The sequence below is a fragment of the Actinocorallia libanotica genome (genome assembly GCF_039525175.1).
Lineage (GTDB): Bacteria > Actinomycetota > Actinomycetes > Streptosporangiales > Streptosporangiaceae > Actinocorallia > Actinocorallia libanotica.
This window is the reverse complement of the sequence record NZ_BAAAHH010000025.1, coordinates 79653-135943: the sequence shown is the minus strand read 5'-3', so window position 1 is coordinate 135943 and position 56291 is coordinate 79653. Positions and strand designations below refer to the sequence as shown.

The window sequence follows — 56291 nt, the reverse complement described above, 5'->3', positions numbered from 1 at the left end:
CTGCGCGAGGACGTGGTTGAGCGGTGCCTGGTTCCGGAAGATGGCGGCGGCCTCGCGGTTCAGGGCCTCGACGATATGTGTGTCGGTCGGACGGAAGTTCTCGGTCGGTCCTGAGAGATTCGTGGAGCATCGGAGCAGGCGGAAATGTAGTTCGTCGCCGTTTCGTGTGACGGGCGTCAGATAGATTCCGCTGCGGTGGGCCGTTCCGGGTTTGGTGGATTCCGTCAGGGACTGGAACGCGTGCTCCGCACTGATCCGATGGAACTGATCGGTGTCGGGGCCGAAGAAGCGGCGGTAGTACACGCCGACGCCGTGGACGCGGGTGGGGACCTGGCCGAAGTCGACGAGGGTCCAAGGTTCGTCGACGTCCTGGCGGTAACCGTGTGACAGCTCCCGGATAACGCATACCCGGGCCGCCTCGTGCAGGCGGCGGCCGCTGATCCCGGATACGTCGCCGCACAGGTAGACGGTCTTCTGCGCGAGGTCGGGCGAACCGGAGGCAAGGCCCTCTGGTGTGATCACGGTTCCGAAGAAGTCCCTGAGCAAGTCGTTGTCTTGCAACGAAGAAGGCGCGACCAAGATGTGGTTCGCGTCTTCGATGCAGGCTTCTGTCGGCTCTGTTGCGTACATCAAACCGTGCCTTCCATTCGCGCTTTGAGACACGAACCAGCAAAACCGAACAGATGGTCTGCCGGTCCATTCCATGAGCTTTCGGACGGTAGGGGACGCAAGATTATCACCCTTCAGTCAACCGTTCCTTGGCCATACGGTGGACGCCTCCTGGAGGCCTATTCATAGGTACCGGTAGGTGTTCCGGTCAGATGACTGGGGTGCCGGTACGCGGTGTCCTCCTAGCGTGCGGCGGCATGACCACTGATGTCGGCGCGTTGCCGAAGACCGAGAAGACCAGTTGGGGCACGGTGTTCGTGCTCGCGCTCGCGACGTTGATCGCCGCGAGTGAGATCTCCCTGTCGTCGTTCACGCTGCCCCTGATCGGGGCGGAGTTCGAGGTGTCGCCGGGGGCCACGGCCTGGGTGCTGCTCGCTTACACGCTGCCGTCCGCGGCGTTGGCGTTGCCCGCGGGGCGGTGGGTGGACGGGGCGGACCTGCGGGTCGTCTACCTGGCGGGGCTGGCGGGGATCGGGGTGTTCAGCGTGCTGGGCGTGCTGGCGCCGAACCTGCCGTTGCTGCTGGCCGCGCGGGTGCTGCTCGGGTTGGTGAGCGTCGGGTTCATGGCGTGCACGATGCCCGCGCTCGTGCGGGCGGTGCGGCCGGAGGAGCGCGGTCGGGCGATGGGGTGGCTGATGGCCGTGATGACGCTCGGAGCCACCGGAGCCGCGCCGCTGGGCGGCTGGGTGGCGGCGGAGTTCGGGTGGCGGGCCGTGTTCCTGATCAAGATGCCGTTGCTGGTGGTCGTGGCGGTGGCGGGCGCACGGCTGCTGCGGCGCGGTGACGGGCGGGTGCCTTTGCCGGGGCGTGGGCTGCTGGGTGAAGGGGCGGTGCTCGGTGGTGCCATGACGGCGCTCGTCCTCTCCGTCGAGCTGGTGGACGTCGCGTTGGTACCGGCCGTCGTCGTTCTGGTGGTGGCGGTGGTGCTGGGTGTGGTCTGGGCGCGGTTGCGGGCTTCGCGGCCGGTCGTGGCGGTGCTGCGGTCGGCGATGGCCGGGCTGCCGGCGCTGGTGCTGACGTTGTTCGCCGTCTCGACCGGGCTGACGTCATTCGTGCTGCCGTACTTCGTCTCCGACGTCATGCGTGCCGACGCGGGGCTGCTCGGCACCGCCGTGTTGTGCTGGGTGGGGGTGATGTCCCTGGTCACGCCGGTCGCGGGCGGGGTGGTGGACCGGATCGGACCGCTGCCGGTCGCGGCCGTGGGAGCCGCGCTGGTGGGCGTCGCGATCCTGCTGCACCTGCCGTTGGGGGCCGATGCCGGGCTGGGTGATCTGGCGTGGCGGCTCGCGCTGCTGGGGCTGGGCGCCGGGCTGCTGAACCCGGCGGTGTCCACGGCGGTGCTGCGTTCCGTGCCGGACGAGCAGGCGGGAGTGGCGGGCGGCCTGACCAACACGGCCCGTACCGTCGGTCTGGTGCTGGCCCCGGCGGTGTCGGCGGCGGCCTGGAGCGCGGGCGGGTTCCGCGGCGCGATCGGGCTGCTGGCGGGAGTGGCGTGCGCGGCCTTCGTGGTGGCCGCCGGAGCGGTCGTCACCGGTAGGCGGACCCGGTCATCCGACTGAGGCGCGGCGAGGCCCCGGCTTTCTACCGTCTGCGGCATGAAAGCCATCCGCATCCACGCGTTCGGTCCCGAAGACGAACTCCACTACGACGACGTTCCCACGCCCGAGCCGGGTCCCGGCCAGGTCCGCATCGCGGTGCGGGCGGCGGGCGTGCACGTGCTCGACGCGTTCCTGCACGAAGGCGACCCGTCCAAGATCCCCTTTCCGGTGCCGGACCTCCCCGTCACTCCCGGACGGGAGGTGGCGGGCGTGGTCGACGCGCTCGGCGACGGCGTCGAGGAGTCCTGGCTGGGCCGCCGTGTCGTCACGCACCTCGGCCTCGTCAACGCCGGTTACGCCGAGTTCGCCGTCCGGGAGGTGGACGCGCTCTTCCCCGTCCCGGACGTTCTCGACTTCCCCGCCGCCATCACGATGGTCGGCACCGGCCGTGCCGCGCTCGGCATCTGGCGGTCGGCGGAGGTGGGCGCCGGCGACACCGTCCTGATCACCTCGGCCGCCGGGGGCGTGGGCACGCTGCTGGTGCAGCTCGCCAAGGCCGTCGGCGCGACGGTGGTCGGTGCGGCCGGAGGACCGGCGAAGACCGCGCGCGTCCTCGCCAACGGAGCGGACCGGGCCGTCGACTACACGCTGCCCGGCTGGGAGAAAGAGGCGGGCGAGGTGAGCGTGGTCTTCGACGGCGTCGGCGGTGAGGCGGGCCGGACCGCCTTCGAGCTGCTCGGGCCGGGCGGCGTGCACGTGGTGCACGGTTGGGCGGAGGAGATCACGGCCTTCACCTCCGTCGATCTGCGCGACCGTGCGGTCAGCGCCGTGTACGCCCTCGGCCCGAGGATGGCGCGCAGGCCCGGCGGCATGCGCGCCCTGCAGGAGGAGGCGCTCGCCGAGGCGGCGGCCGGGCGCCTCGTGCCCACCGTCACCACGTTCCCCCTCGCGGAGGCGGCAGCCGCGCACGCCGCTCTGCGCGGACGGAAGACAGTCGGCAAGGTGGTCCTTCTGCCGTGACATCCCCATGCGGTCAGCCTTGGCTGGACTTTTCGGACACCGGTGCGGGGAACCGCCGTCCCGCTCACCTAGGCTGACCGCATGATCTACGGCCGCGAGCAGGAGGCCCAGGTCCTCGCCGAGGCGCTCCAGGCGGCGCGTTCCGGACACGGCACGGCACTGGTGCTGCGCGGCGAGGCGGGGATCGGCAAGTCCGCGCTCCTCGCCGACGTCGCCGACCGCGCCCGCGAGGACGGCGGCCTGCTGGTGCTGAGCGCCCTCGGCGTGGAGACGGAGCGGGACCTTCCCTTCGCCGGCCTGCACATGCTGCTCGCGCCGGTCGCCGACCGCATCGACGTGCTGCCGGAACGGCAGGCCGCCGTGCTGCACACGGCGCTCGGCACGGCCGACGGGCCGGTCGGCGACCGGTTCCAGACCGGCATCGCGCTGCACGCCCTGCTGAACGCGCTCGCCGCCGAACGGCCCGTGCTCTGCCTCATCGACGACGCGCACTGGATCGACGCCTCGTCCGCCGACGCCCTGCTCTTCGCGGCCCGCCGGCTGCGCGACGAAGGCACCGTCATGCTCTTCGCGGCACGGGACGGGCACGCCCCCGCCTTTCCCGCCCCGGGCATCCCCCAACTGCTCCTGCCCCGGCTGGACCGGGAGACGGCCGCCGCCCTCCTCGCCGCCCACGCCCCCGACCTGCCGCGCCAGGTGAGCGAGTTCGTGCTGCGGGAGGCGGCGGGCAATCCGCTGGCGCTGAAGGAGCTTCCCACCGCCCACCGCGAAGGCGCCCTCGAACAGTTCGGCCCCGCGATCGGCCCCGACCGGGTCCGGCACGGCTTCGCCGAACGCGTCGCCAACCTGCCGCCCAGGTCACGCGCCCTGGTCCTGCTGGCGGCCCTCGACGGCGGCGGCGACCTGCACACCCTCGTCCGGGCCGCGGCCCACCTCGGCGCGGACCTGATCGACCTGGGACCCGCCGAGTGCAGGGGCCTGCTGCTCGCCACCGACGGCCGCGTCTCCTTCCCGCACCCCCTCATCCGCTCGGCGGCCGTGCAGACGGCGTCGCTCGCCGAACGGGTGGCCGCCCACGCGGCGCTCGCCCGGTCCCTGCCCGGCACCAGCCCCGACGACTTCGTCCGCCGGGTGCTGCACCTGGCCGCCGCGACCACCGAGCCCGACGAGTCCGTCGCCCGCAAGGTCGAGGAGAGCGCCGGCTGCGGCCGCGGGCAGGCCGCTTACGGCACCGCCGCGGCGACCTACGAACGCGCCGCCCGGCTCAGTCCGGCCCCCGCCGACCGCGGCCGCAGGCTGGCCCTGGCCGCCCGCTCGGCCGCCGACGCCGGTGACACGCCGCGCGCCGCCGCCCTCGCCGAGCAGGCGGCGTCCCTCGTGGCCGACCCGGCCGTACGGGCGGGGCTCGCCCAGATCAGCGCCCTCGACCCGTACTTCCGCGGACGTCCGGACACCGCGGCCCGTCTCCTGATCGACGGGGCGACACCGGCGGCCGCGCACGCCCCGGTCAAGGCGGCCTTCATGCTGCTCGACGCCACCGGCACCGCCTGGGTCAGCGGCCGTCGCACGATCGTGCGCGCCGCCCTGGCCGCGACGGACGCTCTGCCGCTGCCCCCCGACGCCGTCGACGCCCGCGCGTTGCGCGACGCGGCCGCCGGACTCGCCCGCATCGCCCTGGGGCAGCCCGGTTTCGCCGCGCTGCACGCCCTCTACACCGGCGACGTACTGCACCGGCTCGCCCCGCTGGAACGCGCGTGCGCTCTGGAGTGGGTCATCGCGACCGGTGACCTTTCCCTCGCGGAGCACCTCCTGTCCGAGCTCGCCGACGAATACCGCGCGAACGCGACCGGCGCTCTGCCGGAAGTCCTGCGCGACCTCACGCGCGTCCGCCTGCTCCGCGGCCACCTCCACGACGCGGACGCCACGGCGCACGCCGCCGAACGCATCGCGGAGGAGACCGACCAGCCCTTCTTCGCCGCCGAGGCCCGCGACCTTCGCGCCACCATCGCCGCCTGGCAGGGCAGGCCCGTCGAGGGCACGCCGCCCGCCACCGCACGCGCCGTCCTCGCGCTGGCCCGTGGCGACCTCGACGACGCGCTGGCGCTGCTCGACGTCCTCACCCAGACCGAACTGCCCGGCATCATGACCCGCTATCTGTCCATCGACCGGGTCGAGACACTGGCCCGGCTCGGCCGCGCGGACGACGCACGCGCCGCCCTCGACGCCCTCACCCCGTGGGCCGTCGAAACCGGTCAGGACTGGGCGCGCGGCCTCCTCGCCCGCGCCGAAGCCCACCTCTCCCCCGACCCGGCGCCCCTCTGGGACGAAGCCCTCGCCCGCCTGTCCTCCTCGGACCGCCCCCTGGAGCACGCCCGTACCCTTCTCGGGCACGGCTCCTGGCTGCGCCGCACCGGCCGCCCCAGCGCCGCCCGCCCGGCCCTGCGCACCGCCGCCGAGATGCTCGCCGCCCTCGGCGCCGCACCGTGGACGGACCGCGCCCGCGCCGAACTCCGCGCCGCCGGCGACAGCGGCGCCCCCGCCTCCGCGCCCGCCCCGGCCGCCGCGGACACGACGGCCCTGTCCCCGCAGGAACGGCACGTCGTACGCCTGGCCGCGGAGGGACTGACCAACCGGCAGATCGGTGAACGCCTCTTCCTCAGCCCGCGGACCGTCGGCTACCACCTCTACAACGCCTATCCCAAGCTCGGCGTCAGCTCCCGCATCGAACTGACCCGGATCGACCTCCCCGACGGCTGACCTCCCCGCCCGCCCGCCGGCCTACCGGGATCCTCCGCCCGGTCGTCCGCCCGGTCATCCGACAGAGGCGGTCGCCGCGACGCGACGGCCAGGATCGTGGCATCACCGCACGACCCGTCTGATCCGGAGGCAGCACATGTCCCTCACCGTCGCCGTCATCGTCGGCAGCACCCGCCAGGGCCGCTTCGCCGAGACCGTCTCCACCTGGTTCACCACCCGCGCCAAGGCCCACGACGGCCTCCGCCTCGACGTCATCGACCTGCACGACGCCGGCATCCCCGACCGCCTCACCGACGACCCGCCCGCGGCCGTCCAGGCCGTCTCGCCCCGCCTCGCGGCCGCCGACGCCTTCGTGGTGATCACCCCCGAGTACAACCACAGCTATCCCGCCTCCCTCAAGGCGCTCATCGACTGGCACTTCACCGAATGGCAGGCCAAGCCCGTCGCCTTCGTCTCCTACGGCGGCATCTCCGGCGGCCTGCGCGCCGTCGAGCACCTGCGGGCCGTCTTCGCCGAACTGCACGCCGTCACCATCCGCGACGGCGTCGCCTTCCCCCACTGCTGGAGCCGGTTCGACGACACCGGATCCCCCGCCGACCCCCACGCGGACCAGGCGGTCGAGAAGACCCTGGACCAGCTCACCTGGTGGGCCCAGGCGCTCCGCGACGCCCGCGCCAGCCGCCCTTACGCCGCATGACACCGATTCCGGGGCCGCGCGAACTTCTCCGTGCCCGCAGGACATCCTGACGCCTCCACCTGGCCGCGGGTTCGGGGCGCACCGGGTCGGCTTGATCACGCGCCGGTGCGCCAACTTCGCCGAGCCGTGCCCGCATCTCACCCGGCACAGCACGATCACGAAGGATCGCGCACCGAGAACGAGAGCGGGGACTCATGCGGAAGCTCCTGATCACCGGAGTGGCGGCGGTATTGGCGCTCGGCCTGACGGCCTGCACCGGCAACGGCGACGACGGGTCCGCGTCGCCCTCGTCCTCCACGCCCTTCGACTCCGCGTCCGCGCCGAGCGACGCCTCCACCCCGGGCGAGGTCTCCACCCCGAGCGACGCCTCCACCCCGGGCGAGGTCTCCACCCCGGGCGGCCAGCAGATCACCTCGAAGTGGGGTCAGCTGCGCTACCTGGCACCGGGCAAGTTCGCCGTCGGCGACGTCGTCTTCTTCACCGCCACCGACACCGTCCTGTACGTCGCCGGAAGCACCTGCCCCGACGGCACCACCCCGCCCGACGAAAGCAAATGCTCCGTCGACGGCTTCGACGCGTGGGTGCAGGAGGCACCGCACAACGCCGTCGTGGAGTTCTCCGGCCAAGCCGCCACCCTCATCCGAGAGACCCAGTAGCGACCGGCGGACCGGATGTTCCGCCATACCGGCGAACTTTTCGGTCTCTGGTGGCTTCTCACTCGCAACGCTCGTGATCGAGAGGCTCCCGCTGTGAAGACCGCCGTCCTTCCCTCGCTCGCCGCCTTGGCCCTCGCGGCCGCGCTGATCCCCGGCTCCGTCGCGCAGGCGCGCCCGCGCCCCGCGAGGCCCGGCGACTACGACGGCGACGGGCGGCGCGACATCGCGGTGACCCTCGAACGGGCCAGGACGCACAAGTCCGCGATCCTCGTGTACTCCGGCGGCGCCAGGAAGGTCTCGCGCAGGCCCGCCGTCATCCGGAGGCCCAAGACGACGGGGCACTTCACCGCCCTGGCGACCGGCGACTTCGACGGCGACGGCTACGCGGACCTGGCCGCCCTGCTCGAACGGGAACCCGTACCGGGGGACGTCCAGGGCGGCCTGGTCGTCTACTCGGGCTCGCGCAAGGGGCTGGGCAGGACGGCCCGCACCCTGCTGTCCTGGGGCGCGGCCGGGAACGCCGCCCCCGTCGCCGCCGACCTCACCGGCGACGGCCGCGCCGACCTGGTCGCCGCCCGGCCGACCGGTCCGGACGGCGGCCACCTCGACGTGCGTCTCGGCACCGGTCGGGACTTCGGCCTGCCGCTCGCGCCGATCCCCTTCAAGGGGTCGTTCACCGTCGGCGACGTCACCGGCGACGGCCGTGCCGACGTGGTCGTCGCGTCCGGCTCCCGCACCCTCCGCGTGATCCGCGGCACCCGCGCCGGCCTCGACACCGGCCACGTCAAGACCGTCAAGACCTCCGCGTTCGGCGCGAAGGCGATCGACGCGCAGGACATGGTGGTCCAGAACCCGGTCGGCGGCGCCGCCAAGGAGCTCCTCATCCCCGACAGCGCCGCCCCGAACCTCTGGGTCGTGCCCGTCACCCGCCCCAAGGCCGCCCAGAGACTCCCGGTGCCCCTCTCCGGCCTCCTCGGCGAGGGGACCGCCCGCCCCTAGAGCGTGTCCGGTGGATCTCGGATGACGTCGCGCCGCCGGTGGACCTCGGCCTCTGCGGCCGTTGCGCTCCTCCCAGGCCGCTCGGCGAGGGGCGGCCTGGGAGGAGGCGTGGTGCCCGGGAGAGAGGGGTCGCGGGCACCACGGGGTGTGTCAGACGCCGAAGGCGGCGGGGTACTCGATGGTGCCGGTCGGGACCGGGCGGGTGGCGTCGAAGGCCATGGCCATCATGGCCTCGTCGGGCACGTCGAAGGGCGCCCGGATGCCGAAGCCGGAGGCCGGGGTGAAGCCGAACCGCGGGTAGTAGTCGGCGTGGCCCAGGACGAGGACCAGGTTCTCGCCCATGGCGCGGGCGACGTCCAGGGCGGCGCGGATCGCGGCGGAGCCGGCGCCGGTGCGCTGGGCCGAAGGCGGCACCGCGCACGGGGCCAGGGCCAGGGCGGGCGCGCCGTCGACGTGGCAGCGGGTGATCAGCGCGTACCCGGTCGGGGTGCCGTCGGGGTCGGCGGCGACCATGGACAGTCCGTCGATCCACGCCTGCGGGTCGGCGCGCAGGGCGTCGACGAGGTCGGCTTCCAGCGCGGTGGGGAAGGCGGCGAGGAGGATGTCGCGGATGGCGGGGATGTCCTCGGCGGTCTCGGGGCGGATGGTCCAGGTGGTCATGGTGGTCTCGTTCTCGTTCTCGTTCTCGTTGGAGTCGATGGTGTCGTCGTGAAGGTGGAGGAGGTAGGCGGCGTAGTCGTAGTCGCCGCCGTGCTCCCGCCGCATGGCGATCTCCGCCTGGAGCGCGGCGAGCGCCTCCGTCATGCCGGGCCGCCGCGGATCCATCCGGGCGATTCGCTGGCTGAGCGGGGTGTAGTACTCGTCCCACCAGTCGCTTTCCGGCAGCGGCCAGTGCTCGCGGAGGCGGTAGCCGGCGGCCTGCGCGACCTCGGTGTTCTCGGCGAGGGTGCGCAGGGGATAGACCGCGTCCCAGTACGCGCGGGCGGGTGCGGCCGGGTCGGCCGCGGTCCATTCGATCTCGGTGACGACGATGACGCCGCCGGGGGCGAGCAGGCGGCGCCAGGCGCGCAGAGCGTGCTCGAAGCCGACCGTGTAGATCGAGCCTTCGGCCCAGATCACATCGAAGCCGTGGTCGGGGACCGGAAGCCGGTCCATCGAGCAGTTGACGACCGTGACCTGGTCGGCCAGGCCCCGGCGCGCGGCCTCGGCCGCGAGGCCGTCCAGGAACGGCTGGTGCAGGTCGACCGCGGTCACGTGCGCGCCGGCCTCTTCGGCCAGCAGCAGCGTGGCGCGGCCGGGGCCGCAGCCCGCGTCCAGCACCCGCGGGTGCTCGGGCAGCGGCCCGGCCGCTTCCAGCAGGCGGCGCGTGGTGGCGTCCGAGCCGGGCCCCTGCCGGGGCAGGTCGTGGTGCAGCGTGAAGAGCGCCTGCGTCACCGGGTCGACGCTGAGGGCGTGGTCGGAGGTGTCGGTCACTGCTGGCGCTCCCGGAACTGGTAGGTGGCGCGCAGGTGCCGCGTGATCCCCTTCTTGGTGGCCTCGCGGTCGGCGCGCAACCGCGCGTCGGTGCGGGAGGCGGCGTAGTCGTTCTCCCTCAGCAGCCGCTGGTAGCTGTCCAGACGGCGCTGGGAGATCTCGCCGTCCGCCACGGCGGCCAGGACCGCGCAGCCCGGTTCGCTCACATGCGCGCAGTCCGTGAAACGGCAGTCCTTCGCGAAGTACTCGATCTCGGCGAAGGTCTGCTCCAGCCCTTCCCCGGCGTCGTGCAGGCCGATCGCGCGCAGCCCGGGGGTGTCCAGCAGGACGCCGCCGCCGGGCAGCGGGAGCAGCTCCCGCCACGCGGTGGTGTGCCGGCCCTTGCCGTCCGCCTCGCGCACGGCGCCGGTGGCCAGCCGCTCCTCGCCCAGCAGCCGGTTGCCCAGGGTGGACTTGCCCGCCCCGGAGGGCCCGAGCAGCACGACGGTGCCGGTCAGCACGGCGGTCAGGATGTCCAGGCCCTCCCCGGTCACGGCGCTGGTGACCAGCACGTCCACCCCGGGGGCCACCTCGGACACCTCGTGTGCGGCCGACTGCGGGTCGGCGCACGCGTCGGCCTTGGTGAGCACCACGCACGGCCGGGCGCCGCTCTCCCAGGACAGGGCGAGCATGCGTTCGGTCCTGCCGTGGTTGAGCGGGGCGGCCAGCGACACCGTCACCACCACCGTGTCGACGTTGGCGGCCAGGACCTGGCCGTGCGAGTTACGCGAAGCAGACGAACGCACCAGCGCGGTGCGCCGCTCCAGTACCGCGTCCAGCACCGGTCCACGGCCGTCGACGGCAGGGCGCAGGGCCGCCCAGTCGCCGGTGCACGGCGCCTTCGACGGATCGCCCTGGCCGATGTTGCCGGGGATCTGCGCACGGACGATTCCGGCGTCCGTGATCGCTTCACACGAGCCGCGTTCGGCTCGAACGATGCGCGCCGGGATCAGCCCGGCGGCGTGATGGGGCGCGAAGGCGCGCTCGCACGCCTCGTCCCAGCCGTAGTCCGCCAGGGAATACGGATGATCATGATGAGAGAAAGGTCGAGACAACGTAGAGACCCTTGAACAGGGGTCCCGATCAGCACGGATTGCTGCCTCCCGTGAGCCGTCAGGGCTCCAACGGGGGCATCAGTGTCAGGTCAGACCGGAACCCGGGACGTGAGGATGGTCCGGTGGGCGCTGCACACGGCAGCCGCCTTTGCGGCGTTCATCAACTCACCTCCCCTTTCTGTCCCGTAGCCGACCCGGTTGTCACTACGCTGCCGACTTTAACACATTCCCCTTCCACACAGTGAGATTTTCCCTCACGTGACGACGGCGACCCCGGCCTGGAGCCCGGCCCCTCGCCGACGCCCGGGACGTACGTCGACGAGGGCGGGTGTCACCGGGACAGGAAGTCCAGGAGGTCTGCATTGAACTTCTCCTTGTCGCCGGGGACCATGGCGATTCCGTGGGAGCCGCCCTCGTAGACCTTCAGAGTGGCATCGGCGATGATCTCCGCGGACCGGCGGGCGGTGGCGTCGATGGGGACGACCTGGTCGTCGTCGCCGTGGACGATGAGGGTGGGGATGTCGAACTTCTTCAGGTCCTGGGTGAAGTCGGTGTAGGCGAAGGCGTCGACGCATGCGACGCCGGCCTCGATGGACTCCTGCATGGCCATGAACCAGAAGGCGTCCTTGTTGCCCTGGGTGACCTTGTCGCCGGACCGGTTCGCCGAGAAGAAACCGACCGCGGTGTCCTGCCAGAACTGGGAGCGCTCGCCCAGGATGCCGTTCTTGATGTCCTGGAACACCTTGTCCGGCACGCCTTCGGGGTTGTCGGCGCTCTCGGCCATGAGCGGCGGGATGGCCGACAGCAGCACCGCCGACCGCAGCCGCGAGGTGCCGTGGCGTCCGATGTAGCGGGCGAGTTCGCCGCCGCCCATGGAGTGCGCGACGAGGGTGACGTCGCGCAGGTTGAGGTGGTTGATGAGATCGTTGAGGTCGTCGGCGAAGGTGTCGAAGTCGTAGCCGCCCCAGGGCTGCTCGGAGCGGCCGTGGCCGCGGCGGCTGTGGGCGATGCCGCGGTACCCCTGGTCGGCGACGGCCTTGAGCTGGTCCTGCCAGGCGTCGCAGTTCAGCGGCCAGCCGTGGATGAACAGGACCGGCCTGCCCTGCCCCCAGTCCCTGTAGTGGATCTCGACGCCATCGCGCGTGGTGAAGAAGGGCATTGCGGAGCTCCTCGTATCGACGGTGAACCTGACCGGGACGGTCCGAAGCGCCAGAACCCCGGGGCGGCGCGCACCGGGCCGGCCTCCACGACCGCAGTGCTGATCCCCGCTCCCGACCCAAGCCCACCCCGAACCCGGGCAAAGGCCCCAGCAGTACCGCCGCGGCCTCTTTTCGTCCGGGGCTTCGCAAGTTTCCAGAGTCGACTGATTTGTCCGTTAAGCTACGGCCCCGGACTGGAATGATCATCGGTTTCCCCCCGTGTCCCGGAGCGCCGTACACCGGCCGGGCGGACGGCGGCAGCCCGTCCCGCGCGCCGCCGGACCGCCTGTCAGACGGCTTGGACGCCTGTAAGAAAGGGCTTTGGACGGCCTGACAACACCGATTTCTTGTGGACACGGGCGCCGAACCCCGAGCGTTGGACTCGTCCCCGGAACCGCCGCTCGGCGCCTGACCCCAGGAGAAACGATGAAGCCGATCTCATGCGCCGTCGCCCTCACGGCGGCCGCCCTGCTCGCCTCCCTGACGGGAGCGGCCGGGACGCCGGCGGCGGAGGCGGCCGACGCCAGGAAGGCGCTGCCGAGCGTGAACATGGAGGCGGTTCTCAAGGCGGCGCAGATCGACCCGCGGCGGCCCGACGACAAGCTGACCCCGGGAGCCAAGGCGAGCGTGCTCCTGGTCGAGAAGGCGCTGCGCGACCGGCGCCTGCTCGCCGCCAAGTGGGTGGACGGCTACTTCGGCACCACGACGATCGCCGCCTACAAGAAGTACCAGAAGTCGCTCGGCTTCACCGGTCTCGACGCCAACGGCCTGCCGGGCAAGGCGTCCCTCACCAAGCTCGGAGCCGGGCGCTTCAAGGTCACCCACGCCGTCACCCCGGGCGCCAGGGCGTCCAGCGGCGGCGCCATCGTCAACACCCGCACGAAGAACATGCTGGCCGAGGCCAAGCGGCTGTTCGGCCGCAAGCTCGTGCTCGACCAGGGTTCGTACAACCCCGGCGGCGACCCCACCTCCGCCGGCACCCACGATGGCGGCGGCGCCCTCGACATCTCGGTGAAGGGGATGAGCGCCGCCACCCGCACCGCGGCCGTCCGCGCGCTGCGCCGCGTCGGTTTCGCGGCGTGGGTGCGCAGCCCCCGGCAGGGCGACTGGCCGTGGCACATCCACGCCGTCGCCATCAGCGACCCCGATCTGGCCACCCAGGCCCAGAACCAGGTCGGCGACTACTACCTCGGCCGGAACGGACTGGCCGACCGCCGCCCCGACGACGGCCCCAAGGTCACCATCCGCACCTGGGAGGAGTATCAGCGCCGCTGAACTCCAGCCCCCTTGATCCCAGGTTCCTCAGACGCAAGGAGAACATCATGAGCAAGCTCGGCAAGTCCCTCGCCGTGGTGACCGCCGCGATGGCGGTCGGTGGCACGGTCGTCGCCACCGCGGTGCCCGCCTCGGCGGCGGCCCGCAACGGCAAGTGCGAGACCGGTGAGTTCTGCTACTACTTCAACAGCAACCACAAGGGGTCGGTCTCCGACTTCACCAGCTCCGTCGCCAACTACGCCACCAAGCAGCCCGAGTGCTACGACTTCAAGGGCGCCGGCGCCGGCAAGGGCAAGTGCATCAAGAACGAGGCCGCCGCGGCCTGGAACCGCAGCAGCAAGACCGTCCGCGTCTACTTCAACAGCAACTACAGCGGCAGGTACCAGGACTTCAAGCCCGGCGCCAAGGTCAACCTCAGCCCCGCCCTGAAGAACCAGAACGCCTCGCACCAGTTCAACCCGTCGGCCCCGCCGAAGGGCAAGACCAACCTGTCGTACGCGCTGTACAAGACCGGCGGCGGCTGGATCAGCTGCCGCTTCGACGGCTACACCACCACCAAGGGCCGGCACGAGGGCATCGACCTCATCCGCCGGGTGGGCGCGAACGTCTACTCCCTGACGAGCGGCAAGATCATCTCCGTCGCGCGCGGCTACAACGGCGGGTCGGGGCTCTCCACGATCGCCATCTACAACGCCTCGCTGAACAAGACGGTGATCTACCTGCACTCCGCGCCGAAGTCCTCCCTGCGCGTGGGCCAGAACATCAAGCGCGGCCAGCTCATCGCCACCGAGGCCTGGCGCGGGGTGTCGTCCAGCGGCGCCGCGCACACCCACGTCGAGGTGCGCCCCGGCAAGCAGCCGCGCGCGTCCAAGAGCGTCAACGACCCGGTCCTGAACAACCCGAACCCGAACTCGTTCTGGGTCTCCCAGGGCTACAACGTCAAGTAACGCATCGCGGCCTCTGAGAAGAGAAGACGACTGTGTCCAGAAGAGCTGTACGGATGATCTCCCGGCTCGCCGCAGCGTCCGCCGCGCTGGCGGTCGGCGGGGTGGTGCTCGCCGCCCCGTCGCCCGCCTCGGCGGCGGGCCGCGACGGCGTCTGCCAGACCGGTGAGTTCTGCTACTACTTCAACAGCAACCACAAGGGGTCGGTCTCCGACTTCACCAAGTCCGTCGCCAACTACGCCACCAAGCAGCCCGAGTGCTACGACTTCAAGGGCGCCGGCGCCGGCAAGGGCAAGTGCATCAAGAACGAGGCCGCCGCGGCCTGGAACCGCAGCAGCAAGACCGTCCGCGTCTACTTCAACAGCAACTACAGCGGCAGGTACCAGGACTTCAAGCCCGGCGCCAAGGTCAACCTCAGCGCCGCCCTGAAGAACCAGAACGCCTCGCACAAGTTCATGAGCTCCGGTTCCCCCTCCCCCGGGCCGACCGGCTGCAAGACCGACGCCACGCACAGCAAGCCGCCCACGACGATCCTCGTGTACCGCAAGAAGCTCAACCGCGTGGACCGCGTGAACTTCAAGCAGTACGTCAAGGACGTCCTGCCCAACGAGTGGTACGCGAGCTGGCCGAAGGAATCCCTGCGGGCCGGTGCCATCGCCGCCAAGAACCACGGCTGGTGGTGGGCGCTGCACTCCACCCGCAAGGAGAACGGCATGTGCTTCGACGTCTACGACAGCACGTACAGCCAGGTGTACAAGCCCGGCTCCGCGAAGTCCGCGACGAGCGCCGCGGTGAACGCGACGTGGGGCACCCGGCTGACCAAGGGCGGGAAGATCTTCCAGGCCCAGTACTGCCAGAACACGACGGCGTGCCGGACGTGGTGGCGCAACGGCGAGTGGATGTCCCAGGAGGGCTCCCGCGACCTGGCCCGCAAGGGCTGGAGCCACACCAAGATCCTCAACTACTACTACAAGGGCATCTCCATCAGGAAGTGACCTGCTGAGGACCGCCTGACGCCCCGCCGTGCCCCGCACGGCGGGGCGTCAGCGTTCGGCGACGATGATCTGGAAGTTGATCGGCCGGTTGCCGGGGAACGCGATGCCCCCCGAGGCGTCGACCATCTTGAACCGCACGTAGCAGAAGCCCGGCTTCCGCGGCGTGGTGACCTCGACCCGGACCTCGACCGCCTCGCCGGGCGGCGTGTTCTCGATCGGCACGTGGGAGATCGTCTGGCACTGGTCGGCCTGCTGCGGGAAGTCGAGGAGGCGCAGCGAGTACCCCTTCCACGGCACGGTCCCGACGTTCTTGAGCCGCCACGCCTTCGTCACGGTCGCGCCGGTGCCGACGCGCGTGCAGTCGGGCAGCGTGACGTCCCCGAGGAACGCGGCCGCGTCGCCTTCGTGCGCCGGCGGGGCCGCAGCCGGGTTGGTCGGCCGCACCGGGCAGTCGCCCGGGGTCAGCGCGGCGGTCGACGGGCCGCCGGCCGGGTCGCGCTCGTCCGGTCCGGTCCCGCGGTCGGCGATGATCCCCGCGACCGCCCCCGCCCCGACGGCCTTCACGGCGAGCGCGGCCACGACCGGCCGGGCCAGCCGGAAGCGCCTGCGCCTCCCCGGCGCGGGGGCCGGCTGGACGTCGTCCGCGGCCTCGACGGGCGGCGGGGGCGCGGACACCAGGGTCTCGCCGTTCGGCCGAGGCGCCTGCGCGCTCAGAGCGAGGTGCACCGTATGACGTTCCGCGGCATGAGCCTCCGCGGCGCCTGCCGCGGAGGCCGCGGGCCCTTCGGACGGAGGATCCGCCGGGGCGTCCGCGCGATCCGCCGGGGCGTCCGCGCGGGCCGTCGGAGCGTCCGCGCGGGCCGTGGGGGCGTCCGCGCGGGCCGCGGGGAGTCCTGCGCCCGCCGATCTGACCGTCCGGTTCGCCTTCTCCCAGCGTTCGCGGTAGGTGTCCGGGTCCGCGCCGCACACCTTGACGAACTCGACGGTCGTCTCCCAGCTCGGGAGCCGGTTGCCCTTGGTGGCCTCGTGCAGGGTCGTATGGGAGATCGCCCCCGACCGGCCGGACATCTCCCGAAAAGAAGGGTCGCCGACTGATTTGCGCAGTTCCCGGAGGACCTCCGCGAAGTCCTCGATCGCTTCCGCCCGCGCACGCCTGTCGTCCACCGGGCGAAGCTAACAGCACCCGCAGCCCTCCCTCAACCCAAACCGATATAAGCGCACAAAGCCGGGCGAGTCAGCATTAAGAGGACGTGTCTCACCCCTCGGAAGGCGCCGCTCACGGAAAACACGCCAGCGCGTCATCGCCTTCTCAGGAAGCCCGGCGAGACTTCCCATGACACCGACTCCTCTTGCGAAGGGCTGCTCCATGAACGACCACGATCGCGGTCTGGCGTTCGACCTGTCCTCCCTCATGGGCCGCCGGGGCGTGCTCGGCCTGCTCGGCGGGACCGCCCTGGCCGGGCTGGTCGGCTGCTCCGGGGAGGAGGCCGCCACCGGCACCCGGACCCCGCCGGGGAACGGGACGGCGCCTCCGCCGGACCGGGCCGGGGGCGGGACGACCCCGGAAGGCGAGATCCCCGACGAGACCGCGGGCCCGTACCCGGGTGACGGGTCGAACGGCCCCGACGTCCTCACGCGGTCCGGCATCGTGCGGAGCGACATCCGGTCCAGCTTCGGCGGCGCGAGCGGCACGGCCGAGGGCGTGCCGCTGACCGTCGAGCTGACCCTGACCGACGACGGCTCGCCGCTCGCCGGCGCGGCCGTCTACCTGTGGCACTGCGACCGGGACGGCAACTACTCGCTCTACTCCGAGGGCGTCACCGGCGAGAACTACCTGCGCGGCGTGCAGAAGGCCGACAAGAAGGGGAAGGTGAAGTTCACCAGCATCTTCCCCGCCTGCTACACGGGCCGCTGGCCGCACATCCACTTCGAGGTCTACGCCTCGCTCAAGGCCGCGACGACCGCGGGGACCCCGACCAAGACGACCCAGCTCGCCTTCCCCAAGGACGTCTGCGAAGCCGTCTACGCCGCGGACGGCTACTCCCAGAGCGTCAGGAACCTCTCCGGGCTCTCCTTGGAGACCGACAACGTCTTCTCCGACGGGCACGACCTTCAGCTCGCGACCGTCACCGGTTCGGTCTCCCGGGGCTACGAAGCCGCCCTCGACGTCCCGCTGTGACCCTCGCGCCCGGCGGCGGGCAAGCCCGGGGCGGCGCGAGGTGAAGCCTTCCCCGGCCGGGTGTAGACGGGGACAATTCGGGCAGACCAAGGGGTCATAGGTCAGATTCAAGGGGGAATATGACATGACCGAAAAGGAAGCTTCCGACCGCGGCGAGGCCGCCGAGCGGAGCCGGCGGGCGCATCAGGGGGAGGAGCGCCAGGGCAAGAGCCGGCTCGTCCCGGAGGGGGACGACCCGGCCGACCGCGGTCCCGGCGCGCACTCGGGCCTGGAGGAGCGTCCCCGCCCCCGGGTGATCCCCGGCACCGGCGGCGCCGCCGAAGGGTACGCCGCCGAGGCGCCCGGACCGGAGGGCGGCACCCGCCAGGGCGACCCCCTGAAGGGCCGGGAGGCGGACGAGGAACCGCCGCCGCGCTAGAGACCGGTCGCGTCGGGACCGGTGGGATCACCCCGTCGAAGGCCCGGACCTCGAGGTCCGGGACCCCAGGTCCCGCGCCCTTCTCGCGTCCGCGGCGTCCGCGGCGTCCGCCGCGTGGCCGAAGCTCTGCGTCTGCGGCATCCGCCGGGTCAGATACCGCCCTTGAAGGTGTCGCAGCGGTCGGGGTCGCCGGAGGAGTAGCCCGTGGTCAGCCAGTCGGCGCGCTGGGCGGAGGTGCCGTGCGTGAACGAGTCGGGCTGCACGTGCCCCCGGCTGCGCTCCTGGATGCGGTCGTCCCCGACGGCCTCGGCCGCGCTCAGCGCCTGGTCGAGGTCGGTCCGGGTGACCTTCGCCAGGTATCCCGTCTGCACCGCGTTGTGCATCCAGACACCCGCGTAACAGTCCGCCTGCAGCTCCAGGCGGACCGAGGCGCTGGAGGCGCCCGTGGCGCCCTGGTCGACCCGCTTCGTCACCCCGAGCAGGTTCTGCACGTGGTGCCCGTACTCGTGGCCGATCACGTAGGCCTGGGCGGCGTCCCCGCCCTGCGCCCCGTACCGGGTCTTCAGATCGTCGAAGAAGGTGAGGTCCAGGTACACCTTCTGGTCCGCGGGGCAGTAGAACGGCCCCACGTCCTTGGTCGCATACCCGCAGGCCGTCTGCGTGGCGCCCTCGAAGATCTGCGTCCTGGCCTGGTCATAGGTCAGACCACTCGCGGCGAACTCCTTCTTCCAGTAGCCCTGGACGCTGTTCACCACTCCCACGACGAGGCAGTCACCGCCCCGCTCGGCGTCCGCGCCCGTGAGGCACTTCTCCTGGAGCTCGCCCGCCCCCCGGACCTCCTGCCCGTTCTGGCCGGTCCCGTCCTGGCCGCCGCCGAACGGGTCGACGCCGAAGAAGAGCGCCGCGAGCAGACCGAGGATGCCGAGAACGCCGCCTCCGGCGGCGACGCCGCGGCCCCGGCCGCCGCCTCCGGTCTCCACCTGCGACGGATCGAGCCGAACATCATCATTGAAGTCCATGAATCTTTCGATAGCCGGGAAATTGACGCGACAAACTAGACAAAAGATGTGAGATATCTCGAAAAGTTTTCATCGGACCCGGCCGGAACCCTCGGGACCCCGGCCGGGTCCGCCGGCTCAGGGCGTGCTCAGCGCCTCGGTCGGGGCCATCCGGGCGGCGCGCGTCGCCGGGTAGAGCCCGGCCAGCGCGCCGATCACCAGTGTCGCGCCGAGCGCCGCGGCGGGCGTCCACACCGGGATCGCGACCGGCCAGCCGCGCGACACCGCGTACAGCGCCGTGATCGCCGTGGAGAGCAGCACCCCGCCGAGGCCGCCGAGCGCCGACAGCAGCAGCGACTCGGTGAGGAACTGCAGCAGCACGTGCCGCCGGGTCGCGCCGAGCGACCGGCGCAACCCGATCTCGGCGCGGCGCTCCAGCACCGAGATGATCATCGTGTTGGCCACGCCGACGCCGCCGACCAGCAGCGCCACCGCGCCGAGCCCCAGCAGCAGGCCGGTGAAGGCGCGGTCGGCGGCCTCGCGCGCGGCCAGCGCGTCCGACGGCCGGGAGACCTCCACCTCGCTCGGCGCCTCCGGGTTCGCGGTGGCCGCCAGGACGCCCCGCACGGCCTCGACCCGGTCGTCCTCCGAACGGGTGTAGACCGTCGTCGGGCGCCCTTCGAAACCCAGGAGCTCCTGCGCGGCGGGCCAGCCGACGAGGACCGCGGTGTCCAGCTCGGGCGCGAGCGGGACCGGTTCCAGCACGCCGACCACGGTGAACCACACGCCGCCGACCAGGATCCGCGAGCCGGGCGAGCCGACACCGAGGCGGTCGGCCGTCTCGGCGCCCAGGACGGCGGTCGGGTGGCGCGCGGTCGCGGCGTTCAGCCACGTCCCGGAGGCGGTCTCGGCGGCGACGGTGCCGAGCAGGTCGAGCTGCGCCGCGTGGACGGAGAGGCCGCCGCTCTCGCCCTCCGGGATCCGGTCGGACCGGTAGGCCTTCGCGCCGGAGACCGCGCCGGTCGCCGCGACCCGCTCCACCGGGCCGATCCGGGAGATCATCGCGACCGCCTCGGCCGGGAGCTCCGCGTCCTCGCCGAACATCGTCCGGCCGGGCGCGACCGTCAGCAGGTCGGTGCCGAGCGCGGCGAGCTCGCGGTCCACCTCGGCGCGGCTGGACGCCGAGATGCCCAGCACCGAGACCATCGCGGCGATGCCGATCGCGATGCCGAGCGCCGACAGGAACGCCCGCGCCCTGCGGGCGCGCAGACCGGACGCGCCGGTGCGCAGGACGTCGCGGGGAAGGAGCCGGGACGGCTCGGGCCGGGTCACCCGCTCACCCGTCCGTCGCGCATGCCGACGCGCCGGGGCAGCCCGTCGGCGATCTCGCGGTCGTGGGTGATGATCACGACCGTCGTCCCGGCGGCGTGCAGCTCACGCAGCAGCGCCATGACGCCCGCGCCGGACACGGAGTCGAGGTTCCCGGTCGGCTCGTCCGCCAGGAGCAGCGCGGGCTCGCCGACGACCGCGCGGGCGATCGCGACGCGCTGGCGCTCACCGCCCGACATCTCCGAAGGCCGGTGCCGGGCTCTCGCCCCGAGGCCGACCCTCGCCAGTGCCTTCTCCGCCCGCTCCAGGCGTTCCCGCAGGGGCGTGCCGGTGTAGAGCAGACCGTCGGCGACGTTGTCCAGAGCGGTGCGCCCGGCGGTGAGGTGGAACTGCTGGAAGACGAAGCCGATGCGGTGCGCGCGCAGCGCCGACAGGCGGCCGTCCGACAACGCGGACACCTCCTCTCCCGCTATGCGGACCCTCCCCCGGGACGGCCTGTCGAGCGTGCCCATCAGGTTGAGCATCGTGGACTTCCCCGAACCCGACGGGCCGACGATCCCCACGAGCTCCCCCTGACCGATCGTCAGCGACACGTCGGCGACGGCCGCCACACCGCCGGCGTAGAGCTTGCTGACATCGTGGAGCTCCACGACCGGTTCGGCGCTCACGACGGCACCCCCACCCGGTCTCCTTCGGCCAGCTCGGCGGAGGTGACCTCCACGAGTCCTCCGGCGAACAGCCCCGTCTCGACGGGGACGATCCGGGCAGCCCCGTTCTCGACGACCTCGACCCCGTAGCCGCCTTCGGCGAGGGCGAGGAGCGCCCCCACCGGGACGGCCAGGACGTCCTTCCGCACCTTCGCGGTGAAGGCCACCGAGACGGACGCCTCGTCGAGGGAGCCGACGTCCTTGGGCTCGTCCAGCGAGATGGTGACCTCGATCTCCGTCTCGGGGTCGGAGCGCTCGTCCTCCGCGGGGGCCACCACCGTCTCGACGTCGGTGATCCTCCCCGTCGTCGTCTTGTCGTCCGGGAGGGTGATGCCGACCTCGGCTCCCTTCTTCGCGAGGCGCCGGTCGTCCACCGGGAGGGTGACGGTGACGGCGCGTTCCCGGCCCGTCAGGGCGAGGATCTCCGCGCCGGGCCGGACGGCGTCGCCCTTGGCGGCCCGGAGGGAGCGGACCCGGGAGGCTCCGTCGGCGTAGCGGACGCGGGCCGGCTCGACCGTCCCCGTCTCGTCGAGGCCGAGGTCGTCCTGCCATGCGCGGACGGCGGTGGCCGTCGCCGAGGTGTACTCGCGGTCCACGGTGAAGCCCCGGTAGCCCAGGGCCCACAGGTTCCGCTCGAACTGGAGCACGTCGCGGCCGGAGGCACCGGACGAGAGCACCCGGTAGGCGGGCAGGCCGCCGTACAGCAGGACCACGGGCGTGTCGTCGATCCGGTACAGGGTCCCGCCCCTGCGCACGGTCGTCCCGGCCTCGGCGACCCCGGTCAGGGTGCCCGCGAGGCCCGTCGCGACGGTGGTGTCGGCGCCGTGGCCGAGCGTTCCGGTCTCGCTCTGGGTGTCCCGGAGCGTCTGGCGGAGCACCTCGGCCGTGTCCGGCGGGAGCGCCGCGGCCTCGGCCAGCACGTCTTCCCCGCCGCGCGATCCGATCGCCGCGGACGCCGCCACCGCCCCTGTCACGACGACCGCCGCGGCCGTCAGGGCCAGCCGCCGCCTCACCGCTTCTCCACGTCGGTGACGCCCCCGGCCGCCTGGCACTTCTCCTGGGCGGCCTGGAACGCCGGGTCCGAGAAGTCGATGCCGCTGTCGTGGTCGAGCCGCATGCCGCCGTCCGGGGAGGGGTCGGGGAACGTGGGGTACCCGTTCTCGCGCATGCAACGGGACATTGCGAGCATCGCCTTCCGGCCCTCCGGGTTGGCCTTCGCCAGCTCACCGCCGTTCGGCATGAGCGGACGGCACTTCTTCTCGGCCGCTTCGACCGTGGACTTGTCCACACCCTCCGGGACCGAGAGCTGGACCTTGGCCCTGCCGCCGGCGTCGACCTCCGGATCCTCCATGGGGATGCCGTTCTCGCGCATGCAGGCGGCGTACTTGACGAACGACCCTTCGGCGCCCGGCGACGCCGAAGCCGACACCGTCGGGTCACCGCCGGCGGACGCGATCTCGGTGCCGGCATCGGAGCCGCCGCAGGCGGCGGCGCCGAACAGCAGGATGCCCGCCGCCAGACCCATCATCAGACGCATCTTTCGCCTTCCCGGCCGGGGCGTTCCCGGCCTTCCGCCGAGCAGTAGACCGAAACGCGCGTTTCCCGGCGGTTTCCGGCTTCCTTAACGCCGGGGAAACGCCCGCACCGGTATCGATGTGGCGCATGCGGATCCTGGTGGTGGAGGACGAACCCCTGCTCGCGGAAGCCGTCGCGGAGTGGCTGCGCGGCGACGCTCACGCCGTGGACGTGGCGGGCGACGGCGGCGCGGCGCTGGAGCGGATCGGGGTGCACGACTACGACGTCGTCGTCCTGGACCGCGACCTGCCGGTCGTGCACGGCGACGACGTGTGCCGCGAGCTCGCGCCGCGCCCGGCGCGGGTGCTGATGCTGACGGCGGCCGGCGACGTGGCGTCCCGGGTGTCGGGACTGGCGCTCGGCGCCGACGACTACCTGCCCAAGCCGTTCGCGTTCGCGGAGCTGGCCGCGCGCGTCACGGCACTCGGAAGGCGGACCGGAACGGACATCCCGCCCGTGCTGGAGCGGGCCGGGATACGGCTGGATCCGCACCGGCGCGAGGTGTTCCGCGACGGACGGTACGTCGCGCTCTCCCGGAAGGAGTTCGCGGTGCTCGCCGAGCTGCTGCGGGCGGACGGCGTGGCCGTCTCGGCGGAACGGCTGCTGGAGAAGGCGTGGGACGAGCACGCGGACCCGTTCACGGGCGCGGTCCGCGTCGCCGTCCTGAAACTGCGCCGCAAGCTGGGCGAACCCGGCGTCATCGTCACCGAGCCGGGAACGGGGTACCGGATCCCGTGAGGGCGCGGATGACGATCAGGACGCGGCTGACCGCCACCTTCACCGCGCTGTTCCTGCTCGCCGGGATGGTCCTGCTCGGCGTCACCTATCTGCTGGTGTCGGCGAAGGTGCCCACAGGGGCGCAGATCTTCAAGAAGGAGATCCTGGGGCCGGACGGCGCCGGCGGATTCTCACCGGAGTCCGTGCCCAGGACCGACGTGGTCCGCATCAAGGCGGCCCAGGAGGACGTGCTCGGCTCGATCCTCACCCAGGGCGCGATCGGGCTCGTCGTCGTCGGGGCGGTGGCCGCGGCCCTCGGCTGGCTGATCGCCGGCCGCCTGCTCCAGCCGCTGCAGCGGATGACCGAGACGGCGCGCCGCATCGCCGACGCGCCCGCCGCCGGCCGCGGCCTGCACGAGCGGATCGGGCTGCCGGGGCCGCGCGACGAGGTCAAGGAGCTGGCCGACACGTTCGACCTCATGCTGGCGCGGCTCGACGCCTCCTTCGACGGGCAGCGCCGCTTCATCGCCGACGCCTCGCACGAGCTGCGCACCCCGCTCACGCTCAACCGGGCGCTGCTGGAGGTCGCGCTGCGCCGGGCGGACGCGCCGCCCGAGGTCCGGCAGCTCGGCGAGACGCTCCTGGAGATCAACGACCGGCATGAGCGCCTGGTCGAAGGGCTGCTCATGCTCGCCCGGTCCGACGCGGAGATGGCCGACCGGGCCTATCTCGACCTCGCCGATCTCGCCGAGCACGTGGCGAAGGAGCTGGACCACGAAGGCGTCGAGGTCGTCGCGGAGCTGCTCGAAGCGCCCATGATGGGAGACGCGACGCTCATCGAAAGGCTGGTGCGCAACCTGCTGGAGAACGCCGTCCGGCACAACGTCCCCGAAGGCGGCTGGGTGCGGATCGGCACCGCCGCCGGCCCCGACGGAGCCGCCGTCCTGACCATCGCCAACAGCGGCCCCCCGATCTCCCCCTACGAGATCCCCGCCCTGTTCACCCCCTTCCACCGGGGGAACCGGAGCAGACTGCACTCACCGGGTGCCGGCCTGGGCCTCCCGATCGTGCGATCCATCGCGACCGCCCACTCCGCCGTCCTCCGAACGGACGCGCCTCCATCCGGCGGCCTGACCCACACGCTGACGTTCCCACCCGTACCGGAGGAGCTGCGGACGCCGGGCGAAGAGGACGGTGTGCTCGTACAGGCGGGAGTACCGACCCGGTAGAAAAAGCTCCGGCCGGGCGCCCAAGGGCGCCCGGCCGGTGTCATGCGGGACTCCTACTGATCGCGGTGCCGGAACTTCCGGGGCTTCGCGACCCGCCGCGGAGGCTCGACGCGGTCGTACGGACGACCGGCCTGACCGCAGTGACGCGGGTGCTTCTTGTGGTCACCGCACGGCTTGGGGCGGTGGCACGGCTGAGGACGGCAGCACGGCTTGGGGCAGCAGCACGGCCCGGGCCGGTGGTGCTTGCACTTCGGGTGCACTTCCACGCAGGTCCTGGCGGCGGGCGTCCCGTCCGAGGAGGAGACCCTGTTGCAGAGTTTGACGGGCCTCTTCAGATGGGGGCGCACGGTCACCGAGTACTCGACGACCACCGACTCGCCCGCGGGGAGCGGCCCGCTCCACGACAGGATCGGGGCGTCGTAGGAGACGGTTCCCCAAGGCATCGCCGTGGCATCGTTGTTGTAGGAAGCACCTCGCAGGACGTCCCTGAGGTCGTCGGAGAACCCTGCCGGGTTGGCTTCGGTGAAGTCTCCGTCGCCGACGTTCGTCGCCACCACCGTGTAGGTGACGGTCCCTCCCGGCTTCACATGGTCGGGATCGGCATGCTTGGTGATCTTCAATGCCGGATCGCTGTCCTCATCGCATTCGACCGTGTTGGTGAACCGGAAGACGTCGCTCTGGGTCCGCACCTGCGTGGTGTAGGGAAGCGAGTGGCCGACGGTCTCACCGTTGATCCGCGTCACTTCCCGGGACGTCAGCGCGCATCCGGCCGGGACCTCCACCTCTTCGTTCAAGGTGATGTCATCACCCACCGTGTAGCCCTCGCGCGGCTCCCCGAAGGGCTGTTCGGACGCGGGCAGGTCTCCGGGTCCGGTGAGCGTGGCCTCCGCGGAGAAGCCATCGGGCTGCCTCCCGTCGCGATAGGCGGTGCCGTCGATCACCCAGGTCTTCCTCAGGGTGACCGAGGCGGTCCCCGACGGGCGGTTGTAGACCTCGCAGCTCACCGCCGTGTCCTGGGGGACGTCCACGGTGAAGCCGAGGGCGCCCGTGTTCGCCACCGTGACCGGGTCTCCGGTCGCCAGGTCGCGGCATACCGCGTTCCTGCCTCCCTGGGTGACCAGGTCGTGGTCCTCGTGCTGGGTCTCGGTGAGCGTCACGGAGGCCGTGGGCGTGGTGGAGGCGACCTCGAAGGACACCGTTCCGGAGCCGTCGTCGACGGTCGTGGCCGACGGCGGGCTCACCTGCGTGTCCGCCGAAGCGGGCTCGGCGTCGAAGGTCCAGCCGGGACCGGCGGGTTCGGCTCCGGTGACGTCCTCGCCCGTGGTCTCCGGCGGCGCGATGAGCTTGACGACCGACACCGAGCCCTTGCACTGGGCGAGGGCCAGCTCGCGCAGCGCCTCGCCGGCCTCCGCGTACTCGGTGGTCTGGAAGTAGTCGGCGGTCGCGACGTTCGTGCCGTTGTAGGCGGTCGGACCGGAGGCGGCCCGCAGGTTCAGGGCGCTGACCCCCTGGACGCCGGAGCCGACGCCCATCGCGACGACCCTGGTCCCCTCGGCCTTGAGCGCGTTGGCGGAGAAGATCGCCGCTTCCATCGAGGCGACGCGGGTGGTGCCCCCGCTGCCCGAGGAGGTGCCGTAGTAGGTCGGGTTGCCGTCGGTGAGCACGATCGCCACATCGTATTCGGGAGCGGCGGACGCCACCGCCCACAGACCGGCGTCCCAGTTGGTGCCGCTGCTGATGGCCCAGTCGGCGTACTGCGCCTTGAAGGCGTCGGCGCCTTCCTGGGTGGAGACGGGTACGAGTTCGGGATGGTTCGCGCCGCCCGCACTCGGTGAAGTCCTGGAGAAGCTGAACACGGCCATCTGGGAAGGCGTGCCGACGAGCGAGTCGGCGAACGTGTCGGTGGCCGCCTTGAGGTCCGGCAGCGCGCTGCCGACGGAACTGGACAGGTCGAGCAGCACCGCCACGCGCAGCCCGCACCTCGCGGGCAGCGGCGGGTTGTCGCGGGAGCTCTGCCAGACGCCGAGCGACGTCTTCAGTGTGCTCGTGCTGGTCTCGTACATGAAGTCCCGGGTCGACCTGTAGGTCTCGCCGCCCGCCATCGGCGGGGTCTCGAAGACGTACCGGGTCTGGGTGGAGCTGGACCCGCTGCCCGGACCGGTGCGCAGGACCGGGTTGGTGTACCAGCCGGACGGCGCGGCGATCTGGGCGACGTAGTACACCGCTCCGTTGTTCTCACCGCCTTCACCGGTGTCGGGAACGACGAAGGAGCAGTCGCCGTCGGCGTCGGACACGCACCGCGCCCAGTCCTCATCGACCGGCACGGTCCCGTCCGCGTCGGTGAACAGCCCGAGCGTGACACCCGCCAGCGGGCCGACCGCGCTCGGCGAGATCCGGTCGCCGCCGGTCCGTACCGTCACGACGGTCTCCGTCGCGGACGGCGTGGGGACGTCACCCGGCAGCGCGCGCTGCGCCGTCCGTGCCAGGGCGGGTACCGTGAGCACCATCGCGGCCAGCGCGAACGCGGCCGTGAGAGCCACCGGACGGCGGCTTCTCCCCCTTCTCATCACTGCCATGCTGCTCCCGAGGTTCGAACACACCAAGATCGAATACTTTCCGTATCTACCAGGTGACGTGTTCGCCGTCCGGGGCACCGGGCCGCCCTTTGCCGGAGCGTCAGCGGGTGAAGTACCTGCGCGCCACCTTCTCGGCCGGTTTGCCGTGGGGGGTGTAGGCGAGGGGGCGCGGGACGGACTCACTGCCCGGCCAGTCGTCCCACATCCAGAACATGACGCCCGCCCACCATGCCTTCGTGCTGAAGGTGGCGAGCAGGGCCTCGTAGGCGGCGGCCTGCTCCCGGTCGTCGCGGACGGCGGAGACCGTCCAGGAGTAGGGCTCGGTGACGGTGCCGCGCTGGCTGGTGTAGCCGGCCTCGGTGAAGAGGATCTTCTTGCCGTGGGCGGCGGAGAGGGCGGACAGTTCGGCGGCGTGCGGATCCCACGCCTGCTTCAGTTCCTCGACCGAGCCGGTCGGCTCGGAGGCCAGGGGCCAGTAGGCGTCGATGCCGATGAGGTCGACCTCGTCCCAGAAGGCGACGGACTGGTAGGCGTCGTAGTTGGCGGCGTAGACGAGTTCGCCCGCGAAGGCGTCACGGACATCGGAGATGACCGCCAGCCATTCGGCGCGGTGGCCGCTGACCCCGGCCAGTTCCGTGCCGACGGCGAGCTGGTCGACGCCCGCCGATGCGGCGAGCTTCGCGTAGTGCGTGATGAACGCGCGGTAGGACGCGAACCACTCCGCTCGGTCCTTCGGGCGGATCTCGGCGCGGTCCTCGTCGCCCGGCAGGTCGACGTGCGGTTTCAGCAGGACCTTCAGCCGGTGCTTCTCGGCCAGCGCGATGACGCCGCGCAGCGACTCGTCCGAGGCGGTCTCCTCGGTGCGGCGGATCGTCGAGTCCTCGGTCGTCCGCTGGTACCAGGTGGGGGTGAACTGGATCCAGCGGGCGCCCGTCGCGGCGAGGGACGCGACGTAGGCGGGCGCCCGCGGCGAGGAGTAGTCCGACTCCGTCCAGGCGGGGAGGGCGAAGCCGTACTGGCGCGTGGCCTCGGCGGCCTCGGGGCGGCAGGAGGCGGCGGCCCCCGCGAGGAGGACCGCCGCCAGCGTCCGGTGGATCACGGAATGACCGTCGCCGGGTCGACGAAGGTGTAGCCGAGGTTCTCGATGCCCTGCACCGTCTCCTGGAGGGGGGCCACCGGGAAGTACGGGTGGTAGAAGAACGAGGCGAAGCCGTCGCGGACCGTCAGGTTGTACTCCGCGGCGCGGACGATGTCGGCCGGGAAGCGCGCCGGGTGGTTGTTGTAGGCCTCGGGCTCGTAGTTGCCGAGGTTCTCGGGCAGCACCTTGCCGCCGGTCACGTCCTTCACGGGGTACGGGAAGAACTGACCGATGATCTTGTTGTAGTCGAGGGTGCCGCCGGCCAGCGTCCTGGACGGGTAGATGCGCCGCTCCAGCGCCGCCGCGAAGACGTTATTGACCGCCGTGTAGTCGGCGACGGAGGCGGCGTAGTGCGGGGTCGTCCAGATCGTGGGGGTGGGCAGGCCGCGCGGTGCGTACAGCTGCCTTCCGGAGTTGATGCGGTCGGTCGCCCAGGTGACGGAGTCGCCGGCGACCGGGCCGTCGAGGATGACGCTGTCGCTTGCGTTCACGTGCGCGCGGTAGAACTCGAAGTCGTCGCCGGTCACCCCGTTGTACGGGTTGGGCGCGCTCCCGTTCTGGTGGGTGTAGCCGTGCTGGATGATGCGCCCGCCGTTGGCGAGCATGTAGTTCAGCACGGTGAGCAGCTGCGGCCGGTCCTGGAGCCGGACCGTCTCCGGGGTTCCGCCGTTGTAGGTGCCGTTCGGGTCCTCGTAGCGCGGGACGACCTGGAATCCGTAGGGGATGTCCTCCTGGGCGAGGTACTCGGCGATGTCCTGAAGCTCGTCGGGGTCGCTGTTGGGGCTGATGTCCTCCAGGCGCAGGATCGCCCGGTGCCGGGTCGCGGTGCCCGGCGCCAGCGCGTCGAACAGCAGGTCGTGCCAGGCGATGACGCGGTCGGTCTCGTTGACGTAGGCGTAGGGGATCTCGCCGAGGTAGGTCAGGTTCGCCGAGCGGACCGCCCACGGGTAGGGGGTCGCGGGGGAGGTGGCCGGGTCCTGGCCGGTCGCCAGCTGGGTGACCAGCGGGGCGTTGGTGACGTAGGGCCGGATCACGCCGCTGTCCTCGGCCACCGGGACGGTGCGGGTGAGCGGCTTGCCCTTGTAGTCGACGCGCGCGGTGCCGGCGCCGCCGAAGAAGGAGTTCGTGGCGTCCCAGCCGTACTTGGCGCTGAACGTCGAGGCGCCGATCTTGTTGGCGAGGTTCCAGATGTTCATCCCCATCCAGACGACGGGTTTCGCCGTGGTGGCGACGTCGCCGTAGAAGGCGTCGGGGATGGCGTCCGGGACGGCTCCGCCGTAGTACGTCGAGCCGATGTAGATCGTCGCGGTGTGGTCCTCGGTCTCCCCCGCGACATAGTTCTGTACCGGCTTGGCGGTGACCGTCCCGAAGTGGCCGGCGAGGTTGGCGGTGGCGATCGCGTACAGCTCGCCGAGGTGGCCGTAGGGGCCCGCGTCGTCGTAGAGCACCAGGGCGGACGTCGCCGGGTCGGCCGCCGCGCGCCTGGTGGAGGGCGGCCCGAGGACCGGCAGCCGGAGCTTCAGCAGCTTCTCGATCTTCTCCCGCACCTTCTCGGGGAGCGGCTTGACGGTGTCGCGCGGCTTCTTCCGGCGCGCCCGCTCCCCCTGCCTCACCTGGCCGGTCAGCGCGTTCAGCACGGCGCTGCGCTCGCCGGCGATCGGGATCGCGCCTCCCGCGGGGACCGGCAGCGGCCCCGCCGAGACTCCCCCGCCCGGCGCGGTGAGGAGCGCGCCGACCATCGCGGTGATGACCAGCGCATATTTTGTGCGCATAGCTCTGGATTCTCCTCCGATTGTCCTTATCGGCACTTCGACCCTGCCCCGAGAAGCCGCCGGGGAGCCAGTATGAACGTTGACCAAAACCACGTCCACGCTTTGCTGGAACGTTACTGCTGGCAACAAAACCGAATATTTAGCCAATATCTACGACTCGCCTATGCAAAGGAGAATGCTCAAGATATCCTGCCCTCGTAAAGTGATCGTCAAGGGGGCCGCGCGGTCGGAGGCGCGGCCGTTCCGGCGATTCCGGGCGCGCAAGGTCCGCCATTGCGGACACTTGATCAACGGGGACGTGCATGTATGCCAAGCTGCCCTTCGGCACGCTCTTCTTCCTGCTCGGCGTGGCCGCCATGCCGGGCGCCTCGGTTCCCGTCCAGGTGGCGAGGGTCCTGCTGGCCGTCGCCGGGGCGGGTTATGGGCTCTATCTGATTTTCCTGCTGGGTGTCCTCATCGCCCGTTTGCGGATCCGTTCCGCGGAGTTCCGGGAACGGCGCGCCCTGTGATCATGACCGTGGGCATCGGGCTCGCCCTGGCCATGATCGCCATGGCGATCGGCTACAACGGCGGCATGTTCGTCCTGTCGAGACGCGCGTACCAACAAAAGGACGACCAAAACGGACGTTCTCGGTTTTACATCTTCCTCATCGCGTGCCTGAACGAGGAAAAAGTGATCCAGGCGAGCCTGGAACGCCTTTCCCGACTGCCCGGCGAAACCCTCGTCCTCGTCATCGACGACGCCTCCGACGACCGGACGGCGGAACTCGTCCGGGCGGCGGGCGACGGCGTCCGGCTGCACCGGCGCGCCCTTCCCGAAGCACGCAAGGGCAAGGGCGCCGCCCTCAACGCGGGCCTGGCGCACCTGCGCGCCTGCGGCCTGCTCGACGGCCGCGACCCCGACGACGTCATCGTCTGCGTCGTCGACGCCGACGGCAGGCTCGACCGGCACGCCGTCCTGGAGGTCGACCCGTACTTCGACGACCCCCGCATCGGCGCGGTCCAGATCGGCGTCCGCATGTACAACCGCGACCTGGGCCTGCTGGCCCGGCTCCAGGACATGGAGTTCGTCGTCTACGGCGAGGTCTTCCAGAACGCGCGCCGCCACCTGGGCAGCGTGGGGATGGGCGGCAACGGGCAGTTCATGCGGCTGTCCGCGCTGGAGTCGCTGCGCGAGGAGCCCTGGAGCGACTGCCTCACCGAGGACCTCGACCTCGGCGTCCGGCTCATCGCCGCGGGCTGGACCAACGCCTTCTGCGGCTCGGCGGCCGTCTCCCAGCAGGCCGTCCTCACCCTGGGCCGGCTGGTGCGCCAGCGCTCCCGCTGGTTCCAGGGCCACATGCAGGCGGCCCGCAAGCTCTACCCCCTGATCCTGCGCAGGATCGACGGGCGGGCCGCGGCGGACCTGCTCTACCACCTGTCGAGCCCGGCGCTGCTGCTGCTCACGTCGCTGCTGCCGGTCAGCTTCGCGATCGCGCTCGCCGACGCGGTGTGGCACGGCACGCTCGGCCCGCTGTGGTTCGCCTGGTTCTACGTGATCACCTTCGGGATCGCGAACGTCTACGCCCACGTCTACCGGCAGCGCGAGAAGGAGGCGGGGCGGCTGCGCTCCCTCCTCACCGCGCACGTCTACATCCTGTACGGCTACGTCTGGTTCCTCTCCGGATGGTGGGCGCTGTGGCGCCACATGTCCGGCAGGCAGGGCTGGCTCAAGACCGCCCGGACCTGACCCCACCGCCACCACGTCGGGAGCACCCATGCCCACCTTCCCCGAGCCGACCCATGCCATGATCGTCCTCGGCACGCGCCCGGAGGCCATCAAACTCGCCCCGGTCGCGCGCGCCATGGCCGACGACCCCCGCTTCGACCCCGTCGTCGTCAGCACCGGCCAGCACCGCGAGATGCTCGAACAGATGCTGCACCTGCTGGAGGTCAAGACCAGCGCCGACCTCGCCGTGATGCGCGAGCGGCAGGACCTCGCCGGGCTGACCGGGCGGCTCGTGGACGGGCTCAGCCGCACCATCGCCGAGTTCCGGCCCGACCTCGTCGTCGTCCAGGGCGACACCACCACCGCGATGTGCGGGGCGCTCGCCGCCGGCTACCACCGGGTGCCGGTCGCGCACGTCGAGGCGGGCCTGCGGACCGGCGACCTCGGCAACCCCTTCCCCGAGGAGATCAACCGGCAGCTCATCGGCCGGATCTCGCACTGGCACTTCGCGCCCACCGAGCGGTCGGCCGGGCACCTGCGCCGGGAGGGCGTCCCCGACGAGCGCATCGAGGTGACCGGCAACACCGTCATCGACAACCTGCTGTGGATGCTCCCGCGCGGCCAGGGCACTCCGGCGTTCCGCTCCTGCCGTACCGATCCGGGGGACGACCCCCGGACCCCCGAAGGCCGGTCCGGCCGATCCTCGCTTCGCTCCGGTCGTCCGGACCGGAGTCCGCGCAGGATCCTCGTGACGCTGCACCGGCGCGAGAGCCAGGGGGAGGAGATGACCGCGATGGCCCGCTCGCTGCGCAGGCTCGCCGACCGCGGCGACTGCGAACTGCTGCTGCCGCTGCACAAGAGCCCGGCCGTCCGCGAGTCCCTGCTGCCGGTCCTGGACGGCCACGACCGGGTGACGATCGTCGAGCCGCTCGGGTACGCCGACTTCGCCGCGACGCTCGCCGCGTGCGACCTGGTGCTCACCGACTCGGGCGGGGTGCAGGAGGAGGCGCCCAGCCTGGGCAAACCCGTCCTCGTGCTGCGGGCCACCACCGAGCGCCCCGAGGCCGTCGAGGCCGGCACCGCCAAGCTCATCGGCACCGACGCCGCCGTCCTCTACGATGAGGCCACCCGACTGCTCGACGACCACGACCTGTACGCGGGCATGGCCAACGCGGTGAACCCGTTCGGCGACGGAAAGGCCGCCGAACGCATCATCGACGCCCTGACCCGCGGGAGCGCCGAACCGACCTGACCCCGACCGACAGGCACCCTTTGAGCACGCCCGAAGGCCCCAGGCGCCGGCGCGCGAGGCGCCGGCCGTTCCTCCTGGGGGCGCTGCTGCTGCTGATCCCGGTGGTGCTGTGGATCCGCCCGTTCGCCGACGACGGCACCCCGGAGGCGTTCGTGCGCTGGAAGGACGGCACCGTGCACGGCCCGTGGCGGTCGGTCTTCGACGGCCACGGGCGCAACGGCATCCGCGACGGCGTCATCGGCATGCGGCCGATGGCGCCGACCCGCCCCGACGAGACGCACGCGGGCCTCGTCGTCTCGGTCGCGCGGCACACCGACCTCGACTTCGAGCTGGAGACCCGGACGATCGAGGCGCTGCGCAAGCCGAAGGCCAACCCCTGGGAGGTCTCCTGGATCGTCTGGGCCTACACCGACCCCGAGCACTTCTACTACCTGGCGCTGAAACCGAACGGCTGGGAACTGGGCAAACGCGACCCCGCCTACCCCGGTGGACAGCGCTTCCTGAAGACCGGCCACCGCCCCTTCCCCTTGGGCGAGTGGTACTCGGTGAAGGTCGAGCAGCGGGGCGCCGCCCTGAAGGTCCACGCCGACGGCGACGAACTGACCGCCTTCGTCGACCGCGAACGCCCCTACCCGTCCGGCTCGGTCGGCATGTACACCGAGGACGCGTCCGTGGAGTTCCGCGACATCAGAACCGACGGCTGACCGGACGCCGGGCCCCTCGTCCGCCGTCCGCGCTCAGGTGGAGCCGTCCTCCGGAGCCGACGGGGGAACGCCCAGATTGACGGTGCCGAAGTGATCGCCCTGGATGATCGTGCTCGGGGCGCTCCCCGGGTGCACCTCGTTGTGGACCGTGCGCACCGGTGCGGCGTCGCCCGACCGGCGCGCCGCGACGAGGCCGTACAGGGCCAGGCCCAGGCCGCACAGGCCGATGAACAGGCCGCACACGCTGGCGATCTTGTCCGCCCTGTCCAGCCCGGCGCCGGCCAGGTAGGCGATCAGGACGGTGGCGGCCCCGCCGGCCAGCAGGACCGCGCCCGCGCGGCGCAGGGTGCGGGCGCTCACGAGGCGAGCCTGGCACGGAGCAGCTCGGCGTCCGGCTGGGACAGCTCGTCGAAGATCGCGAGCGCCCGGATCCAGGCCTCGCGGGCGCCGTCGGAGTCGCCCAGGCCCGCGTGGGAGTCACCGATCCTGGTCAGGACGTCCGCCTCGTCGTAGCGGTTGCCCAGGCCCTGCCAGAGCGCGAGCGCCCGGTGGTAGTGGGCCAGCGCCTCCTCGTGCCGGTCGAGGCGGGCGTAGACGTAGCCGAGGCTGTCCAGCGTGTCGGCCTCTCCGTCGGGGTCCCCCAGCTCGCGGAAGATCTCGACGGCGGCGTCGCAGGTCTCGATGGCCTCCGGGTACTCGCCCAGGTGCGCGTGGCTCCAGCCGAGGTTCTCCAGGGCGTGGGCCTCGCCGAACCGCTCGCCGTGAGCCCGGTAGAGGGTGAGGGCCCGGTGCAGGTGGACCTTCGCCGCCTCGTACCGGTCGCTCTCCTCGTCGACGATCGCCAGCGAGAGCAGGGTGTCCGCCTCGTGCAGCGTCAGACCCAGGTTCTGGAAGATCGCCAGGGCGCGGCCGAGCTCGTCGACGGCCTTGCCGAACTCGTTGACCCGCGAGTGCGCCGAGCCGATGCTGGCCCGGACGAGGGCCTCGGCCTGCCGGTCGCCCAGGCTCTGCGCGGCGGTGAGCGCCCATTCACCGGTGCGTCTGCGGTCCACGGCGTGGCCCCGCCGGTCGAAGAAGACGCCCAGCGTCCAGGCCAGCTGCCAGGTGTGCCGGTAGAAGCCGGTCTCCGCCGCCTTCGACAGCGCTCCGATCAGGCAGGCGTACTCGCTCTCCAGCCACGCGATCGCCTGGTCGTAGCCGTCCATCCGGACCTGGGGGACCTCCGCCTCCGGGGCGGACACCTCTATCCGGGTGCGGTGGGGGGTGAGGATCCGGTCCGCCGCCGTCGCGTTGACCAGGAGGAAGTCCAGCAGCCGGTGGATGGCCTGGCGGCGCGCCTGGGGATGCTCCCGCTCGTCTGCCTGGTTGCGGGCGAAGAGCTTGATCAGGTCGTGCATGCGGTACCGGCGCGGGGCGACCTCCTCGATCAGGTTGTGGTCGCTCAGGGAACGCAGCAGGCTGCGCGCCCGCTGCAGGGACACGCCCGCGAGGGAGGCCGCGACCTGGGGGCTGAACTCGGGTCCGGGACTGAGTCCGACCAGGCGGAAGAACCGCGCCTGGTCGGGCTGGAGCTTCGAGTACGACAAGGAGAAAGCAACACTCACGCCGACCGACTCGCCATCTTCCAGATCCATTGCCGACAAACGGTCATGTTCTGCACGGAGATCATCAACGAGTTCCCGCAGAGCACTATTATAGATCCTCGCCTGAGCTGCGACAATTCCCAGAGCCAGGGGCAGTCCGCCGCACAACTCGACCAATTCCGAGCACGCTTCGTGTTCGCGTTCGACCTGGCGGCTCCCCAGGTAGCGGGCCATCAATTCGCCGCTCTCCCGCTCGTCGAACGCACGGATCGCCAAAGAGCGGGCGCCCCTGTCGGCGACCAGTCCGCTCAGCCTCCTCCTACTGGTGACGACCGTCGTGCACGAGGAGGCACCGGGCAGCAGCGGCGTGATCTGGTCCGTGCTCGCGGCGTTGTCCAGGACCACCAGGACGCGCCTCTCGTTGAGGAGCGAACGGTAGAGCTGGACCTTCTCCTCCACCGCCACCGGGATGCGGTGGGGTTCCACGCCCAGCGCCGAGAGGAACAGGTGCAGGACCTCGCCCGGCTCCAGCGGCACCCTGCTCGCGTGGAACCCCTGAAGGTCGACGTACAGCTGCCCATGGGGGAAGCGCGTCGCAGCCAGGTGCCCCCACCACACCGCGAGCACCGTCTTGCCCACCCCGGGCATCCCGCTGAGCACGCAGACCGAGGCCGTCCCCGCGGCGGCGGCACGGTGCTCGAGCAGCCGGTCGAGCTCGGTCAGCTCCCTCGTCCGGCCGGTGAAGTTCCCGGTCACCCCCGGCAGGAGGCGCGGCACGACCTCCCGTCGCGGCGCCTGGTGGAAGTGCAGTTCCTCGATACTGCCCGCCTGCACCAGGGAACCGATCTCGGACGCCTCGTTGTGCACCGTTTCCGAGGCCGGCCTGCGGGGGGACGGAAGATTCTGACTCAACGTGATTTCCATCGGAGCGGAGGACCGATAGTGGCGACTTGCTCAGTAAAAGATCCCACATAAAGTTGCTATATGGCTATAAGCATGTCTTCTTAAACGGCAGATCCGGTGACGGAGGAGGCCGCGGATCCCCCTGGTGACGCGCCGCACCGCCATCGGGAGCATCTCCGGCCGGTCGCAGGCATCCCTCCAGAAGGCGCTCACCGCATCCGGCCTCCCGGCCACGCCTCCCTCCTCGGCCCCTGAACCGCCGGGCGGGGGAATGTTTGCCGTCCGGGGGATTTATCGAGGGGCAAATCAGCACAAAAGCCAAGCATGACGGACCTGCCTTTCACCGATCGGACCGATTTCGAGAACGCCGGGCGAGGGCGCGTCGCCTCGCTGGAGCCCTGTGTGGTCAAGGACGCGACCGGAAGGGTCGTGTGGGACAACGACGTCTTCGCCTTCCTGGACGGCCCCGCGCCCGAGACGGCGCATCCGTCGTTGTGGCGGCAGTCGCAGCTGTGCGCCGAGCAGGGCCTGTTCGAGGTCGCCGAGGGCATCTACCAGGTGCGGGGCCTCGACCTGTCGAACATGACGCTCGTGGAGGGCGACGAGGGCGTCATCGTGATCGACCCGCTGGTGTCGGCCGAGACCGCCGCCGCCGCGCTGGCGCTCTACCGGGAGCACCGGGGCGAACGCCTGGTCACCAGCATGATCTACACGCACTCGCACGTCGACCACTTCGGCGGCGCCGAGGGCGTCATCCCCGCCGGCAACCCCGACGGCACGCCCATCCTGGCCCCGGCCGGGTTCCTGGAGCACGCGGTCGCCGAGAACGTCTACGCCGGCACCGCCATGGGGCGCCGCGGGATCTACCACACCGGCGTGCTGCTGCCCAGGAGCCCGGAGGGCATGATCGGCACCGGCCTGGGCCAGACCGCCTCGTCCGGCAAGGTCGGCCTCATCCCTCCGAACCGGGACATCACCCACACCGGGCAGGAGGAGACGGTCGACGGCGTGCGGATCGTCTTCCAGCTCACGCCCGGAACCGAGGCCCCCGCCGAGATGAACTTCCACTTCCCGCAGCGTCGCGCGCTGTGCATGGCGGAGAACGCCACGCACAACCTGCACAACCTGCTGACGCTGCGCGGCGCTCTGGTGCGCGACGCCCGGGTGTGGGCGCGCTACCTGGACGAGGCGATCGAGTTGTTCGCCGACGGCACCGACGTCGCGTTCGCCTCCCACCACTGGCCCACCTGGGGGCGGGAGGACATCGTCGCCTTCCTCTCCGGCCAGCGCGACCTGTACGCCTACCTGCACGACCAGACGCTGCGGCTGACCAACCAGGGGCACACCGGCACCGAGATAGCCGAGATGATCGAGCTGCCGCCCGCCCTGGAGCACGCCTGGCACGCCCGCGGCTACTACGGCTCGGTGTCCCACAACGTCAAGGCGATCTACCAGCGCTACATGGGCTGGTTCGACGGCAACCCCGCGCACCTGTGGCAGCACCCGCCCGCGGCCGAGGCCGAACGCTACGTCGCGTGCATGGGCGGCGCCTCCAAGGTCCTGGCCCTGGCCCGCGACTACGTCGAGCAGGGCGATCTGCGGTTCGCCGTGACCCTGCTCGACCACGTGGTGTTCGCCGATCCCGTCAACGAGCACGCCAAGGCCGCGCTCGCCGACGTCTACCAGCGGCTCGGCCAGGGCGCCGAGAACGGCACCTGGCGCAACTTCTACCTGACCGGGGCGATGGAGCTGCGCGAAGGCATCAAGCCCAATCCGATGAGCATCGCGGGCGGCATGGCCGCGGGGCTGTCGACCGAGCAGGTCTTCGACTCCATGGCCATCCGCGTCAACGGGCCGAAGGCGTGGGACGAGCACCTGACCATCGACTGGGACTTTACCGACACCGGCGAGAAGTACCGGATGACGCTGACCAACGGCGTCCTCACCCACCGCCCGCGCACCCGTCAACAGGGAGAGGTCGACCTGTCGCTCACCCTGACCCGCGCCCGGCTCTTCGGCCTCCTGGAGGGCGGGGGAACGGAGGGCGTCTCCCACAGCGGGGACCTGGGGGCCCTCCGGCGCCTGACGGGGGTCCTGGAGAAGCCCGACGAGAACTTCCCCATCGTCACGCCCTGATCCCGTCAGGCGGTGATGGAGGTGATGCCCTTGCCGATGATGACGACGCCGAGGACGAGCAGCACGATGAACATCACGGTGGCGTTCTCGCGCACCAGCCAGTCCTTGGCCGCCAGCAGCGGCGCCCGGACGCGGTCGCGCAGGGCGAGGTAGACCAGGACGGGACCGGCCACGGTCAGGCTGCCCAGGACGACGAACACCGCGACCGCCGCGGCCGCCCCGCCGCCGCCGAGCCCGGCCTGGGCGACGGCTAGCGCGGCGGCGACGGCGAGCGTGAGGTTCTTGGGGTTGGCGGCCGACAGCACCGCGCCCAGGCCCAGCGCCTTGCCGAAGGACATGCGGTCGATCGCCGCCATCCATCCGGGCAGCTCCGGGGCCTCCCCGGGCCGGGGGCGCTTGCGCCACTGCCCCGCGGCCAGCACCAGGAACAGCAGGCCGAGCACGACCTTGATCCAGCCGACGACGGGACGGGCGCCCTCCCGCGCGGCGCCGGCGGGGTCGGCCACCAGCACCACGACCGCGGTGGCCGCCGCCAGCCCGGCCACCCAGCCGAGCGCGAGCGCCGGAGCCGTGCGGCCCGCGTTCGGCGACATCAGCATGAGCACCACCGCGATGATCGGGATGGGGCTCAGCGCGACACCGACCGCCGACGGCAGCAGCTCGCCGAGCGCCTGGCCGAAACCCACCATGCCCTCCCCCGGTCGGCGTCGGAGTAGGCCTTCCCCGGTGGACGGCCGGAGAACGGCGGGTGACCGTTCCTTTGCCGAGCGCCTCGCGGCCGCGGGGCGCTCGCGGCCGCACAAACTTGGTTCACTCATTGTCTTGTGCGGTTCGTGTTTACGAAGTAGGTTCTGCGCCATGAGCGCATCCCGGCCCCCGGACCCCGGCGAGGAGCCGCACGGGACCGGGGCGCGGGCGACGGCCGCTCGTGCCCCTTCCCCCGCTCGGCACTCCCCGAATACCTTCATCCCCCGCCCGGAAGGATTCCCATGACCGAGAACCACGACGCGATCGTCACCGACCCCAAGACGGACGGCGAGAGCGGCTGCCCGGTCGCGCACGACCGCGCCCTGCACCCGACCCAGGGCGGCGGCAACCGCCAGTGGTGGCCGGAACGGCTCAACCTGAAGATCCTCGCCAAGAACCCCGAGGTGGCCAACCCGCTCGGCGGGGGCTTCGACTACGCCGCGGAGTTCCAGACCCTCGACCTCCCGGCGGTGAAGCGGGACATCGCCGAGGTGCTGACGACCTCGCAGGACTGGTGGCCCGCCGACTTCGGCCACTACGGGCCGTTCATGGTCCGCATGGCGTGGCACAGCGCCGGCACCTACCGGATCAGCGACGGCCGCGGCGGCGCCGGATCCGGGCAGCAGCGCTTCGCCCCCCTCAACAGCTGGCCCGACAACGGCAACCTCGACAAGGCGCGCCGCCTGCTGTGGCCGGTCAAGAAGAAGTACGGCCGCAAACTCTCCTGGGCCGACCTCCTCATCCTCACCGGCAACGTCGCCCTGGAGACGATGGGCTTCACGCCCTTCGGCTTCGCCGGGGGCCGCGAGGACGCCTGGGAGTCGGAGGAGGACGTGTACTGGGGTCCCGAGTCGACCTGGCTCGGCGACCAGCGCTACACCGGCGACCGCGAGCTGGAGGAGCCCCTCGGCGCGGTCCAGATGGGCCTCATCTACGTCAACCCCGAGGGCCCCAACGGCAACCCCGACCCGCTCGCCGCGGCCCGCGACATCCGCGAGACGTTCCGCCGGATGGCGATGAACGACGAGGAGACCGCCGCCCTCATCGCGGGCGGCCACACCTTCGGCAAGACGCACGGCGCGGGCCCGGCCGAGCACGTCGGCGCCGACCCCGAGGCCGCGTCGCTCGAGGAGCAGGGCCTGGGCTGGCGGAGCACCTTCGGCACCGGCAAGGGCGGCGACACCATCACCAGCGGCCTCGAGGGCATCTGGACCAACACCCCGACCCAGTGGGACAACAGCTTCCTGGAGATCCTGTACGGCTACGAGTGGGAGCTGTTCCAGAGCCCCGCGGGCGCGCACCAGTGGCGGCCGAAGGACGGCGCCGGGGCGGGCACCGTCCCCGACGCGCACGACCCGGCCAAGAGCCACGCCCCGACGATGCTCACGACCGACCTCTCGCTGCGCTTCGACCCCGTCTACGAGCGGATCACGCGGCGCTGGCTCGACCACCCCGAGGAGTTCGCGGACGCCTTCGCCCGCGCGTGGTTCAAGCTGACCCACCGCGACATGGGCCCCGCCTCGCGCTACCTCGGCCCGGAGGTCCCCGCCGAGACCCTGCTGTGGCAGGACCCGCTGCCCGAGCGGACGCACGAGCTCATCGACGCCGACGACGTCGCGGCCCTCAAGGAGCACGTCCTGGCGTCGGGGCTGTCGGTATCCCAGCTCGTCTCCACCGCGTGGGCGTCGGCCTCGTCCTTCCGCGGCAGCGACAAGCGGGGCGGCGCCAACGGCGCGCGCATCCGCCTGGAGCCGCAGCGGAGCTGGGAGGCCAACGACCCGGACCAGCTCGCGACCGTGCTGCGCACCCTGGAGGGCGTCCAGGAGTCCTTCAACGCCGCCCAGACCGGCGGCAAGCGCGTCTCCCTCGCCGACCTGATCGTCCTCGCGGGCGGCGCGGCCATCGTGAAGGCGGCCAAGGACGCCGGGTTCGAAGTCCAGGTGCCCTTCACGCCGGGCCGCGTCGACGCCTCGCAGGAGCAGACCGACGCCGAGTCGTTCGCCGCCCTGGAGCCGTCCGCCGACGGGTTCCGCAACTACTACGGGAAGGGCAACCGGCTCCCCGCCGAGTACCTGCTCCTCGACCGGGCGAACCTGCTGACCCTCAGCGCCCCCGAGATGACCGTCCTCGTCGGCGGCCTGCGCGTCCTGGGCGCCAACCACCAGCAGTCGCCGCTCGGCGTGCTCACCGACGCCCCCGGCACCCTCACCAACGACTTCTTCGTCAACCTCCTCGACCTCGGCACGGTGTGGAAGGCCACCGCCGAGGACGCGACCTCCTTCGAGGCCCGCGACGCCGCCACCGGCGAGCTCAGGTGGACCGGCACCCGCGCCGACCTCGTCTTCGGCTCCAACGCCGAGCTCCGCGCCGTCGCCGAGGTCTACGCGAGCGACGACGCGAAGGAGAAGTTCGTCCACGACTTCGTCGCCGCCTGGACGAAGGTCATGGACCTGGACCGCTTCGACCTGTCCTGACCCCGTCCCTCCACCCGTCCGACGGCCCCGGCTCCGGCCGGGGCCGTTCCCTTTCCCGACCCCATCGAGGACCCCGCCGAGAACCCTCCGAGCGGCAGACGGTACGAAGGGGGAGGACCATCACGCGTTCTTCCGCCGGAAAGGGCAGGATGGCCCCGTCATCGTGAAGGAGAGATCAGTTGGCCGCCGAACCCAGTGACGTCGTCGTCTCCGACGCCCCCGAGCGCAAGCGCTTCGAAGCCCACATCGACGGCGCCCTGGCGGGGTTCCTCGAGTACATCCGCAACCCCGGCTTCGTCGTCTACCCCCACACCGAGGTCGACAACGCCTTCGAGGGCCGCGGCGTCGGCGGAGCCCTGGCCCGCGCCGCCCTGGACGACGCCCGCGCCCGCGGCATCCGCGTCCTGGCCACCTGCCCCTTCGTCGCCTCCTGGATGCGCCGCCACCCCGAGTACACCGACCTCGCCTACCAGTCCTCCGGCTCCGCGAAGGACTGACCGGCTACCAGCGCATGTACACCTCTTCGGCCCAGCCGAGGAGGCCGTCGACGCGGAGGGTGTCGCCCGCGTCGGTGGTGATGCGGCCGGAGTAGTGGCCGAAGCACTGGTCGGCGCGGTTGGCCATGAAGACGGCCTCGGTGCGGGTGCGGTGGTCGTGGAACGGGGTGAAGGTCAGGTCGACCTGGTCGGAGTCCCTGGTGCGCAGGGTCCAGGGGCGGAGGAAGTCGGCGCGGTCGTAGGTCCAGTCGAGCCGGGCGCCGATCTTGTCGAGGTGGCCGTCGACGACGAGGGCGTTCTCCGTGGCGCCCGTCCCGTCGGTCCACTTGCCGCCGAACTGGAGGCCCACGGTGTGGCCGTCGGTGGTGCCGGAGGCGGCGCCCCAGTTCCAGGTGATGCTGCGGGGCCAGCGGCCTCGGCCGTGGTCGAGGGTGGCCCAGGCGTCGTCGGCGAAGGGCAGGACGCGCTCGCCGATGCGCAGGGTGCCGGAAGCCGGGCGTGCGGTGTGCTTCGAGGTGAACTGGAACTGCTTCTCGTTCCAGGGGACCACGACGCTGAGCGTCTCGTGGCCTTCCGGGAGCGCGGCCAGGACGTCGAGCTCGACCGGACGCCTGTCGCGGGTGACCATGCGGGCCCGCAGGCGGGTGCCGCCCTCCTCGTGGGTGAGGGAGATGCGCACCTGGCCGCCGACGGGCTTCTCCGGGCCGAACACCACGTCGCCGCCGTACGGGCCGCCGCTTCCCGCGATGCCCTCCGGCAGGTCGACGCCGCGGCCGAACGGCACCAGCGCGGTGCGTTCGAACTCGACGGCGGGCCGCCCGTCCCGCGCATACTCCAGGACGTAGACCGTGTTGACGGCCAGGAAGTCGAGGTCGCTGACGGTCACCGCGACCAGGTGGGTCGGGGAGGTGACGCACCAGTACTCCCAGCGCTTCGTACGGCCCCAGCCGCTCAGGTTGGCGCGGTGCAGCGGGGTCCGCGACCAGCCCGCCGCGGCGGGGTTCAGCCCGCCGCCGGGACCGCACAGGTCGGTGGCGGCGGTGATCTCGGTCTCGTGTGTGGTCATCGGCCACCGTCCTGATCGGGGAGGGCCGGATCCTCGGGTTCCGGCGGTTCGGCGCGCGAACGCCGGGCGGCGTCGGCGAAGTAGGCGCCGAGCAGGCGCCTGGTCTGCTCGACCATGGCGGCGTCGCCCTCCCGCGAGTCGCGGAAGGCGAGGTCGATGCCGACGGCGGTGGTCTGGATCGCGAGGCTGGTCACGCGGTAGGGGTCGGCCAGCGGGGGCAGCCCGGCCTCCTCGACGGCGAACCGGTAGAGCCGTTCGGCCAGGATGTCGCCGCCGGCCTCGGTGGTGCCCTCGGGCAGGTACTTCTCGCCGCCGGGGCGCGCCTCGCCGAAGTCCACGACGGTGAAGCCCGGGATCACCTTCCGCATCTGCACCGTCTCCTCGATGACGATCTCCCCGGCGCGCGGCCAGGACAGCTCGGCCTCCCCCGCGGCGCGGGCGCGCAGCCTGTCGATGAGGATGTCCAGGTGGCGCAGGGCCAGATGGCGCAGCAGGCCGATCCTGCCGTCGAAGAACTGGTACACGGTGCCGGTGGGGACCCCCGCCCGGCGGGCGACCGCGGTGACGGTCAGCGCGTCGGAGCCGACCTCGTCGAGGAGTTCGGCGCAGGCGTCGAGGATGCGCTCGACCCGCTCCCGGCTGCGCTGCTGCACCGGTGTGCGGCGCACCCCTTGACTCTCCACGGCACAGTCATAACATGTCGACCCGTCATGTTTCTAACATGGCGACCCCTCACGTTTGACTGAAGGCAGGTGACGGCCGTGACGGAGCCGGCCAAGCCCCCGGCCCCCGACGACGCCCGCGGCACGGACGTCACACTGCGCTGGATGTCCCTGCTCGCCCTGGTGCAGCTCGGGGTGATCATGGCCTCGAACGCCTCGACGCAGATCCTGCTGCCCTCGCACGTCGAGCGCATCGACGCCCTCCACAAGGAGGCGTCGCTGGCCCTGGTCTTCGCGGCCGGCTCGATCGTCACCGCGGTCGCCAACCCGCTGGCCGGGGCGCTCTCCGACCGCACCCGCACCCGCTTCGGACGGCGGCGGCCGTGGGTCGTCGCCGGATCCCTGCTGGCCGCGGCCTCCCTGGGGTTCCTGGGCTCGCAGCACTCCATCGCCGGACTCGTCCTCGGCTGGTCGCTGGCGCAGCTGGCCTTCACGCTCGTGCTGGCCACCGCGGTCGCCGCGGTGCCCGACCAGGTGCCCGTCCACCAGCGCGGACGCGCCTCCGCGCTGGCCGGGGTGGCGGTCCTCATCGGCCCGCTGATCGGCGGCGCCGTGGTGACCTTCGCGGTCAAGGACCTCCTGGCCGGCTACCTGGCCATGGGCGCGCTGCTCCTGCTGGTCGCCCTGCCGTTCCCGCTGCGCTACGGCGAGCCCGAGCTGCCGCCGCCGGGCCCGCGCAAGCCGATCTGGTCCGGGCTCTGGGTCAATCCGAAGCGGCACCCCGACTTCGCCTGGGCCTGGCTCAGCCGGTTCCTGGTGAACCTGGCCCTGTCCATGGGCATCGGCTACCTCCTGTACTACCTGCGGGACTCGCTGCACTACGAGCGGCTCTTCCCCGGTTCCACGAACCAGGAGGGGGTGCTGGTCATGGTCACGGTCTTCTCGCTGAGCAGCGTCCTGCCCGGCCTCGCCGCGGGCTGGTGGTCGGACCGCAGCGGCCGCACCCGCGTCGTCGTCTTCACCGGCGGCGCCGTGATGGCCCTCGCCGCCCTCACCCTCGCCTTCGGCGACAGCTGGCCCGCCGCCCTCGTCGCGGCCGCGCTGCTGGGCGCCGGGACCGGCGTCTTCGTCTCCGTCGACCAGGCCATGGTGACCCGGCTGCTGCCCGCCGACGCCGACCGCGGCAAGGACCTGGGCGTGGTGAGCCTGGCCACCTCGCTCGGCTTCGTCCTCGGCCCGGTCGTGGCCGCGCCGCTGGTCACCTCGCCCGGCGGCTACCCCCTGATGTTCGGCGTCGCGGCGCTCGCCGCGCTGACCGGCGCTGTCCTGGTCTGGAGGATCCGCGGTGTCCGCTGACGAGGTGTTCCCCGAGTACCCGAGGCCGCAGCTCGTCCGCGACGGCCACCTGAACCTCAACGGACGGTGGGACTACGCCATCACGTCCGCGTACGCCGCCGAGCCGCGGGAGTACGACGGCGAGATCCTCGTGCCCTTCTCCCCGGAGGCCGAGCTGTCCGGGGTCGGGCGTACGCTGACGCCGGAGCAGGTGCTCTGGTACCGGCGCACCTGGGTGCTGCCCGAGGGCTTCGTCCGGGACAGGGTGCTGCTCCACTTCGGCGCGGTGGACCAGAGCTGCGAGGTGCTGCTCAACGGGGTGGCGGTGGGCGGCCACGTGGGCGGTTACCTGCCGTTCGTCCTGGACGTCACCGAGGCGCTGGCGCCCGGGGAGAACACCCTGGTGGTGAAGGTCCGGGACGTGTCGGACACCGGCCACCACTCACGCGGCAAGCAGCGCGGCGAGCACGGCGGGATCTGGTACACGCCGCAGTCGGGCATCTGGCAGACCGTCTGGGCCGAGTCCGTGCCGGCGGCCCACGTCCAGGGCCTCGTCATCGTTCCGCATCTCGCGGAGGGGTGCGTGGAGGTCACCGTGCGGGCCTCGGAGAGCCTGCCCGCCCGCATCGACGTGCTGCGCGACGGCGCCGTGATCGCGAGCGCGGAGGCCCCGGCCGGTGGACCCGTCCGCCTGCCGGTCCCGGACGTCCGGCCGTGGACGCCCGAGGACCCGTTCCTGTACGACCTGGAGGTCCGCCTCGGCGAGGACCGGGTGCGCGGCTACTTCGGCATGCGCTCGTTCGGCGTCGGCCCCGACGCCTCCGGCCTGCCCCGGCTCCTGCTCAACGGCCGGCCGTACTTCCACGCCGGCGTCCTCGACCAGGGCTACTGGTCGGGCGGCCTGTACACGCCACCGTCCGACGAGGCGATGGTCCGCGACATCCAGGCCATGAAGGACCTGGGCTTCACCATGCTGCGCAAGCACATCAAGATCGAACCGCTGCGCTGGTACCACCACTGCGACCGCCTCGGCATGCTCGTCTGGCAGGACATGGTCAACGGCGGCGAGCCCTACCGCCCCGCCGTCGTCACCCTCCCGGCCGTCGCCCCCTTCGTCCGCCTCCGCGACGACCGCCCCTCGGCCCACCGCCGCTTCGGCCGCGCCGACGCCTCCGGCCGCGCCGAGTTCGAACGCGAGATGCGCGCCACCGTCGAACACCTGCGCAACGTCGTCAGCCTCGCCGTCTGGGTCCCCTTCAACGAGGGCTGGGGCCAGTTCGACGCCGCCCGCGTCGCCGCCGACCTCGCCGCCCTCGACCCGACCCGCACCGTCGACCACGCCAGCGGCTGGCACGACCAGGGCGCGGGCGACCTCCACAGCCTCCACGTCTACTTCCGCGCCTTCCGCGTCCCCCGCCGCCGCGACCCCCGCGTCCTGGCCCTCACCGAATACGGCGGCTACAGCCTGACCGTCGACGGCCACCGCAGCAGCGAGAACCACTTCGGCTACCGCCGCTACCACTCCTCCGAAGCCCTCACCCAGGCCTTCCGCCGCCTCCACGAGGACCAGATCATCCCCGCTGTCCCCCGCGGCCTCAGCGCCACCGTCTACACCCAGCTCAGCGACGTCCAGGACGAGATGAACGGCCTCCTCACCCAGGACCGCGAGGTCGTCAAACTCGACCCCGAAACCGTCCGCGCCATCACCGCCCGCCTCCGCTACGCGTGACCCGCCCGCACGACCCCCCTCGTCACGGACAACGACCGAACGCCCGTTTTTCGTCGAACTCACCAATGCCGGCCCCTCGGAAGGCGAGCAGAGTGGCAGTCCCCGACACGAGGAGACAGCCCATGAAGCTGCGCACTCTCGCCTCGGCGGCCGCACTCGCCGCCGCCCTGACCGTCCCGGCACTCTCGGCACCCGCCCATGCCGCCCCCACCCAGGCGGCCGGCCAGTCCTGCTTCACCATCCCGTGGCCACCCTTCGTCAAGGTGGAGCTGATCTTCCCGACGGGCGGCTCCTGGCGCCTGGCCCCCGTCACCAAGACCTTCTGCCACTGAACCCTGGGGCCCGCCACCGCGAGGACGCCACTCAGAAGGCGAACCAGTGAATGTGCCGGCAGTTGACGCAGACCAGGCACGTGGCGTCCTCGTTCGCCCACGCCAGATCCAGAAACTCCATGCCCGTGGTGTTCAGCTTGTACCGGCGCCGGTCGAAGAACTGCCCCCGGCAGACCAGACACGTGAGCATCTGCCCGTGGGGAAGGTTGTACCGCTGCGGCCCCTTGGCCTTCTTACCCTTGAACAACCCCATACCGAGCGAGAATACGTCCCTCTTCGTCATTGACCCTTTTTCATCCTTATTCTGGATGCGCCGATCACAGCCTGATCGCGAGTTGAGGGTCTGACCCTGAACGTAGAGAAGCTACTGGTAGATGGGTCGATCACCACAACCGACACCCGTCTCGGCCAGGAGCTTCGGTGCCTTCCATCGTGCTGTCGTTGATGTGTCGCGTTCAACGCCGGACTACGACGCCGGGATGATCAACCGTCACCGCGAGGCGCTAGCCTCGCCCTGGAGGCTGCTCAGCCCGGCCCGACAAGCCCTGCTCGTGCTGGACGGCACGCTGATCCGCACCGACCGCGTGGCGGCTGACCGTACTACTCCGAGAAACACCGCTTCCACGGGGCGAACATCCAGGTCGTCGCCGCACCTGACGGCGCGATCATGGAGGATCCTGCGCAGGCTGCGTTGCAGCCCCGGCAAGGCCGGCCACCTGGTCAAAGCCATCGCCGTCCTGCAGAACCACCGGGTCACTCAAGCGACCCGAGGATGAAACGGGTTCACCGAGCCGGCATGGACGCGACCCCCGCCGTCGGCGACTATGGAGGTCTCAGAATCCCGGAAACCTGCGCTCCGGGGCTATGCCCTTCGGGGCGCGGACGCCCCTGGCCTTCAGGATCTCCTTCTCAAGGGCCTCTTCGTTCTCTTCGTAGACCTTGGCGATCCTGAACAGTGCCAGCGCGCAGTCTTCAAGGCTGTAAACGCCATCGTTCAAGCTCACGATGACGGAGGTGACCACATTGCCGTAGTTCTCGGGGAGTCCGGCGTCGTCTCCGGCCGATCCGAAAGTGCCCGACTGGAGGTATGCCTTGTCCAGCGCCTTGACGGCACCCACCCAGTCGAGAGCCGCTTCCTTGATGGTGTCACCGGATTTGGCGATCTGTCGAAGCTCATAAGCGGTGTAGTCGCCGGCCATCTTTTCGTCACATCCTTTCCGCGATATGTCGGCCTATTCTCTGGGCGGCCTTCTCCAGCACGGAGTCCTTCACTCCCCTGTACTCGCCGTTCGTGTAGGCGACCGACACGATGACGTCGGCTTTACGCAACTCGATGCTGATCAGCCCCTCGTAGGCCTTGGACCAGCAGGCTTCATCGACGCCCTGGAACCGAAGCGGACTACAGGGCATCGAACGCACGGAGATCGCCTCGGAGTACATCTGGCGTGCCGCCTCGGTAGTGGACTCCAAATCGTGCTTCTGCGCTTTCCACAGCCCTTCGCGCACTGAGACGTCGAGTTTTCGGTTGACATCCCTCCGGCTGTAGCCGCATCCGCTGTAGACGGGCCGCTCGGGCTCCTGGGGCTGTCCCAGCAGGTCTTCCCGGAATTCGGCGTCGACGAGAGAGCACGCGTCAGGCGCATGCCAGGCCCGAAGTACCGTCGGTGACGGCTCCACCTCTCGTTCGCCGGAGGAGCAACCGCCCGACGCGAAGAGCGTCAACACTGCGACCAGACAGGGAACTCTCAGTCTCATCCTCACGTGGGTTCCCACTTACTCCGGTCTCGCACACTCGGGGGGAAGCCGCCGGGAGGGCTCACCGACAGAGTCGTTCCCTTGAGGCTCTTGATCGAAGCCTGGTAGTTCGACAACGTCGTCGTGAGCGTTCCCTTGATTCCGGAATACTCGATCGCAAAATTCTCCAGGGCCACTCGGATGGCAAGCGTCTCTTCGTTGTTCTCATTACCGAAGATATATCCGACGTTGTTGCCTATCGCAATCGCCGCCTTCGCTATGGCCTGATTCCTGTCAACACATGCCTGCACGACATGCCTGTACATCTCTATGATGTTCTCGCCGGCCGCGACGAGTGCATCGAAGTCCTTGTCGGCGATCTTGATGTTGTTCGTCATGAAATCCTTGTAGGTGCCGTATGCAGGACCTTCCCAATACGTACCCAAGTCATTGAACGAACTGAACATGTTCTGTGCCGCGTCATCGATCTTCTTGGCTGCGTCGTGCCAGGCGTCCACCGCCTCCAGCACCTTTTCCGGTCTTCCACCCAGCTTCTTGGCGTGCCGGAGCATCTCCACCGCCAGAGCAACGTGCACCGTCGACGACAACGCCTTCTCCAGCGTCGACAGTTCCCCCGGCGGGGGTTCGGTGGGGGTGGGGACGACCGGTGGGGTGGGGCGTCTGCCTCCGCCGGGCCTCTGCGCCATGACCTCCGCCTTCCGCGATTCAGAATGAGAAATGCCGAAAGATCTGTTTCCGTGCCGCCGTGCGCTCCGCGATGACCTGCCGTCTCAGATCGGTGATCGAAGCCAGCAGCCGTTCGCCCAGCTTCCTCAGATCCGATGTCCGCACTGCGGCTTCGATGAGCCGGATCTCTACCAGCTCGCCCGAGCCGAGCATGGTCACCTCACCGAGACCGACTTCCAGTTCTCGCCGGAACAAGGTCGTGGCCAGGCGCTCGTCATACTCCTCCGCCTCCCGGAAACTCGCCTCTATGGCCTCCCGTTCCCGCTCAAGACGCATGAGGGAATCGACCAGCCCGGCGCGTGCGGTTCGGAGCGACGCCAAACGCGCATCGCGGTCATGGTTCACCGCTCTCCCCTCCCAGGAGTTCCGCACGCAGCGCCCTCGCCCTCTCCCCGTTCTCCCGAGCCGCGGTGTTGATGGCCTGGACGAGCGCGGACCCGAGCGAGCGTGTTCCCCGGGCACCGGCCGCCGCAGCATCGACTTCTATGGCGAGGAGCGTCCCGTGCCCATCGGTGCCGATCCGCGCCATGCCCTCGAGCACATTCACCTCGTATCTTTCCGACTCGAGTCGGCACTCCAGTTCCCGCAGTCGTTCGCCGAGCCCTTCATCCGGGGGTTCTTCGTGTACCGCCTCGGCTTCCGCCCTGTACCGAAGTGCGGCCGTGTCCGGTGGTTCCAGCGGAGGCTCATACCTCCTCGGCCGCTTTACTTCCTCTTCCGGTTCTTCCTCTCCGACGAAAGGAAGTATTCGATCTCGGGCCTCGACATCGTTCTTCGGCGCGAACGGGGTTGCCGTATTCAGCAGGTCTATGAAATTTTGTTCATTGTGATCCGGCACGGATGCTCTCCTTGTTCGCCGATCCGGCTCGGTCGAAGATTCTGCCACGCTCCGACCGTAACGATCAACGCTTGACCTCACGTCGTCGGCAGCCGCCTCCCGCGCACTTCACCCCTGTGTGGAATATCCTGAGGTTAGAGTCAGATTGCGATGGGCTCGACGAGGAACGGCGTAGGCAATCCACGCTAGTTCTGGCCGCAATCGGTCAGGAACCCTTTTGTTCCTCCCCCTTGAATCCGTCTCGTCCAACCGGTTCGAGGGCCGAAGGGTTTGGTGTCCGGCGGCTTGGCGCGGATGAGGAAGTCGGTGGCGGCGGTGGGGGTTCGGGTGATGCGAAGGTCCGCGGGGGGAGTGCGGGAGCGGTGGGTGAGAACTCGGTGCAGAAGGCCTGGGGACGCTGGGAATGTCGCTGGCGGGCGTTAGGGTTCGACGCGTTCTAGGCCGGTCGGAGAACCCTGTACGGGGTCCGCGGTCAAGAGGGGCGGGAGTACGCTCCCGGATCCGTCTCGGAGCAGAAACGCCACCATGCCCCGCCCCTCTCTCCGCGGCGGGCCGCGCTGACGCGCACGCGCCTCAGGTCGGGGAGATGTGCAGAGATTCGGCGTGAGGGTGAGCATGCCGCCCGCGGCGATGTCCTTGCGGGCGTAGCCAGCGGTCTGGAGGAGGCCGGTAACGCCTTGGGCGTGGTAGAGGCGGAGTGATTCGGCTGCTGTTTCCAGGCCGATGTAGGGGTTGTAGTCCTTGCTGAGGAAGTCGCTGTAGGGCTGCCGCCAGCCTTCCTGCTCGGCCTCCCGAGCCGGCTTTCGTGCCGCGCCCCCGAGACGTCGTAGTAGGTGAGGGGCGCGGCGACGGACTCCCAGGTGACGGAGATCTTGCCGGGCTCGATGCGGCCGAGCTGGGTGGCTTCGGGGCGGGGCGGGCTGGTCGTGGCGGACGCGCGGCGGTCGTACAGCCTCTACCAGTGGATGGCGGGAGTACAGGGCCAGGCGCCCTTGGTGGGTGGTGTGCCCCGGGCGGGGGCGGGGTGGTGGCGGTGGGGTAGACAGGGGGGATTCGCCTATTTTGCACCGCGCGGTTCGGCACGGATGCGGGCCGTGGGGTGCGCCGCTGGTCGGGGGACTACGAAAGGGAGGCCGTCATGCGCGGAGCCGTCATCCATGGTCCTGGAGATGTGCGGATCGAGGAGCGTCCCGAGCCGGGGATCGTCGAGGCGGGCGATGCGGTGATCCGTGTCGTCGCCACCTGCGTGTGCGGGTCTGATCTGTGGAGTTATCGGGGGATCGATCAGGTTCGGCGGCCTCGGCCGATGGGGCACGAGTACGTCGGGGTGGTCGAGGAGGTGGGGAAGCAGGTCGCCTCCGTTCGGCCGGGGCAGTTCGTCGTCGGGTCGTTCTTCGCCTCCGACAACACCTGTCCGGTCTGCCGGGCCGGGTATCAGAGCGCGTGCCAGAACCGGGTGCACATGGGCGAGTGCCAGGCCGAGCGGATCCGGGTTCCGATGGCGGACGGCACTCTCGTGGCGACGCCCGAGCAGCCGGCGGCGGAGCTCGTGCCGAGCCTTCTCGCGGTCTCGGACGTCATGGGCACCGGCTGGTACGCCGCCGTGGCCGCCGAGGTCCGGCCCGGGGCCACCGTCGCCGTCGTGGGGGACGGCGCCGTCGGGCTGTGCGGGGTGCTCGCCGCCAGGGAGCTGGGCGCCGAGCGGATCATCGCCATGAGCCGGCACGAGCCGCGCCAGCGGCTCGCCCGCGAGTTCGGCGCCACCGACGTCGTCGCCGAGCGCGGCGACGAGGGGGTCGCCCGCGTCAAGGAGCTGACCGGCGGTGTCGGCGCGGACTGCGTCCTGGAGTGCGTCGGCACCGACGAGTCGATGCGGCAGGCACTGCGGTCGACCCGGCCCGGCGGGAACATCGGCTTCGTCGGCCTCCCCCACAAGGTGGACATCCCTGGCAAGGAGCTGTTCGCCTCGCTCATCGCGCTGCGGGGCGGCCCCGCGCCCGTGCGCCGCTTCCTGCCCGACCTCATCACGCGCGTATTCGACGGCCGGATCGACCCGGGCAGGGTCTTCGACATGACGCTGCCGCTGGCGGAGGTCGCCGAGGCCTACCGGGCCATGGACGAGCGCCGCGCCGTCAAGGTGCTGCTTCAGCCCTGAGCCCGCCGGGTGCGTTCGGCCTGCCAGCGGTCCACCAGGGTGGGGAGCTCACGGAACATGAAGCTGTAGAAGTCGCGCATCTCGGCCAGTCGGCGGGCGGCGAGGGTGTCGCGGCCCGCCGCGGCTATGCCCTCGTCGGCCGCCTCGAACATGGCCTGCACGACGGTGTTCTGCGTCGACATGAGGACGGCCCAGGCGCCTTCGCGCAGACGGTAGTGCTCGCGGCGGCTGCCGGGGGCGGGCACCCGTTCGATCAGCCCGACGGTGAGCAGCGCCTTGAGTGCGCCCGACACCGAGCCGGAGCTGAGGGTCAGCCGTTCGGCCAGTTCGGGCGCGGTGACGCTGTCGTCCTCGGCGAACAGCAGCGCGGACAGGACCCGCGCGGTCGCCTTCTGCAGCCCGTTCTGGGACAGGGTCAGGGCCATCCGCTCGGCGGCGTGGGCGAGGTCTGCCACGGCCGTCCTCCTCTTCATCGATCTTGACGGAATTCTAACGCCTCTGAGTCTTCAGAAATCTCTGAACATTCTGATACCTTCGCGGCATGAACACGGCGATCGAGCTGTCCGGGCTCACCAAGGACTACGGCTCCCGGCGCGGCCTGAACGACCTGTCCCTGCGGGTGGAGGCCGGACAGGTCTTCGGCTACCTGGGGCCCAACGGAGCAGGGAAATCCACCACCATCCGGCTGATGCTGGACCTCATCCGCCCCACCGGCGGCACCGTCCGGGTGCTGGGGCTGGACCCGCGGGCCGACGCGGTGCGGCTGCACCGCCGGATCGGCTACCTGGCCGGCGACTTCGTGGTCGACGGCCGCCAGCGGGCCGGCGAGTGCCTGGCCTTCCTGGGCGACCTGCGCGGCGGCGTCCCCGCGGCGCGCGTCCTGGACCTGGCCGACCGGCTGGAGCTGGACCTGTCGGCCCGGGTCAAGAGCCTGTCCAAGGGCAACCGGCAGAAGGTAGGGCTCATCCAGGCGTTCATGCACCGGCCCGAACTGCTGATCCTGGACGAGCCCACCTCCGGTCTCGACCCGCTGGTGCAGCAGACGTTCCTCGACATGGTCTCCGAGGCCAAGGCGGCCGGGCAGACGGTGTTCATGTCCAGCCACATCATGAGCGAGGTGGAGGCCGTCGCCGACCGGGTGGCCATCATCCGCGAAGGCCGCCTCGTGGCCACCGACACCGTCGCCGCGCTGCGCGCCCGCTCCTTCCTCCAGGTGCGGATCGACTTCGCCGAGCCCGTCGCCGCCGAGGAGTTCGCCGTCCTGCCCGGCGTCACCGAACTGGAAGTGACCGGCTCCACGCTCACCTGCCGGCTGGACGGCCGTCCCGACGCCCTCGTCAAAACGGCCGCCCGCCACACCGTCACCGGCCTGCACGCCGAGAGCCAGGACCTGGAAGAGCTGTTCCACGCCTACTACACCGGCGAGAACCCCGCCGCGACCCCGCATAAGGACATGGCATGACCACCACCGTGCTGCCCGGCGTCTCCGGCCCCGCCCGCGCGTTCGGGCGTTCGATGTTCACCAAGACGCTGTTCGACAACCGCCGCATTTTCACCGTCTGGGCGCTGGCCACCGGCCTGCTGGCGCTGATGTACGCCAGTTTCTACCCGCAGATCACCGCTGACGCCGCCGCCAACGTGCCCGAAGCGATGAGCGGATTCGGCTTCGACGACCTGGGCTCGGCCGCCGGATATCTGCAGGGCGCGGTGTTCGGGCTGCTGGTGCCGCTCCTGGCCACCTTCTACGGAGCCGCCACCGGCGCCCGCATGATCTCCGCCGACGAGGAGTCCGGCCACCTCGACCTGCTGCTGGCCCACCCGATCAGCCGCACCCGCCTGCTGCTGCACCGCTTCGCCGCCCTGGCGAGTGGAGCCGTGCTCATCGCGGCCGCGGTCCTGGGCGCGATGCTGGCCATCCGCACCGGCGCCGGGCTGGACTCGGTCTCCGTCGGCGGCTTCACCGCCCAGGCCGTCACCCTGGCACTGCTCGCCCTGCTGTTCGGAGCGCTCGCCACCGCCATCGGCGCGGCCACCGGCGGGAGCCGCGCCACCGTGTTCGGCACCGCCGCCGGAATCGGCGTCCTGGCCTACGCCGTCAACGGCTTCGCCCCCCAGGTCGGCGCCGACTGGCTGCGCCTCCTCACTCCCTTCCACTACTACATCGGCGGCGAGCCGCTGAAGAACGGCCTCCCCCTGGCCGACGCGTGCGTTCTGGCCGCCGCCACCGCCGCACTCCTCGCTGCCGGGACCTGGCGCTTCACCCGCCGCGACCTCGGCCGCTGAACACCCGCCCAGGCCGGTCGTCCATGGCGCCGCCCTCGGTAACGCGGTCCTTCGCCGCCGTCTCGTACGCGGCGAAGGACCGCGTCCGCTTCGAACGCACCCGTCCCTGACGGGGGAAGCGGCGGGCACGGAAGAAGAAGATGGCCCCCAGCGAAGACCGGAGAGTGAGCTGGGGGCCGACTGGGGAGGGTGGCCGCCCCAGAACCTGCGGCCGCTGTCGCGGTCGTCGCGGGTCCCACGCTGACACGGGGCCGGGGATGTCGTCGAGCGATCCGTGTCCGGGGGACGTCCAAGAGAAGTTGGACAAATAACACCGCAGGTCAGCGGGTCAGCCGACGCGGACGTCCAGGAAGATCGGACGCTTGCCGGGGAAGAAGGTGCGGCCCTGGCCGTCGACCATCTTCCAGTAGATCCGGCATTTGCCGCTCTTCCGCGGGGCCCGTACCCGTACGCGGAGGTCGACGCTCTCCCCCGGGCGGGTCCGGGGGATTTCCACGCGGTCGGGGGCGTCGCAGATCGCGTCGTTCGCCCGCATGAGGAAGCGGCCTTCCCATTCCACCGTGCCGGTGTTCCGGATCCGCCACACCTTCTCGAAGGACTCTCCCCGCCGCACCAGGGTGCCGTCCGGGTACGTGATGTCGCCTTCGAAGACCGAGTCGTCCACCTGGATCGTGGGCTGTGCCGCCGGGGGCTTCCGGACGGGACGCTCCTCGGAGAAGAACGCGACGCCACCCGCGACCGCGACGAGTACCGCGAGCGCGGCGACGGTGACGAGACCGACCGTGTTCAGCCGGGGGCGCCGACCCGGGACGACCTGCGGGGCGGTCACCGCACCCGCCGACTCGCCCTCGAAACCCGCCGCAGGCACGACGGCTTCCGCCTCCGCGGGGGCGTCTTCCACAGCCTGGGGAACACCTACCACCGGCCCGGGAACGGCCTCCGCCCTCCCGGTCTCGGCGACGGCACCGGGAAGGCCGGTGTCTCCGAGTTCCGCGAGGGCTTTCGTGCGGCGCCAGAGTTCGTGCCACTCCCGTTCGGTCTCCGCCGCGTCGTGTCCCAGCCGGTCGACCGCCAGGACGCGGACGAACTCCCAGGTCGTGCCCCAGCTCGCCAGGGTCCGCCCCTGGGCCGCGGCGGCCAGCGACGACTTCGACGCCGCCGCGCCCAGCTGGGAGGACATCTCCGTGAAGGACGGGTCGCCGGCCTCCAGCTTGAGCCGCCACAACCGGTCGGCGAACGCCTCGACCGGCCCCGCGGCCGGGTCGGGGCGCGCGGGTCTCCGCCCGCGCTGACCGCTCCCGTCCGCCTGCGCTGCTTCCCGCACCTGACCCTCCCGGCCCGAATTCCCCACACGACACAAAGAAGAGCGGAATGCCCGGGAGCCGACGATACCGAGCCGCCTGACAGATCCGTGGCGAACCTGTCAGGCGGCGGGGCCGCGGGCGACCACCA

Annotated in this window: 54 protein-coding genes and 1 pseudogene (1 of these 55 only partly in view); 27 read left to right on the top strand and 28 right to left on the bottom strand. The window is 71.2% G+C overall.

The window, feature by feature from the left end; translation table 11 throughout:
• Positions 1–522, bottom strand: partial view of a hypothetical protein gene (locus ABD140_RS26870; RefSeq protein ID WP_344243770.1) — the start only. It extends 600 nt beyond the left edge of the window; the window shows 522 of its 1122 coding nt (coding positions 1–522); the start codon lies at positions 520–522; its stop codon lies off the left edge, out of view.
• A 344-nt stretch (positions 523–866) separates the two neighbouring features.
• On the opposite strand from ABD140_RS26870, the gene ABD140_RS26865 reads away from it, so the two are divergent.
• The 6 genes from ABD140_RS26865 to ABD140_RS26840 all read left to right on the top strand — a co-directional run bounded on the left by ABD140_RS26865 (position 867) and on the right by ABD140_RS26840 (position 8336).
• A complete protein-coding gene (locus tag ABD140_RS26865) occupies positions 867–2228 on the top strand; it encodes an MFS transporter (RefSeq protein WP_344243769.1) in 1362 nt (453 codons plus the stop codon).
• Between the two features lie 36 nt (positions 2229–2264).
• On the top strand, positions 2265–3227 hold the full coding sequence (locus tag ABD140_RS26860) for a zinc-binding dehydrogenase (RefSeq protein WP_344243768.1): 963 nt from the start codon (positions 2265–2267) through the stop codon (positions 3225–3227).
• Between the two features lie 81 nt (positions 3228–3308).
• Entirely contained in the window at positions 3309–5984 is a 2676-nt protein-coding gene (locus ABD140_RS26855; RefSeq protein ID WP_344243767.1) for a helix-turn-helix transcriptional regulator, read from the top strand.
• A gap of 136 nt (positions 5985–6120) precedes the next feature.
• Entirely contained in the window at positions 6121–6681 is a 561-nt protein-coding gene (locus ABD140_RS26850; RefSeq protein WP_344243766.1) for an NADPH-dependent FMN reductase, read from the top strand.
• 194 nt (positions 6682–6875) lie between these two features.
• Complete coding sequence (locus tag ABD140_RS26845; protein ID WP_344243765.1) at positions 6876–7337, top strand: hypothetical protein; 462 nt, start codon at positions 6876–6878, stop codon at positions 7335–7337.
• Between the two features lie 93 nt (positions 7338–7430).
• Entirely contained in the window at positions 7431–8336 is a 906-nt protein-coding gene (locus ABD140_RS26840; RefSeq protein ID WP_344243764.1) for an FG-GAP repeat domain-containing protein, read from the top strand.
• Between the two features lie 150 nt (positions 8337–8486).
• On the opposite strand, the gene ABD140_RS26835 is transcribed toward ABD140_RS26840, so the two are convergent.
• From ABD140_RS26835 to ABD140_RS26820, 4 genes and pseudogenes are all read right to left on the bottom strand, one after another.
• A complete protein-coding gene (locus tag ABD140_RS26835) occupies positions 8487–8996 on the bottom strand; it encodes a GNAT family N-acetyltransferase (RefSeq protein ID WP_344243777.1) in 510 nt (169 codons plus the stop codon).
• A 348-nt stretch (positions 8997–9344) separates the two neighbouring features.
• Positions 9345–9770 (bottom strand): annotated as a pseudogene (locus ABD140_RS26830) (SAM-dependent methyltransferase); the annotation flags it as partial.
• Positions 9771–9805: 35 nt separating this feature from the next.
• On the bottom strand, positions 9806–10903 hold the full coding sequence (rsgA, locus tag ABD140_RS26825; RefSeq protein ID WP_344243763.1) for a ribosome small subunit-dependent GTPase A: 1098 nt from the start codon (positions 10901–10903) through the stop codon (positions 9806–9808).
• A 331-nt stretch (positions 10904–11234) separates the two neighbouring features.
• Positions 11235–12062 (bottom strand): alpha/beta fold hydrolase, encoded by an 828-nt coding sequence (locus tag ABD140_RS26820; RefSeq protein WP_344243762.1) that lies wholly within the window; start codon positions 12060–12062, stop codon positions 11235–11237.
• 466 nt (positions 12063–12528) lie between these two features.
• Between ABD140_RS26820 and ABD140_RS26815 the strand changes: the two genes are divergently transcribed.
• Genes ABD140_RS26815 through ABD140_RS26805 form a run of 3 tightly spaced genes read left to right on the top strand, consistent with a single transcriptional unit; the run spans position 12529 to position 15316 of the window.
• A complete protein-coding gene (locus ABD140_RS26815) occupies positions 12529–13377 on the top strand; it encodes a peptidoglycan-binding domain-containing protein (RefSeq protein ID WP_344243761.1) in 849 nt (282 codons plus the stop codon).
• 47 nt (positions 13378–13424) lie between these two features.
• Positions 13425–14324 carry a peptidase inhibitor family I36 protein gene (locus ABD140_RS26810; protein ID WP_344243760.1) on the top strand — a complete coding sequence of 300 codons (900 nt, stop codon included), beginning with the start codon at positions 13425–13427 and terminating at the stop codon, positions 14322–14324.
• A 53-nt stretch (positions 14325–14377) separates the two neighbouring features.
• Positions 14378–15316 (top strand): SpoIID/LytB domain-containing protein, encoded by a 939-nt coding sequence (locus ABD140_RS26805; RefSeq protein WP_344243759.1) that lies wholly within the window; start codon positions 14378–14380, stop codon positions 15314–15316.
• A gap of 48 nt (positions 15317–15364) precedes the next feature.
• On the opposite strand, the gene ABD140_RS26800 is transcribed toward ABD140_RS26805, so the two are convergent.
• Positions 15365–16480 (bottom strand): NBR1-Ig-like domain-containing protein, encoded by a 1116-nt coding sequence (locus ABD140_RS26800; protein WP_344243758.1) that lies wholly within the window; start codon positions 16478–16480, stop codon positions 15365–15367.
• Positions 16481–16682: 202 nt separating this feature from the next.
• Between ABD140_RS26800 and ABD140_RS26795 the strand changes: the two genes are divergently transcribed.
• Both ABD140_RS26795 and ABD140_RS26790 read left to right on the top strand, forming a co-directional pair.
• A complete protein-coding gene (locus ABD140_RS26795) occupies positions 16683–17495 on the top strand; it encodes a dioxygenase family protein (RefSeq protein WP_344243756.1) in 813 nt (270 codons plus the stop codon).
• Between the two features lie 124 nt (positions 17496–17619).
• Entirely contained in the window at positions 17620–17913 is a 294-nt protein-coding gene (locus tag ABD140_RS26790; protein ID WP_344243755.1) for a hypothetical protein, read from the top strand.
• A gap of 149 nt (positions 17914–18062) precedes the next feature.
• Here the strand turns inward: ABD140_RS26790 and ypfJ are convergent, their stop codons facing one another.
• The 5 genes from ypfJ to ABD140_RS26765 all read right to left on the bottom strand — a co-directional run bounded on the left by ypfJ (position 18063) and on the right by ABD140_RS26765 (position 22475).
• Positions 18063–18932 (bottom strand): KPN_02809 family neutral zinc metallopeptidase, encoded by an 870-nt coding sequence (gene ypfJ, locus ABD140_RS26785; RefSeq protein WP_344243754.1) that lies wholly within the window; start codon positions 18930–18932, stop codon positions 18063–18065.
• A gap of 117 nt (positions 18933–19049) precedes the next feature.
• A complete protein-coding gene (locus tag ABD140_RS26780) occupies positions 19050–20243 on the bottom strand; it encodes an ABC transporter permease (protein ID WP_344243753.1) in 1194 nt (397 codons plus the stop codon).
• Complete coding sequence (locus ABD140_RS26775) at positions 20240–20908, bottom strand: ABC transporter ATP-binding protein (protein WP_344243752.1); 669 nt, start codon at positions 20906–20908, stop codon at positions 20240–20242. Before ABD140_RS26775 ends, ABD140_RS26780 begins: the two co-directional genes overlap by 4 nt.
• Complete coding sequence (locus ABD140_RS26770; RefSeq protein ID WP_344243751.1) at positions 20905–21960, bottom strand: efflux RND transporter periplasmic adaptor subunit; 1056 nt, start codon at positions 21958–21960, stop codon at positions 20905–20907. Before ABD140_RS26770 ends, ABD140_RS26775 begins: the two co-directional genes overlap by 4 nt.
• On the bottom strand, positions 21957–22475 hold the full coding sequence (locus ABD140_RS26765) for a hypothetical protein (RefSeq protein ID WP_344243750.1): 519 nt from the start codon (positions 22473–22475) through the stop codon (positions 21957–21959). Before ABD140_RS26765 ends, ABD140_RS26770 begins: the two co-directional genes overlap by 4 nt.
• 134 nt (positions 22476–22609) lie before the next feature.
• On the opposite strand from ABD140_RS26765, the gene ABD140_RS26760 reads away from it, so the two are divergent.
• Together ABD140_RS26760 and ABD140_RS26755 are read left to right on the top strand one after the other, a co-directional pair.
• Entirely contained in the window at positions 22610–23260 is a 651-nt protein-coding gene (locus tag ABD140_RS26760; protein ID WP_344243749.1) for a response regulator transcription factor, read from the top strand.
• An 8-nt stretch (positions 23261–23268) separates the two neighbouring features.
• Complete coding sequence (locus ABD140_RS26755; RefSeq protein ID WP_344243748.1) at positions 23269–24468, top strand: sensor histidine kinase; 1200 nt, start codon at positions 23269–23271, stop codon at positions 24466–24468.
• Between the two features lie 53 nt (positions 24469–24521).
• Here the strand turns inward: ABD140_RS26755 and ABD140_RS26750 are convergent, their stop codons facing one another.
• From ABD140_RS26750 to ABD140_RS26740, 3 genes are all read right to left on the bottom strand, one after another.
• Entirely contained in the window at positions 24522–27008 is a 2487-nt protein-coding gene (locus tag ABD140_RS26750; RefSeq protein ID WP_344243747.1) for a DUF7927 domain-containing protein, read from the bottom strand.
• Between the two features lie 136 nt (positions 27009–27144).
• The gene (locus tag ABD140_RS26745; RefSeq protein ID WP_344243746.1) at positions 27145–28143 is read right to left on the bottom strand and encodes a glycoside hydrolase family 113; all 999 of its coding nucleotides are present in this window, start codon (positions 28141–28143) and stop codon (positions 27145–27147) included.
• A complete protein-coding gene (locus ABD140_RS26740; RefSeq protein WP_344243745.1) occupies positions 28140–29954 on the bottom strand; it encodes a DUF2334 domain-containing protein in 1815 nt (604 codons plus the stop codon). The genes ABD140_RS26745 and ABD140_RS26740 overlap by 4 nt, the downstream gene beginning before the upstream one ends.
• Positions 29955–30256: 302 nt before the next feature.
• Here ABD140_RS26740 and ABD140_RS26735 point away from each other — a divergent pair, with 302 nt between their 5' ends.
• The 4 genes from ABD140_RS26735 to ABD140_RS26720 are packed head-to-tail and all read left to right on the top strand — an operon-like array spanning position 30257 to position 33618.
• Entirely contained in the window at positions 30257–30463 is a 207-nt protein-coding gene (locus ABD140_RS26735) for a hypothetical protein (protein ID WP_344243744.1), read from the top strand.
• A 2-nt stretch (positions 30464–30465) separates the two neighbouring features.
• Positions 30466–31683 (top strand): glycosyltransferase family 2 protein, encoded by a 1218-nt coding sequence (locus ABD140_RS26730; RefSeq protein ID WP_344243743.1) that lies wholly within the window; start codon positions 30466–30468, stop codon positions 31681–31683.
• A 28-nt stretch (positions 31684–31711) separates the two neighbouring features.
• On the top strand, positions 31712–32914 hold the full coding sequence (wecB, locus tag ABD140_RS26725) for a non-hydrolyzing UDP-N-acetylglucosamine 2-epimerase (RefSeq protein ID WP_344243742.1): 1203 nt from the start codon (positions 31712–31714) through the stop codon (positions 32912–32914).
• A 20-nt stretch (positions 32915–32934) separates the two neighbouring features.
• Positions 32935–33618: a 3-keto-alpha-glucoside-1,2-lyase-like domain-containing protein gene (locus tag ABD140_RS26720; protein WP_344243741.1), complete on the top strand. Its 684-nt coding sequence runs from the start codon at positions 32935–32937 to the stop codon at positions 33616–33618.
• A gap of 33 nt (positions 33619–33651) precedes the next feature.
• On the opposite strand, the gene ABD140_RS26715 is transcribed toward ABD140_RS26720, so the two are convergent.
• Positions 33652–33978, bottom strand: a complete 327-nt coding sequence (locus tag ABD140_RS26715) for a hypothetical protein (protein WP_344243740.1) — start codon at positions 33976–33978, stop codon at positions 33652–33654.
• A complete protein-coding gene (locus ABD140_RS26710; RefSeq protein ID WP_344243739.1) occupies positions 33975–36113 on the bottom strand; it encodes an ATP-binding protein in 2139 nt (712 codons plus the stop codon). Before ABD140_RS26710 ends, ABD140_RS26715 begins: the two co-directional genes overlap by 4 nt.
• A 315-nt stretch (positions 36114–36428) precedes the next feature.
• On the opposite strand from ABD140_RS26710, the gene ABD140_RS26705 reads away from it, so the two are divergent.
• Positions 36429–38240: an alkyl/aryl-sulfatase gene (locus ABD140_RS26705; protein ID WP_344243738.1), complete on the top strand. Its 1812-nt coding sequence runs from the start codon at positions 36429–36431 to the stop codon at positions 38238–38240.
• A gap of 5 nt (positions 38241–38245) precedes the next feature.
• Here the strand turns inward: ABD140_RS26705 and ABD140_RS26700 are convergent, their stop codons facing one another.
• Positions 38246–38929 carry a GAP family protein gene (locus tag ABD140_RS26700; RefSeq protein WP_344243737.1) on the bottom strand — a complete coding sequence of 228 codons (684 nt, stop codon included), beginning with the start codon at positions 38927–38929 and terminating at the stop codon, positions 38246–38248.
• Between the two features lie 300 nt (positions 38930–39229).
• On the opposite strand from ABD140_RS26700, the gene katG reads away from it, so the two are divergent.
• Positions 39230–41461 (top strand): catalase/peroxidase HPI, encoded by a 2232-nt coding sequence (katG, locus tag ABD140_RS26695; protein ID WP_344243736.1) that lies wholly within the window; start codon positions 39230–39232, stop codon positions 41459–41461.
• A gap of 179 nt (positions 41462–41640) precedes the next feature.
• A complete protein-coding gene (locus ABD140_RS26690) occupies positions 41641–41958 on the top strand; it encodes a GNAT family N-acetyltransferase (RefSeq protein WP_344243735.1) in 318 nt (105 codons plus the stop codon).
• Between the two features lie 4 nt (positions 41959–41962).
• Here ABD140_RS26690 and ABD140_RS26685 read toward each other — a convergent pair whose 3' ends face one another.
• Both ABD140_RS26685 and ABD140_RS26680 read right to left on the bottom strand, forming a co-directional pair.
• The gene (locus ABD140_RS26685) at positions 41963–43024 is read right to left on the bottom strand and encodes a DUF2804 domain-containing protein (protein WP_344243734.1); all 1062 of its coding nucleotides are present in this window, start codon (positions 43022–43024) and stop codon (positions 41963–41965) included.
• Positions 43021–43692 (bottom strand): TetR/AcrR family transcriptional regulator, encoded by a 672-nt coding sequence (locus ABD140_RS26680; protein ID WP_344243733.1) that lies wholly within the window; start codon positions 43690–43692, stop codon positions 43021–43023. The genes ABD140_RS26685 and ABD140_RS26680 overlap by 4 nt, the downstream gene beginning before the upstream one ends.
• Positions 43693–43785: 93 nt before the next feature.
• Between ABD140_RS26680 and ABD140_RS26675 the strand changes: the two genes are divergently transcribed.
• From ABD140_RS26675 to ABD140_RS26665, 3 genes are all read left to right on the top strand, one after another.
• Positions 43786–45042 (top strand): MFS transporter, encoded by a 1257-nt coding sequence (locus ABD140_RS26675; protein WP_344243732.1) that lies wholly within the window; start codon positions 43786–43788, stop codon positions 45040–45042.
• Positions 45032–46750 (top strand): glycoside hydrolase family 2 protein, encoded by a 1719-nt coding sequence (locus ABD140_RS26670; protein WP_344243731.1) that lies wholly within the window; start codon positions 45032–45034, stop codon positions 46748–46750. Before ABD140_RS26675 ends, ABD140_RS26670 begins: the two co-directional genes overlap by 11 nt.
• 122 nt (positions 46751–46872) lie before the next feature.
• Positions 46873–47082 (top strand): hypothetical protein, encoded by a 210-nt coding sequence (locus ABD140_RS26665; RefSeq protein ID WP_344243730.1) that lies wholly within the window; start codon positions 46873–46875, stop codon positions 47080–47082.
• A 31-nt stretch (positions 47083–47113) separates the two neighbouring features.
• On the opposite strand, the gene ABD140_RS26660 is transcribed toward ABD140_RS26665, so the two are convergent.
• Positions 47114–47335 carry a hypothetical protein gene (locus ABD140_RS26660; RefSeq protein ID WP_344243728.1) on the bottom strand — a complete coding sequence of 74 codons (222 nt, stop codon included), beginning with the start codon at positions 47333–47335 and terminating at the stop codon, positions 47114–47116.
• 226 nt (positions 47336–47561) lie between these two features.
• Between ABD140_RS26660 and ABD140_RS40200 the strand changes: the two genes are divergently transcribed.
• Entirely contained in the window at positions 47562–47858 is a 297-nt protein-coding gene (locus ABD140_RS40200; RefSeq protein WP_425544151.1) for a hypothetical protein, read from the top strand.
• Between the two features lie 57 nt (positions 47859–47915).
• Here the strand turns inward: ABD140_RS40200 and ABD140_RS26650 are convergent, their stop codons facing one another.
• The 6 genes from ABD140_RS26650 to ABD140_RS26625 form a co-directional block, all read right to left on the bottom strand.
• Positions 47916–48281: a hypothetical protein gene (locus ABD140_RS26650; protein ID WP_344243727.1), complete on the bottom strand. Its 366-nt coding sequence runs from the start codon at positions 48279–48281 to the stop codon at positions 47916–47918.
• A gap of 7 nt (positions 48282–48288) precedes the next feature.
• Entirely contained in the window at positions 48289–48804 is a 516-nt protein-coding gene (locus tag ABD140_RS26645) for a hypothetical protein (protein WP_344243726.1), read from the bottom strand.
• Positions 48805–48839: 35 nt separating this feature from the next.
• Complete coding sequence (locus tag ABD140_RS26640; protein WP_344243725.1) at positions 48840–49523, bottom strand: WXG100 family type VII secretion target; 684 nt, start codon at positions 49521–49523, stop codon at positions 48840–48842.
• Positions 49524–49542: 19 nt separating this feature from the next.
• Complete coding sequence (locus tag ABD140_RS26635) at positions 49543–49908, bottom strand: YbaB/EbfC family nucleoid-associated protein (protein ID WP_344243724.1); 366 nt, start codon at positions 49906–49908, stop codon at positions 49543–49545.
• The gene (locus tag ABD140_RS26630) at positions 49898–50401 is read right to left on the bottom strand and encodes a YbaB/EbfC family nucleoid-associated protein (protein ID WP_344243723.1); all 504 of its coding nucleotides are present in this window, start codon (positions 50399–50401) and stop codon (positions 49898–49900) included. Before ABD140_RS26630 ends, ABD140_RS26635 begins: the two co-directional genes overlap by 11 nt.
• 419 nt (positions 50402–50820) lie before the next feature.
• A complete protein-coding gene (locus tag ABD140_RS26625; protein WP_344243776.1) occupies positions 50821–51120 on the bottom strand; it encodes a Scr1 family TA system antitoxin-like transcriptional regulator in 300 nt (99 codons plus the stop codon).
• A 419-nt stretch (positions 51121–51539) separates the two neighbouring features.
• Between ABD140_RS26625 and ABD140_RS26620 the strand changes: the two genes are divergently transcribed.
• Positions 51540–52556, top strand: coding sequence for a zinc-dependent alcohol dehydrogenase family protein (locus tag ABD140_RS26620; RefSeq protein WP_344243722.1), 1017 nt, complete (start codon positions 51540–51542; stop codon positions 52554–52556).
• On the opposite strand, the gene ABD140_RS26615 is transcribed toward ABD140_RS26620, so the two are convergent.
• On the bottom strand, positions 52547–53011 hold the full coding sequence (locus ABD140_RS26615; RefSeq protein ID WP_344243721.1) for a GbsR/MarR family transcriptional regulator: 465 nt from the start codon (positions 53009–53011) through the stop codon (positions 52547–52549). The genes ABD140_RS26620 and ABD140_RS26615 overlap by 10 nt on opposite strands.
• An 86-nt stretch (positions 53012–53097) precedes the next feature.
• On the opposite strand from ABD140_RS26615, the gene ABD140_RS26610 reads away from it, so the two are divergent.
• Entirely contained in the window at positions 53098–54018 is a 921-nt protein-coding gene (locus ABD140_RS26610) for an ABC transporter ATP-binding protein (RefSeq protein WP_344243720.1), read from the top strand.
• Complete coding sequence (locus ABD140_RS26605; protein WP_344243719.1) at positions 54015–54839, top strand: ABC transporter permease subunit; 825 nt, start codon at positions 54015–54017, stop codon at positions 54837–54839. Before ABD140_RS26610 ends, ABD140_RS26605 begins: the two co-directional genes overlap by 4 nt.
• A gap of 328 nt (positions 54840–55167) precedes the next feature.
• Here the strand turns inward: ABD140_RS26605 and ABD140_RS26600 are convergent, their stop codons facing one another.
• Complete coding sequence (locus tag ABD140_RS26600; protein ID WP_344243717.1) at positions 55168–56163, bottom strand: NBR1-Ig-like domain-containing protein; 996 nt, start codon at positions 56161–56163, stop codon at positions 55168–55170.
• Positions 56164–56291 lie beyond the last annotated feature (128 nt).

What these genes read in the sequence shown, in the direction of transcription:
- ABD140_RS26855 (WP_344243767.1), top strand. Translation starts at nt 3,309, where the DNA reads ATGATCTACGGCCGCGAGCAGGAGGCCCAGGTCCTCGCCGAGGCGCTC.
- ABD140_RS26640 (WP_344243725.1), bottom strand. Translation starts at nt 49,523, where the DNA reads ATGGCGCAGAGGCCCGGCGGAGGCAGACGCCCCACCCCACCGGTCGTC.
- ABD140_RS40200 (WP_425544151.1), top strand. Translation starts at nt 47,562, where the DNA reads ATGATCAACCGTCACCGCGAGGCGCTAGCCTCGCCCTGGAGGCTGCTC.
- ABD140_RS26735 (WP_344243744.1), top strand. Translation starts at nt 30,257, where the DNA reads ATGTATGCCAAGCTGCCCTTCGGCACGCTCTTCTTCCTGCTCGGCGTG.
- wecB (WP_344243742.1), top strand. Translation starts at nt 31,712, where the DNA reads ATGCCCACCTTCCCCGAGCCGACCCATGCCATGATCGTCCTCGGCACG.
- ABD140_RS26665 (WP_344243730.1), top strand. Translation starts at nt 46,873, where the DNA reads ATGAAGCTGCGCACTCTCGCCTCGGCGGCCGCACTCGCCGCCGCCCTG.
- ABD140_RS26605 (WP_344243719.1), top strand. Translation starts at nt 54,015, where the DNA reads ATGACCACCACCGTGCTGCCCGGCGTCTCCGGCCCCGCCCGCGCGTTC.
- ABD140_RS26815 (WP_344243761.1), top strand. Translation starts at nt 12,529, where the DNA reads ATGAAGCCGATCTCATGCGCCGTCGCCCTCACGGCGGCCGCCCTGCTC.
- ABD140_RS26755 (WP_344243748.1), top strand. Translation starts at nt 23,269, where the DNA reads ATGACGATCAGGACGCGGCTGACCGCCACCTTCACCGCGCTGTTCCTG.
- ABD140_RS26820 (WP_344243762.1), bottom strand. Translation starts at nt 12,062, where the DNA reads ATGCCCTTCTTCACCACGCGCGATGGCGTCGAGATCCACTACAGGGAC.
- ABD140_RS26835 (WP_344243777.1), bottom strand. Translation starts at nt 8,996, where the DNA reads ATGACCACCTGGACCATCCGCCCCGAGACCGCCGAGGACATCCCCGCC.
- ABD140_RS26685 (WP_344243734.1), bottom strand. Translation starts at nt 43,024, where the DNA reads ATGACCACACACGAGACCGAGATCACCGCCGCCACCGACCTGTGCGGT.
- ypfJ (WP_344243754.1), bottom strand. Translation starts at nt 18,932, where the DNA reads ATGGACTTCAATGATGATGTTCGGCTCGATCCGTCGCAGGTGGAGACC.
- ABD140_RS26620 (WP_344243722.1), top strand. Translation starts at nt 51,540, where the DNA reads ATGCGCGGAGCCGTCATCCATGGTCCTGGAGATGTGCGGATCGAGGAG.
- ABD140_RS26660 (WP_344243728.1), bottom strand. Translation starts at nt 47,335, where the DNA reads ATGGGGTTGTTCAAGGGTAAGAAGGCCAAGGGGCCGCAGCGGTACAAC.
- ABD140_RS26865 (WP_344243769.1), top strand. Translation starts at nt 867, where the DNA reads ATGACCACTGATGTCGGCGCGTTGCCGAAGACCGAGAAGACCAGTTGG.
- ABD140_RS26700 (WP_344243737.1), bottom strand. Translation starts at nt 38,929, where the DNA reads ATGGTGGGTTTCGGCCAGGCGCTCGGCGAGCTGCTGCCGTCGGCGGTC.
- ABD140_RS26610 (WP_344243720.1), top strand. Translation starts at nt 53,098, where the DNA reads ATGAACACGGCGATCGAGCTGTCCGGGCTCACCAAGGACTACGGCTCC.
- ABD140_RS26795 (WP_344243756.1), top strand. Translation starts at nt 16,683, where the DNA reads ATGAACGACCACGATCGCGGTCTGGCGTTCGACCTGTCCTCCCTCATG.
- ABD140_RS26740 (WP_344243745.1), bottom strand. Translation starts at nt 29,954, where the DNA reads ATGCGCACAAAATATGCGCTGGTCATCACCGCGATGGTCGGCGCGCTC.
- ABD140_RS26705 (WP_344243738.1), top strand. Translation starts at nt 36,429, where the DNA reads ATGACGGACCTGCCTTTCACCGATCGGACCGATTTCGAGAACGCCGGG.
- ABD140_RS26730 (WP_344243743.1), top strand. Translation starts at nt 30,466, where the DNA reads ATGACCGTGGGCATCGGGCTCGCCCTGGCCATGATCGCCATGGCGATC.
- ABD140_RS26845 (WP_344243765.1), top strand. Translation starts at nt 6,876, where the DNA reads ATGCGGAAGCTCCTGATCACCGGAGTGGCGGCGGTATTGGCGCTCGGC.
- ABD140_RS26810 (WP_344243760.1), top strand. Translation starts at nt 13,425, where the DNA reads ATGAGCAAGCTCGGCAAGTCCCTCGCCGTGGTGACCGCCGCGATGGCG.
- ABD140_RS26850 (WP_344243766.1), top strand. Translation starts at nt 6,121, where the DNA reads ATGTCCCTCACCGTCGCCGTCATCGTCGGCAGCACCCGCCAGGGCCGC.
- ABD140_RS26805 (WP_344243759.1), top strand. Translation starts at nt 14,378, where the DNA reads ATGATCTCCCGGCTCGCCGCAGCGTCCGCCGCGCTGGCGGTCGGCGGG.
- ABD140_RS26650 (WP_344243727.1), bottom strand. Translation starts at nt 48,281, where the DNA reads ATGGCCGGCGACTACACCGCTTATGAGCTTCGACAGATCGCCAAATCC.
- ABD140_RS26790 (WP_344243755.1), top strand. Translation starts at nt 17,620, where the DNA reads ATGACCGAAAAGGAAGCTTCCGACCGCGGCGAGGCCGCCGAGCGGAGC.
- ABD140_RS26860 (WP_344243768.1), top strand. Translation starts at nt 2,265, where the DNA reads ATGAAAGCCATCCGCATCCACGCGTTCGGTCCCGAAGACGAACTCCAC.
- katG (WP_344243736.1), top strand. Translation starts at nt 39,230, where the DNA reads ATGACCGAGAACCACGACGCGATCGTCACCGACCCCAAGACGGACGGC.
- ABD140_RS26765 (WP_344243750.1), bottom strand. Translation starts at nt 22,475, where the DNA reads ATGATGGGTCTGGCGGCGGGCATCCTGCTGTTCGGCGCCGCCGCCTGC.
- ABD140_RS26760 (WP_344243749.1), top strand. Translation starts at nt 22,610, where the DNA reads ATGCGGATCCTGGTGGTGGAGGACGAACCCCTGCTCGCGGAAGCCGTC.